Here is a 57671-nt window from a genome sequence, read left to right on the forward strand (position 1 = left end):
GGGTCCTGGCCCGCCGGCGCGGCCCCACCGGGGGGGCCTACCCCGAACTGGCGGCGCTCACCGGGGACGCTGGGGCGCACGGCGGGGGCCCCCCCCGGGGGGGGGGGGGGCGGGCCGGGCGCCCCCCCCCCGCCACCGATCCGGCGTCAGCCGGCCTTCACCGGGATGTACTGGGTCAGCCAGCGGAACGCGTCCGGCACCATCGGCTTCCAGGTCGCCGTCAGGTGCGGGCCGGTGGACTCGATCGGGGTCACCGTGGTGGGCGCCTTGGCGGCCTTCTGCAGCGCCTGGGCGTCCTCCAGGCCGTCGCCCTTGCGGCCGGTCACGTAGAGCGCCACATTGGGCGGCGTGGCCGCGTGGGTGAGGATGTAGAGCGGGTTGCTGACCTCGCGCAGGTGCGGGTCCTTGGCGGTGAGCGAGTCCGACTCGCCCATCGGGTCGTTGTAGCCCGACATGCTGATCGCCGCCCGGTACCGCTCCGGGTGGTCCAGCGCCAGCCGGGTCGCGCAGTGCCCGCCGGCCGAGAACCCGGCCACCGCCCAGCGCGCGGAGGACGGGTCGGCCCGGAAGTTGTCCAGCACCATCTGCGGCACGTCCCGGGAGAGCCAGGTCTCCGCGTTCACCTTGCCGGGCACGTCCGCACAGCCGGTGTCCACATGGTTGCCGAGCAGCACCACCCGCGGCGAGACCAGGATGAACGGCGCCACCTGGCCCGACTTCATCAGCGGCGCCAGCTGCTTGGACACGTCCAGCGTCCCGAACCAGGTGCTGGACGAGCCCGGGAAGCCCGCCAGCAGCTCCACCACCGGGAACTGGGTGTCCTTGTACGCCGGGTCGTCGTACTGCGGCGGCGTCCACACCAGCACCTCGCCGTCCACCCCGGACAGGCGGCCCTTCAGGTCGGTGGTCTTCACGTCCTTCGGCACGGCGTTGTCGTTCACCGGCGAGAACTGCTGGACCACCTTCGCGGCCGGCGACCCCCCACCGCCGCCCGCGGCGCCACCCCCGGAGTCCCCAGCGGCGGGCGGCACCGGCACGGCCCGCACATGGTTGCTGTCACCGAGCAGGTCGTCCCAGCCCCCGTAGATCAGGTTGGCGTTGTTGACCAGCACGAACACCAACATCACCGCCGTCACCTGGGCGAACAGCACCATGCCCAGCCGCCCCGCGAACCGCACCGCTTGCGGTCCGCGGATCCGGCTCCAGCAGAGCATCAGCAGCGCTATGGAGAGCGGTACCAGGAGGTAGCAGAGGTAGAGAAAAGGATCGCCTGTCAGTTCCACGAGGATGAGGACGATCGAGCAGCCCGGAGAGTTGCACGTTTGCGCGATTGATCGATCTTCGTTCACCTGGACACACGGAACTCCCCTGCCCGCACGCCGGTCACGAGCGCTTTCCCCGCGTCGCTCGGGAGCGGCAGCACTCCGCCAGTGAAGCTACACGGTTACCGGCACGCCTCGCGTCCACAACTCTTCTGCATGCTCGGCGAACCGGTCGAACATGCCGCCGCTCTCGTGCTTCCGTAGGTGCAACAAGGGCGAGTCGTGGCCGACCAAGCGGGCCAGGTGCGGTGTCACGAGAAGCTGGTCGTCGAATCGGAACACTGACAGGCTGACGTGGTTCACCGAGTCCTCGGGAGAGCTGAAGCGGGCTTCGAGACCGGCGAGACCCTTCAGTGCGTGGAGGTTCTCCAGCGTGATCCGGATGCGCGTGGACACGCTCAGGGCCGTGTCCTCGATAGTCTCCCGCTGGCGCGTCACTTCCCCCGCTTCATTGCCGACGGCCAGATCATCTCTTCGTCCACTCCCAGTGCCCGGCAGGCATCTTCACGGTTCCGCGCGTGCGGTACACGATCAGCATCCGCCAGCCAGCGTTCCACCGTCTTGCCTGTGACACCACATCTCACAGCAAGCTGCCGTGGTGACAGGCCAGCGTCGGCCGTAGCAGACTTTAGAGCCATGTTCAAGGCATCCCCCAGGGACATCCCGGAGAGGGCTATGTCGCCCCGACCGAGCTGCTTCCCCACGACGGTTCGACGGCCGGCTTGGACAGCCCTTCCACGGCAGCCTTCTGGCTCGCTCGTTGGTCGGTCGGAGACTTCCGCTCCTTGCTCTGAGTCCGCCACCGACGGCGTCGCCGTCGCATTGGACACCATCGCAGGCCTTGGCGACTGGGCGAGCCGACCCGCAGAACGGGGTCAGCAAGCGGGCTGCCGGCACTCAGCGTCTGACGGGGGCGGTCAGCCGAGCCGATCCGGCGCGGTGACCGCCCGGGCGATGCGGTGCCCGACCAGACGCTCGGCCGTGGCGAGGGGGTACCAGGCCGCGCCCGTCACCTCGGACTCCTGGAGGCGGCCCACGTCCACATTCGAATGGGCGGTCCTGAACGCGAATCCGAGATCAAGGTGGTAGTGGACCGGCTCGTCCTTCTCCGGCCGGGCCGGGACCTGGCCGTACTCGATGTATACGGGCGCCTGCGACGTATGGAGCACATCGGCGGGGTCCACCCCGGTCTCCTCCGTCAGCTCGCGCACTGCGGCGGCACACAGATCGTCGTCGGTGGGCTCAAGGTGACCACCGGGCTGCAGCATGATCCCGTACGCCAGATGCTCGATGAGCAGGACCTCGGCGTCGTCCCGGACAAGGAGCGCACCAACGGTCACGTGCATGGGGAAGCTCCGCCGCGACGCGAAGTCCCGCCCTTCGGCCAGGAGCCGCAAAGGCTCGGACAGTTGATCGGCCTGGTCCGGGTAGCGCTCGAGGTAGGCGGCGAGGGCAGCTGCGACAGCCGAATCACTGATCGACATGGTGAACCTCCGTACCAGCCCGAGAGTGAAGCTCCCTCCGCCCGATCGGTCGGACGTGAGCAGCGAGCGCCAACACAGTCGATCTACCCCAGTTCGGCGTTGCGGCTGCCGTCGTTGCGGACCAGATCCAGAGCCGGGCCGTTCGGGAGCAGGACGGCACCGTGCTCGCGCAGGTTGTGCTGCCGGGGTGCGATCGGCGGCGGGCGTTGGCCGCCTTCACCGAGGCGGCGGTGGTCAGGCAGTGGTGGGGTGGTGGCGAGCTGTCGGCCGAGCTGACTCCGGGAGGCGCCTACCGGGTCCGGTTCGAGGCTGTCGGCCACACTCTGGTGGGCACCGTGGTCGACTACCGCCCCGACGACGCCGCGTTGGTGTTCGGCTGGGCGTGGGAGCACCAACCGGTGCAGGCCGGGGGCTACGCGTACGAGGTCGCGGTCCGGGTGCGGGAGGCGGGCGACGGCTCGCGGTGCTGGAGCTGACCCACGGTCCCCGGGTCGGGGTAGTGGCGAACCCCGAGGAGGTGTGCGGCCACCTGGCGGGTTGGGAGTACTTCCTGCCCCGGCTGGCGACTGCGCTCTGACGGAAAGTCAGGCCTTCCCGATCAGCCGTCGCCGCCGACGGCGGGCGCGCGGGATCACGACGGCCGTGGCGCCGGTCAGCAGGGTGACGGCGAAGGCGCCCAGCGCGATGGTGGCGGCCTGGGCGGGGGCCGGAGAGCGGGGTGGGGGTGTGGGCATGGTGAGGAGGGTGGTCGGGGTGGGGGCCACAGCACCGGCGGTGGTGGGGAGTTGGGTGACGGCGGCGACCAGGTCGAGGGTAGGTACGGCCGAGGGGTAGGCGGTGGCGAGCAGGCGGCGCGTCAGTTGAGCCGCCGTCAGGTCCGGGGTGCGGGCGAGCACCAGGGCCGCCGTACCCGCCGTGAAGGCCGCCGCGAAGCTGGGGCCCGAGGCGGTGGCGTAGCCCGGGCCGCCGGGGCCGTGGCTCATCACCGCGTCACCGGGGGCGGCGAGGTCCACGCGGCCCGCGTACGCGGTGTTGGCGGGTGTGGTGCCGCCCGGGGCGAGGTCGCGGACGGCGAGTGCTTCGGGGTAGGCGGCCGGGTAGGCGGCGGCCAGCGGTTGCTGCTGCCCGGAGTCGGCGGCTGCCGGGGCGACCACCAGCGCGCCCTTGCCGACCGCGTACCGCACCGCGTCCCGCAGCGCGTCCGTGCCGGCCGGGACGGTGGCGGCGACGCAGATCACCCGGGCGCCGCCGTCCGCCGCTGCCCGCAGGCCGGCGGCCAACAGGGTGGCGTTGGTGGCGCCGGTGTCGTCGGTGACGCCCACCGCGAGCACCTTCGCGGCCGGGGCGATGCCCGTGAAGCCGGTGCCGTCCCGGTGGCCGGCGGCGATCAGGTCGGCGACGAAGGTGCCGTGGCCCACGCAGTCGCGGGCCGGGTCGCCGCCACCGCCCGCCAACCGGGCTGCCCGGGTCAGCCGATTGCCGAGCGCGCCGGACGCGTCGTCGACGCCGGAGCCGAGCACCGCGACGGTCACGCCCGCGCCCTGGCTGAGCGGCCAGGCCTGGTCGGGGCGCAGGAAGGTCTGCGGCCACGGCACGGCCGTCACCGGTGCGGTCGCGGCCGGCACGCAGCCCTTGTCGCTGCCACCGCGCTGCTGGGCGATGCCGGGCAGCGAGCTGGGCGCAGGTGACGGGTCGTCGGCCCACGCGGTGCCGGCTGCCGGCCCGGCGGCGAGCAGCAGCAGTGCGGCGAGCGCAGAGCCGGCGAGGCGGACCCGGTTGGAGGCGGGCGGGAAGGGCGAGAAGGGCAGGGAGAGTGGGGAGGGTGAGGAGAGCAAGGTGGACGAGGAGGGCAAGGTGGGAGAGCTGGGCAGGCCAGGCAAGGTGGACGAGGTGGGCGGGGAGAGCACGGTGGCCGAGCCGGCCGAGCTGGGCAAGGTGAACGAGCTGCCCCAGGTGACCGACGAGCCGTCAGTCACCCCCCGCGCCGCAAGCCCCCGCCCCACGCCCCGCCTCACGCCACTCCGCCCAGGTCCTGCGGCAGCAGCATGCTCAGCTCCGCCAGGTCGTTGACGTCCAGGCGGCTGAGGCGGCCGGCCTGGCGGGTGATCATCGTTTCCAGGGTCTGCCGGGCGAACCGGCCGTTGCCGAACGAACGGTCGCGCGGGGTGGCCGCGAACAGGGCGCCGAGGGCTGCGACGGTCGGTTCCGGGCAGGTGTAGCCGGAGGTGTCGGCCAGGGCGAGCACGATCCGCACCAACTCCTCGTCGGTGTAGTGCTCGAACTCCACCGTGCGGCTGAACCGGGAGGCCAGGCCCGGGTTGGAGTCCAGGAAACCGCGCATCTCCTCCTGGTAGCCGGCCACGATCACCACCACCTCGTCGCGGTGGTCCTCCATCAGCTTCATCAGGGTGTCCACCGCCTCCTGCCCGAAGTCGGAGGAGCCCGAGCCGCCCCCGCGCGGGGTCAGCGTGTACGCCTCGTCGATGAACAGCACCCCGCCGCGGGCCCGTTCGAAGGCCTCCTTGGTGAGCTGGGCGGTGTGGCCGACGTACCGGCCGACCAGGTCGGCGCGGGCCGTCTCGACCAGCCGTCCTCCCGGCAGCACGCCGAGTTCGGCGAGCAGTTCGCCGTAGAGCCGGGCGACCGTGGTCTTGCCCGTGCCGGGCGGGCCGGCGAAGACCAGGTGGTGGCTGATCCGGGCGGTCGGCAGGCCGGCCTCCTCGCGGCGGCGGGTCTGCCGGATCAGGCTGACCAGGTCCTCCACCTGCTGCTTGGCGGCGCGCAGGCCGATCATCGCGTTCAGTTGCTCGAGCAGGCCGGAGGCCTCGGGCTCGGCAACGGGCCGGCCCGCGGCCGCCGCCTGCTCGCCCACGTCCAGCGGCACCAGCAGTGCCATGTCCTCGTTGCTGAACGACTCCAACTCGGCCAGCCGGGAGGCCTGCCGGTCCACCATCTCCTCGAACACCTTGCGCGCCGCCCGGCCGTTGCCGAAGTCGGCGCCCTTGGGCATCCGCTCGAAGTGGAAGCCCAGCGCCTCCTGCGTGCCCTCCGCCAGCCGGTAGCCGTGGCCTGCCGCCGTGTGCTCGACGATGGTGGTCAGCTCCTCCACCGAGTAGTTGCGGAACTCCACGGTGCGGCTGAACCGGGAGGCCAGGCCGGGGTTGGAGGCCAGGAACTCGGTGATCTCGGCGGAGTAGCCGGCCACGATCACCACCAGATCCTCCCGGTGGTCCTCCATCAGCTTGACCAGGGTGTCGATCGCCTCCCGGCCGAAGTCCGGGCCGTTGCCGCCGGCGCCGGCCGAGAGCGTGTAGGCCTCGTCGATGAAGAGCACGCCGCCGAGCGCGGCCTTGACCACCTCGGTGGTCTTCAGCGCCGTGCCGCCGACGATCGAGGCGACCAGGTCGGCCCGGGCCACCTCGGTCAGGTGGCCGCTGCGCAGCACGCCCAGCTCGGCCAGGATCGCGCCGTAGAGCCGGGCGACGGTGGTCTTGCCGGTGCCGGGCGGGCCGGCGAAGACCAGGTGGCGGCTCATCGGCAGGGCCGGCATGCCGGCCTGCTCGCGGCGCTTGGCCAGCTTGTTGAGGTTGACCAGGGTGGCGACCTGCTCCTTGACGCCCTCCAGGCCGACCAGCGACTCCAGCACCGCCTGCGGCCCCTTCACCTCGGCGACGGGCTGCGCGGCGGGCGCGCCGTCCACCGGCGGGGCGTCGGGCGTGGCGGTGGCGGTGCCGTGCGCGTCGGGGTTGCGGTTGTCCCGGCTCTCCAGCCCCTCCACCGCGAGCCGTTCGCCGGCCTCGGTCTGCCGCAGGCCGGAGCCGTGGTTCTCGGCCACCAGGCAGTCGGTGAGCCGGACCGGCTCGACGCTCTCCAGTCGGATGCCGTCCACCTCGTTGCCGGTCAGCCGGCAGTCCGTCAGCACCGCGCGGGAGCCGGACTGCAGGTGCAGGCCGTGCCGGCGGTTGTCGCGCATCCGGCAGCGGGTGGCGGTCAGCTCGCCGCCGCCCGCCACGCTCGCGCCGTCCAGCTCGGCCTCGGCCAGCTCGCAGTCGCGCAGCGTGGCGAAGCCCCGGTCGCCGACCGAGAGCGCCACGCCCTTGGTGGCCCGCAGGGTGCTGCCGCCGGCGTAGAAGTTGCCGCCGTCGGCGATCAGCAGGCCGGTCCCGCCGGTGTCGCTGACGGTGGAGTCCTCCAGCCGCCCCCGTCCCTCGCCGGTGACCTCCACCCCGGCGCCCGCGGCGGCCGTGACGGTGATCCGGCGCAGCAGCGGGTTGGCGCCCGCGGTGACCAGCACTCCGGGGCCGGCCGGGTCGCGCACCTCCAGCCGGTCGAACTCGGCGGTGCTCTCCCCCACCAGCTCCACCCCGGCCGCCGCGCCGCCGCGCACCGAGGCGCGCACCAGCACCGGCCCGGCCGACTCGCCGACCCAGATGCCGGCCTGCCCGGCCTCCGCCACCTCGCAGTCCTCGAAGGTGCCCCGGGAGCGGTCGCCGATGTGCAGGCCGTGGCCGGTGCTGCGCACCGTGCGGCAGCGGCGCAGCAGCGGGTCGGTGCCGCCGGAGAGGGTGATCGCGTGGCCGCGCACGCCGGTCACCGTGCAGTCCTCCAGCACCACCCGGTCGGCGGAGGAGAGGAAGACGCCGAGCGCGCAGTCCCGGACCGCGGTGCGCACCAGCCGGGTGGTGCAGCGCTCCTCCAGCGCCACCGCGGGCTTGTCGGTGGCGGAGATCTCGCAGTCCTCGATCAGGCCCTGGGCCTGGCCGTTGGCGCACACCCCGTTGCCCCGGGCGTCGCGCATCACGCAGCGCCGCACCACCGGGTTGGCCCGCTCGCCGATCACCACGGCGGAGGTGCCCAGGTGCTCGATCACGCAGTCCTCGATCACGCTGGTGCCGGTGGAGGTCTCCACCAGCCCGGCGCCGGCCGCGTTGACCACCCGGCAGCCGCGCATCGCCAGCGAGCCCTGCTGGCGGGTCAGCACCGCCGTCCAGGAGTTGCCGAGCACCTCGCAGTCCTGCAGCGCGGCCTGCCCGCGCGGCACGTCCACGGCCGGCAGGTCGTCGTCCTGGCCCTGCAGCACCAGGCCGGTGAGCTGCACCGCCTCGGCGACCACCTGCACCACCGTGCCGCTGCGGGGGCTGATCCGGACCGAGCCGCGGACGTCCTCGGCGGTGATGGTCACCATCTTGGTGATCACCAGGTTCTCCTCGTAGCGGCCGGGCCGCACCGAGATCACCGCGCCGCTGCGGGCGGCCGCCAGGGCCTCCCCGATCGTGCGGTAGGAACCCTGCTCGCGCTGCTCCGCGCAGACCGTCAGCACCGGGCGCGCCATGCCTGTCCTTCTCCGTTCCTGGGGGTGTTCCGTACTGCGGTCGGTACTGCGGCGGGTCAGGAGACGCAGCTGACGCGGACGGCGTCGGCCGCGTGGTGGGCGTAGGTCCGGGTGGAGCCCGACCAGTCCAGGCCGCGGGTGTGCAGCATCACCGAGAAGCCGCCGCCGCTCAGCGGGTAGCTGCCGACCGAGACCCAACTGCCCTGGTTGGCGACCTGGTTGACGGTGAAAGAGCCGATCGTGCCGCTGCCCGGCGAGCTGCCGGTCTGCACCGTGTAGTAGGTCGGGTTGCCGCCGACCTGCATCACGTTGGAGCCGGCCGGGATGTAGACGGCCAGCGCGCAGCTGCCGCTGCCGGCCCGCAGGCCGGTGAAGGTCCAGATCACCGAGTTGCCGTCGTCCTTGCTCGCGTCGCCGGACATCGGCACCGAGCTGTAGGTGCCGTTGCACTGGTCGGAACTCCAGCCGCCGGAGTTGCTGCGCCAGCCGGAGTTGCCGTCGGAGAACCAGCCGTTCTGGTGGAAGGCGGTGCCCGCACCGGAGCAGTAGGGGCCGGCCACCACGGTGCGGGTGGTGGGCTGCGGGGGCGCGGCGGGGGTGGGCTGGGCGGGTGCGGGGGCGGCGGAGCTCGGGGCGGGCTGCGGCTGGGAGCCGCCGGCGGAGCCCGTGCCGCCGCCGGTGCCGATCACGGCGCCACCGTTGCCGGCGCCGGGGACGGAGCCCGCGCCGGAGCCGGTGGAGCCTGAACCGGTGGAGCCGCCGGTGTTGCTGGAACCGCCGCCGGTGGAGCCCGAACCGGTGGAGCCGCCCGTGCTGCTCGAACCGCCGCCGGTGGAGCCGCCGGTGCCCTTGCTGCCGCCGGAGCTCCCCGAGCCCGCGCTGCCCGTCGGCTTTCCGGTCGGCGGTGCCGAGGGCGCCGACGGGCCCTGCGAGGGGCTGGGCGAGTCCGGGGTGCTGGACGACGGGGACGGCGAGCCGGAGTCCGCGCCCGCCGGCGCTCCGCCGCCGGCCGCCGGGCCGCCGGTGTCGCCGTGCGAGTCGAAGCCGGGCACGTAGCCGTTGCCGCCGCTGCTGCCGCCCTGCTGGCTGAAGCCGACCGGGCCGCTGCCCTGCGAGGGGCCGTGGTGCGGGCCGGAGCCGCCGAGCTGGGTGATCGCCAGCGGCAGGCCGACCAGCACCAGGCCGGCCGTGACGGCCGCGGCGATCATCGGCCGGGAGATCCGGGAGGTGCGGCCCTCCGGCTCGGCCTCGGGGGTGGCGGAGCTGACCTCGGCCAGCTCCTCGGCCTCCGACGCCTCGTCAGTCTCCGTACCGGCACCGGAGGAGGCCCCGGGCGCGTGGGGCGCAACCGCTCCCGGGGCCTCCGACTGTGGGGTACCCGGGCGCAGCGGCTCGCCCGGCGCTGCCACCTCGGCCACCCGGGGCACCGCGCCGGCCACGGGCGCCGCGGCGGGCTCCTGCGACGTCTTGGCGGGCTCCTGCGCAGGCACGGTCTCCGGCTCCTCGGTGTCGAAGCTCCAGGCCACCTCCGGAAGTCGGTAGCCCTGTCCGGTGCCCTGCTTCTCCTCGCCCACCCTGGTCCCCTGCCGTTGACGACTCTCCTCACCCGAGTGACGGGCGGGGCTGCTGCCGGGGTTCAGCCGTTCGTACCGACACTCCAGACCGGCCGCTCCGTGGGCGCCAGCACGAACGCCACCGCCGCCTCCAGCACCTCCGCCCCGGGCCCGACGGGCGCCGCCCCGTCCTTGGTCCGCACGTGCGCCAGCAGCTCCGGGTCGGGCGCGAGGCCGTGCTCCTCCAGGTAGTAGGCGACGGTGTCGGTCCAGATCCACTCCCCGTCGGTGCGGAACGCCATCGGCACCACCCCGCGCCGCTCGGGCGCCACCACATCGTCACCGAGCAGCGGGGTGAGCAGGACCGGCGTGCCGGCCTGGAGGTAGGCGAGGACGGCGGTGCGGTCGGCGCCGGCGGGGAGCCGGGGGCGGTCGTCGGCGAAGGCGGGACCGGTCACCGGGTCGACGCGGTCGAAGACGGCGGCGAGGCGGAAGGACGGAGCGGTGGCGGTCATGGCACTGGTTCCGTTCGGTAGGGGGCGTCGGCGGGTTCTACGGGTAGGGCACCGCCTGGCGTTCAGCGACGGGCAGGTCCAACTGCTCCTCGTACCAGTTCCGGAGCGCGTCCACCTCGCGCTCCTCGAGCGCCTTCATGTTCCGGAAGGCCGCCCGCAGGTCGGCGACGAACTCCTCGGGTGGGCGCTCGAAGGCGCCCGCCGTGACCACGTTGTTGACGGCGCGCTGCCTGGCCGGGATGAGCTCCGGCAGGCCGATGCCCCGGTAGTCGCTGCGCCAGTAGAGCGGGCCGGCCTCCGAGTCCGTTCCCTCCAGCTGGGCCAGCTCCTGCTGGTTCCAGCCGTACTTGATGGACCCTTCACCGCGTCGGTGCTGGCTGTCGTTCCCGTGTTCGTCGAGCGGGAAGGCGACGTAGGTGCGGATCCCCGGATAGGCCCTGCGGAACGCCGCGATCACCGCGCGGCAGCTCCGGCAGGTCGCCTGGCTGGACATGATCGCCAGTACCCCCTTCGTGGTCGCCGGGTCGGCGTCGATCCCGGCCAGGTGTCGGTAGACCTCGGTCAGCACCTTCACCTCGGCGTCATTGACCTGGTAGTAGCCGAACTTGGTGTGGTCGGCCCAGGCGACGGCGCTGGTGCTGGCTTCGTTGCGCTGCAGCTCACCCCAGTTCTCCTTGCCGCTGGCCCGTACCGTGGACCGCCACTTGCCCGGCCTGCCGGTGAGCCGCAGGTCCGCGGCCGAATTGGTCGTGCCGGCCGCCAGCGCGGCCTTGGAGAGCCGATTGCCCAGCGGTCCCAGGAGCGCTACCGCATCCCGCTTCTCCTCCGTGGTCGGCCGGAACCCCCCGAACAGCGGCGCGCCGGGCTGGAAGAGGCTGTGGTCCACCGGGCCGCTCACCGTCATCTCCAGCGCGTCGGTGGTGGCGGCACGGACCCGGGTGTCCTCGGTGAAGCCGGCCGGCAGTTCGTCGGAGGCGGCGGACCAGGTGTGCAGGAGGGCGGGGTCGGCCCAGTGCAGGGTGCCGTCGTGGGCGTGCACCAGGGCCAGCGCGTGGCCCTCTGGCTCGCCGTCGCGGGTGAGCAGCACGGTGGCGAAGGCCCCCCGCCCGGCCGCCCGGACCTGCTCGCGCAGGGCGTGCAGGGCCTGTGCGCCGTAGCCGTGGTCCTGGACCAGGCCGTGCGTCCGCTGGAGGGTCCAGGCCGGGTCCGGCTCGGGCTGTCCGTGCTCCGGGAGCGCGGCGGCCCGAGGGTGGCCGTAGTGCGTGTCGCGCAGTGCGCCGACCGCCTCCAGGCAGTGGTGCAGGTCGCTGCCGTCGGCGCTGGCCGCGTGCGGGTTGACCAGCTCCAGCAGCTTCGGGGTGGGCTTCGGGAAGGGGTGGCCGAGGGCGTCCAGGTGGACCTGCACCAGGTGGTCCCGGTCGGTGTCGCGCGGCTGGTAGCCGCGGTCCCGCATCATCGCCGGCGAGGTCTCGTACTCGGCGGTGTGGGCGCGCTTGGGCGCCGGCGGCGCCGGCTCCTCCTCCCGGCCGCGCTTGTGACCGCTGCTGCCGCCGGACAGCACGTCGAAGACCGAGTCGGAGGCGTCCTTCGGCTTCCGCACCGGCAGCGGGTGGTCGTGCAGCGGAGCCCCGTCCTGGGTCAGGTGCTCCAGCTCGGTCAGGTACCGCTGCGGCAGGCCGAGCGGGACCGGACCGTCGGTGTCGGCCATCAGGCCGGAACTCTCGGACTTGGCCGGGGTGTTGCGGAACAGCGAAGTGCGGTCGAAGCTCTCGTCCTTCAGCCCCGCGTAGTGCAGGAGTTCGTGCAGCAGGTCGCCGTCGCCGTGCTCCAGGTCCAGGTGGAGCTGGTCGGCGGCGGGCGGGCCGGACCGGTGGCCGCCGTTCGGGCCGGTCAGGGTGATCGCCTCGGTGTGGTGCGGGTGTTCGGTGAAGGCCGCCTCGAAGTGCAGTTGGTCGCCGGACTCCGGCAACTGGTAGCCGGAGTTGAGGTGTTGGTCGAGCAGCCGGCCGATCCGCTCCCGGAAGGCGGACAGGTGTTCCGGGGTGACGCCGGGGCCCAGCTTGACCGGCAGGTCGAAGGAGATCGAGCGGATCCAGCGCCCGTCCTCCGCCTGGATCCGCCGCACGGTGTTGCGGACGTACACCATGGTCCCGTCGAGCCGTCCCTGACTAACCGTCACCGGCGAGCTGGGCTGGAAGCGTTCGGTCTGCCGCACCGCGGCCGGCGCGCTGTCCCGGCGGTGGTACCAGGCCGAGCGATCGATCGGCTTCTCGGTGGGTTCCACCAACTCGCCCGGTGGGCGCAGCCCGGCGGGCGGGGGCCCTTCGGCGTGCACCGGGGCTGCTGCGGAGAGGAACGCGTTCAGCCGGTCCACCGCCCGCTGCTGGGCCTCCCGCACGCGCTGGTCGGTCGCCGCGACCTGGTCGGTGCGGAAGTACTGCTCGGAGCCTTGGAGGCTGCTGCCGGCCGGCTGCCCGATGTCGAGGAAGTGCGCGAGGAAGTAGGTGTGGCGCTCGGTCGTGTAGTAGCACGGAACGCCGAGCGGGTAGCCCACGGCGTCGAGCTGCAGGACCCCGCCGTGAAAGAACCCCTGCAGGGCGTTGACCGTGTCCTGGTAGCCGTCGCCCAGGTGGACGGCGGTTCCCGGCGGCACCCCCATCAGCGCCATCCAGGCGTCCACCTCCACCGGGCCGGGGGTCATCGACGGGTCCAGCACCATCCGCCGTACCCCGGTGGCGTCCTGGACGTCGATCGCGACGGCCACGTGGTACCCCCACTGGATCCGGCCAGGCGTGGCGAAGGTCGCTCCCGGTGCGTTGTAGGAGGTCACCGTCAGTGCGCCGTTGCCTGCCAGGTCCAGCTGGCGGACGAACACCTTGCGGCAGGAGATGCCGAGTTCGGTGAGGTGCACGGCCATCAGGTGCGCCCGGTTGAAGCAGCCGTCGTCCGGGAAGTCGAACGGGATCGGCTCCCGGGTGCCGGCCGCACTCTCGTAGTCCAGGCCGGCCAGGGTGGTGAAGAGGTCGTCGGCGTGCTGCGGGCTGACGGTCCGGTGCTCCAGGATCTGCCCGCCGAGCAGGTAGCTGCCGAGCGCGTCCACCTGCGGGTAGCGGTCCCGGACGGCGTCGAGCAACGGCCGGTGGTACCGGGCCTCGTAGTTGTTGGAGAGCCGCCAGAGCTCCCGGATGTCGCCGCGCAGCGGGCGCAGCAGGCTGAGCAGGTCGTGCGGCCTGCTGCCCCGGCGCCGGGAGAGGACCTCGTGGATCGCCTCCAGCGTGGGACGGGTGCTCAGGACTGTCGAGCGGCCCAGGAGTTCCAGCATGTAGCCGTGGTCGATGTGTCGGCCGAACCTGTTCCGCGCCGCGCCGTCGAGCAGCACCTGGGCGATGTCGACGCCCGGCGCCAGGCGCGCGAACGACGCCTTCAGCCGCTCGATGCTCTCCGCGTGCCCGTTCAGGTGGCTGAGCGCCACCGCCACCCGGTCCCCGTTCGCTGCCGGCCCGGTCAACTCCCGGTACAGGTGCTGGGCCACGGCGTCGACCGTGGCATCGGACGGCCTGCCGAAGGACACCGCCCCGCGCACCGGCCGATCGGTGGTCGGATGCGCCTCGTCCGCCTTCGGCAGCGGGGCCGGGTGGTCCAGCTGTGCCTCGATCGGCGTGCTGACCGGCTCGCTCCGGTCCGGTTCGAGGGCCAGGTGCTGCCAGCTGCCGTCGTCGACGATCCGGAGGCGGCCGCCGGCGTCGTAGCCGACGGTCCGGCTGACCACCACGTGCGGCGGCTCGCCGGCCCGCTTCCCGGGGACGACCCAGACCGTCCCGTCCGGAGCGTAGGCCTCCACCTCGAGGTCGGGCCGGCGGGCCCGGATCTCCTTCAGCACCTCGGCGGCGTAGCTGGTGCCCTCGTGGTTCCGGCCGGAGCCGCAGGCGACGAAGCGCAGCGGCTTCCCGGCCGGCCAGGCGCCGCTGTCGTGCAGGGCGAGCAGCGACTCGGCCATCCGGTGCGCCGCCAGCCCGCCGCCGTCCCAATGCGGCGCTCCGTCCGGCCGGTCGGTGTGGTAGGCGATCGTGAAGTACCGGTCGTCCCGGAGGGATCGGGCGGCGTCCTGCCGGGCCCGCTCCTGCCGGTCCATCGGCACCGCCGGGTCGTGCAGCCAGGCGACGCCGTGGTCCGCGTGGCTCTGCGCCATGGCGCCCTGGAAGTGGTCGCCGAAGCGCACCGCACCCGTCACCGGCGCCGTGATCGGGTGGTCCCCGGTGGCGTTCTCGATCGGGTAGGGGTCGCCGAGGTGCGAACCCCGCTGCGCGGTGTGGAGTTGCGTCGAACGCGCGGGGAGCGTGAGCTGCTGCCAGTGGCCGCCCGGAGCGACCCGGGGCACACCCTCGGCGTCGTAGCCCACGGTCTGGGTGACCACCAGGTGCGGCTGCTCGCCGGGCGCCCGGGCGGGCACGTGCCACACGGTGCCGGCGGGAGCGTACGCCTCCAGCGGCAGATCGGGCCGCAGCCGGCGGATCTCCCGCAACACCCGCGCGGCGTAGGAGTCGCCGTCCCGGCCGTGCCCGGAGCCGCTGGCGGTGAACCGCAGCGGCTGACCGGTCCAGAGGCCCTTGTCGTGCAGGGCGATCAGCGAGTTCGCCACCTCGTGCGGTGTCAGGGGCACCCCGTCGCGCGTCGGCGCACCGTCCGCACGGTCGGTGCGGTAGGCGACGGTGAGGTAGCGGTGGTCGCGGAACTGCGCGGGATGCAGGGCTTCCCGGTGCGCCGGGAGGTCCGACAGCCAGGCGACGCCGTGTTGGCGCACATGACGGGCCGTCATCGTCGACAGGTCGGGACGGTAACGGCGCGGCGGTGCGGCGGTGGGCGCCTCCTCCCAGTCCGAGTCCGAGTCGTCGGGCTTGTGGTTGCTGCCGGACTTCGCCCTGGCCAGGCGCAGTTGCAGGTAGCCGTCGCCGTTCCTGCTGAAGCTGCCGCCCTGGGCCTGCGCCAGGTCCTCGATCTGCCTCCGGGCCGCGGCGTTCTGCTCCAGGAACTTGGGCATGATCCAGCCCGGGAACAGTCCGTCATGGCCACCGGACGCGACGACCCGGCGGTTGAGCCTGCCCAGGATGTGCCGGTTCGCGGCGTCGAACGCCCACTGGCACGCCTGGCAGGCCTTCTTGACGCCGCCGATCGGGAACTCGGTCTGCTCCGCCGGATGCCGGGTCTCCTTGTTCCACAGCTCGACGGCCCCTTCCAGGATCGACAACTCACCGTGCTGCGAGCCGTTGCCGCCCTCGTTCAGGTACAGCCAGTCCAGGCGCCCGGAGCCGGACGCGTGCCCGGACAGCTCGCGGCCGATCCGGTCCAGCGCGTCGGCGCTCTCCGGGTGCCGCTCCTGGTAGCTGTTCTCGCGCACGGCCCGCAGCTTGGCCGAGTCGTTCCGCTCCCGAGCAGCTGCGGGCAGCGCGGTTCCCTGGTCGCCGGCCCGCCGCAGCTGCCCCTCGCTCGCCTGGGACGCCCGGGTCGTGACGCGCATCTTTCCGGTGTTCCCCGCGACCCAGAGATGGCCGTCCGGGCCGTAGGCGACGGCCAGGTGGGGCTTGGTGTCCTGGTGCATGAGACTCCGGGCGATCCGGTCCAGCATCCGCAACTCGTGCGACCGCGACCCCGCGGGTTCCGGGTCGGAGTACGGATCGGGGACCCAGCTGTGCACCGACTTGCCGGCCCGGATGCCGTCGGCGCCCGACGCTCCCCGGTCGTTGCCGTCCTCGTCCAGCCAGTGCACCGTGCCGTCCGGATGGCGCAGCGCCCAGTAGCGGGCGGCGCCCGGCTCACCCCGGTCGACCTCCAGCCCGAGCATGGTGCCGGGCTCCTGGTCCCGCAGCTCGTCCCGCACGCTCTGGACGGCTTCGGGGCCCGTGCCGCGCAGGTCGACCGGTTGGTGCCGCACCGGCTCGTCCTGCGTCGGCTCGTCCTGCGTCGGCTCCTCCTGCTTCGAGCCCTCCTGCTTCGGCTCATCCTGCTTGGCTCCCGGCCCGTCGTGCCCGCCGAACGGCACCGCACCCGGGACGCCCGGGTCCGTGATCGGGTGCTCCTCGACGGCCTCCGGGAGCGGATGCCGGTAGTTCAGCTGCGAGCCCAGCGGTTCGGCATGCACCTCGGAACCGTCCTCGGACAGCGTGATGTGCTGCCAGTTGCCGCCCGGGGCGATCCGGGGGGCACCCGTGGCGTCGTAGCCGATGGTGTCACTGACCACCAGGTGCGGCTGCTCGCCGTGGATCCCGCCGGGGACGAACCAGACGGTGCCGTCCGGTGCGTAGGCCTCCGGCCGGAGGTCGGGGCGGCGGGCGCGGATCTCCTTCAGCACCTCGGCGGCGTAGCTGCTGCCCTGGTGATCGCGGCCGGAGCCGCAGGCGACGAAGTGCAGTGCCTGGCCCTCGTGCCAGAGCCCGGCGTCCCGGAGATCGAGCAACGAGATCGCCAACTCCCGTGCGGAGAGCGGCCTTCCGTGCCAGCTCGGGGCGCCGTGCGGGTCCTCGGTGTGGTACGCGACGGTGAACAGCGCAACGTCCCCCGGGAACTGCCCGAGGGTTTGCGCGATCCGCCGCCGGTGTGCGGGCCCGGCCACCGGGTCGGTCAGGTCGACCACTCCGTCGCGGTGGCTGCGGCTCAGGGCGGAGACCACCGTGTCGATCCGGCCGCGGTCGAAGACCGGGCGGTCGACGCTCTTGACCGCGGACCGGTTCGGCGAGGTCTCCTCGGGCCCGTCCTGGCCGTCCTGGCCGTCCCGCTTCGGATCCCTGAGCTGGTAGCTGCGCCGGTGGGTGTCGGGCACGCTCTCGGCCGTGGTGTGGGAGACCGGCACGTCCACCTCGACCGGGACCAGGCCGCTGACGGTCTTCCGTTCGTCGCCGTCCCGGAAGGTCAGCTCCACCTTGGCATAGCCGCTGTAACGGGCCATCGGTTCACCGAACTTGGCGTTGGATGACACCCGGCCGCTGGTACCCGCTCCGATGCCCTCCCGGCCGGTGAGCGAGACGTTGGCGGTACCGGTGGCGGTCACGCCGGCCAGTGCTGACACCTTGGCCTTGGCGCCGAGCTCCAGCTTGCCGCCCCACTGGCTCCAGTCCAGCCGCAGGTGCCGGCTGCCGTCGCCCGCCTGGTTCGCCGGGCTCAGCTGGGCTTCGTCGTCCTTCCCCAGGTACTCCAGCGAGACCACCTGCACCGAAGCGCTGACCCCGACGTCGTCGTGCAGCAGCCGCTTGCCGGCCGACGGGGTGTCATGGCTCCAGCCGTTGCCGGTCTCGGCGAACTCGGCGGAGAGCTGGGCGTGGCTGTGGGTGGAGGAGGCCAGCTCGCGAAGCCGCTTCCAGGTCCTGGCCCCGAAGAAGCCGGGACCGGTGGCGCGCAGCAGGTCCTGCACACCGTGGGTGTCCCCGAGCCAGCGCAGCACGTCGCCCTGCCGCAGGCCGGTCTCGAAGATCTGGTCCGGCGGCCGGTGCACGGTCGCCTCCTTGACCGGGCTGAACGGCGGCGGTCGGCGCTCGTCCCGCTCCGCGATCCGCTCGGTGAGCGAGTGCTTGCCGCCGGCGTCCAGCTTCGGGTTGTGCGCGGCTTCGGAGAGCACGTCGAAGCCCACCTTGGCCTCGAACTGGCCGCGCCGGTAGCCCGCGTAGTGGGTGAAGCCGGCGAGCAGGGTGCCCGGCCTGGGCACCGCCCGGTCGCGGTCCACCAGCGCGACCAGCGGGCGCCGTTCGACGGTGAAGACCAGCCGGGCCGTGCCCTGCCCGGCAACCGCCGGGAGTTTGGACTTGACCGCGCTCGCGGTGCCGGCCGCGTCGCTGATCTGGTCCACGTGGTCGCTGCCCCAGCCGTGGCTGACGCCGCCACCGGCCACCACCGCGGGCCCGTGGCCCAGCGGGTTGGTGGTGCCCTGCACCGAGACGTTGACGGTGTTGCCCCGCCCGCCGCCGGTGTTGGTGGCGCCATCGGTTCCGGTCAGCGAAACCTGCTTGGTGGTACCGGTGTTGAACTCCACCTGCTTGGACTCGCCGACCTGGTCCAGGGTGTCCAGGTCGGCCCGGATCCGGATCGTGCTGCGGCCGTGCTGCAGCACGATCTCGTGGCCGGACATCAGCGACTTGAGCTGCGGGCGCAGCTTGTCGAAGTCCAGCGCCTCGGCGATCTTCCGGGACATCCCCTGCCAGTCGCTGCCGAGTTGGCGCTCGCCCGACTGCCTGATCTGCCGGATCACGTCCGTCACCTCGTGCTGCCCGGGCTTGGGCGGCACGATCGGGCGCAGTTCGGTGACGACGTCGGAGGAGCCGAGCCGGCGGGAGGTGACGGTCCGGTCGGGGACGGCCCGGGTCGGCCGCACCGGCGGCAGGCTGTCGCGCGCCGGCAGCGCGACCCGGGCCTCCACCCGGACCCGGTCCGGGCCGAGCGGCCGGTGGTCGCCAGAACCCCGGTACGAGATGCGGAAGTCGGCGGTGCCGTCGAAGAGCGCGGCCGGTTCGGTGTTCTTGCCGCGGCTGTTGGTGCCGCCGGTCCGGTCGATGGTCAGGCCGCTCACCGAGTCCCGGGTGCGGGTGTAGTCGCCGGAGGCCGTGACGTGCGGCGCGTTGACCTTGCCGCCGAACTTGAACTTCCACCGGGTGCGCTTGTCCCAGGAGAAGCCGGTCGAGCTGCGCTGCTGGCCGCCCAGCTCGAACTCGAACTTGTCGATGGTCTCCCGGTGTTGCAGCCCGGCCAGCTTGGCTTCCACCACCACCTCGCCGCGCCAGCCGCCGTGCTGGAGCGGGATCCGGATCGACTTGCCCTGCGAGAGCCGGATCAACTGGGCCTTCAGTGCGTCGGGTGACAGCTCCCGGGCCAGCAGGGCGCGCAACTGCGGTGGCAGCTTGCCGAGTCGCCGCTCCAGGGTGGCCTCGACGGTGTGCAGCACCTTGCTGTCGGCACTCTTGAAGCCGAGCAGCACGTCGGAGCTGGCCAGCCGGCCGTTCCCGGTGCGGGTCGGCGGTTCGAGGCGCTGCTTGGGCCGGTTGGAGGGGCGGGGCGGCGGGGCGGCCGCCTGGTGGGAGGAGGAGCCCTCGTTGCCGTCACCGCGGACCGGTGCGGGGGCCGGGTCGGGGGTCTTCGCGGTGAACACGCCGTCGGTGTCCGCGCCGGTGGGCAGCCGGTCCTCGGTCAGCCGGTGCTCGACGCCCAGTTCGGCCGTCAGGTCGACCTCGAGCGTGTGCTCGACGCCGCCGTGGGTGATCTTCAGGTTCAGCGTCAGGTCGGTCTCGTAGAGGTCCTGCGGGCTGCTGTACTTGCCGTTGGCGTAGCTCTTGGTGGACTCGCCGATGCGCCGGCCGTCCCGGGAGCGGTGCTCGACGCTGACCGTCGGGCCGAGGTCCAGGCTCACGGCCGGGTCCTCGTGCAGCGGTATGCTGCCCGCGCCCTGCACCTGGCCCGTCCTGGTGTCGGAGGAGAGCCTGCGGCTCGACTCGAAGGTGGTGCTCTCCCGGACCGGGTTGAGCTCGGACTCCTGTGAGCGCAGTTGGCGCATCTCGGTGACCTTGGCCGTGGCCGAGACGTGCAGGTCCTTCAGCGGACCCTTGGTGACGTGCGGGGTGTGCAGCGGCACGCTGCGGGTCATGCCGGTCAGGTGGGCCGCGACGGCGGCGTGCGAGAAGGTGCCGAGCACGTCGTCCCGCACCTGCGCCCACGCCTTGGCGCCCATCAGCTCGCGGCCCCGCCGGTCCAGCCGCTGGTGCAGTTCCGAGACGTCGACCAGGTCGCGGACCGTGGTGGTGTCCGGCAGGCCGTGCTCCTTCTGGGGGCCGGCCCAGATCTCGGCGGGCGGCTTCTGGTACAGCTCCCGGGTGGGGCGCGAGGGCGCCGCCGCCGGCTGGTCGGCGGCGGCGTAGGAGGTCGGGTCGCCGTCCTTCCGGACCAGTTCGGCGTGGTCCACCAGGGCCTTGAAGCCGAGCGGGACGTGCATCGGCTCCGACTCGGTGGTCCTGCCCAGCGGGTTGGTCCGGGTGATCTTCAGCTGCAGGTCGGCTTCGCCCTCGAACACCACCGCGTCCGACTTGATCTTGCTGGTCAGCGACACCTCCGAGCCGGTGCCGACCACCTTGACCCGGTCCCGGCCGAACAGCGGATTGCCGCCGCCTCCGCCGGTGCCCTTGCTGCCGGCGCCGTTGCCGATGCCGAACGGCAGTTGCAGGCCGTCGCTGTCGGACTTCTGCTCGACGTGCGAACTGGCGGTGCCGGTGCCGAGGTTGAACTCGGTACTGCCGGCGTCGCCGCGCAGCTCCAGGGTCCGCACGCTGGCCCGGGTGAACTCCAGCCTGACGGTGGAGCCGTCCAGGCCGTGCACCTCGAAGGCGAAGGACTGACCGGACATCAGGCTCTTCAGGTTCTGGTGCAGCGTCAGCATGCTGGTTTCGGCGAGCACCTTCTCCTTGAGGTCCCCCCAGAGCCGGCCGGCGACCGCGGTCTCCCCCGGCGGGAGGCCGTCGAGCAGCTTGGCTACCCCGCGCGGGCCGCCCGCCGGGTTCTCGCCGATCGTCCAGACGTCCGTCACCAGGTGGGTGCCGCCCAGCCGTTGGCGTGCCAGCACCTCGCGCGGGAAGCCGATGTGCTTGGTCGTGGCCTGCGCCCCGCCGGTCTCCCGGAGCGGCACCGCGACCGTGCCCGAGTAGCGCAGCGGCTGCTGCCTCGGCGGCCGGCCCTGCGGAACGCCGTGGTGGGACAGGCTGGTGAACTCGGTGTACAGGTCGAAGCCCGTCTCGAAGAGCGCGGCGGGCTCGGTCACCTTGCCGAGGGCGATGGTGCGGCTGGCCTCCGCGTCGCTCGAGCCCTTCTGCCAACTGTGCTGGTAGCCGAGCGATTCGGTGAGGTCACCGGAGCTGCCGAACTTGAACTTGGCGGTGGCGACGGCGCCGGCCTGCCAGAGGTGGTCGGAGGTGCTGCTGACGACGGTCTGCTGCTCGCTGCCGATCTCGAACTCGAAGGTCTTCCGGGGCTCCTTGAACACCCGGTCGAGCACCCTGGCGTCGATCCGCACGGTGCCCGACCAGGTTCCGGCCGTGAACGGCACCTCCCAGTGCTCGCCCCGGCTCAGCGCGGCCAGCCGCGGCCGGATGCTGCCGGTGCCGAACAGGCTCTTCACCAGCGATTCGGCGGCGCTGCGGTCGCCGCCGAAGGTGGTGGTGAAGTGGTCGGCCAGCCGCTGCCGCGCCTCCTGGTCGGAGATGTGCAGTTCGGTGATCACGTCGTAGGCGGCCAGCCCGCGGTCCTGCTGGCGGGCGGGGGCGGTGGGGCCGGTCGCCTTGGGGGGCTCCGGCACCTCCACGGGGGTGATGAGGTCCTGGTGGTGCCGGCTGGACGAGGGCTCCACGTGCTGCTGGAGCGGATGGTCGTCGGTCGGGACCGGCCGGAGGGTGGACGAGGGGCCGAACCGCACCGCGTCGGGCGACTCGCCGTGCAGGTCCTCCGGCTTCACCTCCTGGTACTCGCCGGGGAGTTCGGTGCCCAGGTCGACGGGCTTGCGCTCGCCGGGCCGGTACTCGTGCCAGTGGCCGCCGCCGACCACCACGGGCAGGCCGAACACGTTGTAGCCGACCTGCTCCGCCACCACCAGCTTGCCCGTGCGCGGGTCGAACCAGACCGGCCCGTCGGCGGCCAGCGCGGTGGCGTGCACGCCGCTCTTCGCCAGTTCGTCCAGCACCTCGTGCACGTAGTCGCCGTGCAGGGAGCCGGCCAGGTCGCAGGCGACGAACTTGACCGGCTTCTCGCCGTCCCAGTGCCCGTCGGCCAGCGCCTGCCGCAGCTGTTCCGCGACCCGGTGCGGCGGCACCGGGCCGTTCTCACCGACGTGCATGGCGACGGTGAAGTGCCGGTCGTCCTTCGGGAACTGGGCAACCGCGTGCTCGAAGCGCTCCCGGGCCTGCGGGGTGAGGCCCGGGTCGGGGACGAAGACCCGGTCGTGCGGCTGCGGGCCGGCCGCCGGGTGCGGGGCCTCGTGCCGCTGGTACGGCGGCGGGTTCTCGTGCGGGACCGGCGCGGGCTGCGGGTTCTCGTGCCGCTGGTAGGCCGGCGGGGGCGCCGGGTCGTGGCGCTGGTAGGGCGGCAGCTGCTCCTCGTGCCCGCCGCCGACCGTGGTGTGCTGTGGCGGCGGGGCCACCTGCTGCTGGTGCTCGTGGTCCCCCTGGCCGGTCCCGCCCGTCTGCTGGTGCGATCCCGACTGGGTGGTGACCCGCTGCGGCGTCCCGATCCCGTCGCCCTCGTGCTGCTCGTGCCGCTCGGGCTGCGGGTTCCCGCCGCCGCCAACCGTGCGGACCGACGGCGGCGGCACGGCCGGCGACTTCTCCGACCTCCACTGCTCCATCGGCTCCGACTCCTTCGGCGCCCCGTTCCCGCCGACCGTCCGCCCCGACGGCTTCGGCGCGCCGATCCCCTCCGTCTCCCCCGCCTCGGGCCGCGGCGCCCCGGGCCGCACCACCGGGAACGGCGCGCTGTGGCCGGCCAGGTTGGAAAGCAGCGACAGGATGGTCATCGGGTGGGTGGGCCCGAAGTACTTGTCGGTGGCCGAAGGGTCGTGCAGCCACTGCTGGGCGAAGTGCGTCCACTTCTCCTTCAGCGGCTCGCTCAGGTGGTGGCCCACGTGCCCGAGCGCGCCCATGCCGACGCCGGAGACGAAGGTCTGCCAGGTCATCGAGAAGGTGTGGTCCTCGCCGAAGGTGAGGTTGTAGAAGCCCTCGGTGAGGCTGTTGTGCACCCCGCTCTTCAGGTACTCCCCGACCGCCACGCCCAGCTTGAAGGCGACGGTGCCGCCGCCGATCTTGTTCGCCAGGCCGGGGACGTGCTTCACCAGGGTGTCGACGGCCTCGCCGCGCAGCAGGCCGTCCTTGCCGAGCGCGTCGGTGAGGCCCTTGACCATCTCGTCCGCGTCCCGGCCCATCCCGCTGGCCAGCGCCTTGGCGAAGTCCTGGCCGAGGTCGCGCGCCGCGTCGTCGCCGAGCAGGCTGCCGAGGTGCTTCTCGAAGTCGGTGCCGAGCTCCTTGGTGAACTTGTCGACCGCCACCTGGTCCAGTGCGCTCTTGTCGAGCACGCCGTAGACGTTGCGGAATCGGCTGGCGAAGTCCGAGGAGTGCTTGCCGAGGGTCCTGCCGAGGTCCTGGCCGAAGGCCTTGGCGGCGTCCTTGCCGAGCCACTGGCCGGCGCTCTGGCCGGCGAAGTCGCCCACCACCTGCTCGGCGCCCTGCCCGAGTTCCCTGCCCAGGTCGCCGGTGGCCTCGTGCCCGGCCTCGTTCCCGACGTCCTTGCCGGCCTCGTGCCCGGTCTCCTTGCCCACGGTCCGGGTGGCGTCGTGGCCCAGGTCCTTGCCCGCCCCGCCCACGGCCCCGTTCAGACCGTCCTTGAGCCCGTCCTTCCCTCCCGCCCCGAGCCCGTCCTTGAAGCCGTTCTTGAACAGGTCCCCGTTGGCGTCCTTGAACAGGTCCTTGCCGCCGGCCCCGAGCGCGTCCTTGCCGAGGTCCTTGCCCAGGTCCTTGCCCAGGCCGTTCTCCAGCCCGGCCAGTTCTCGGCCCAGCAGGTCGCCGGCGTCCTTGCCCAGCGACTTGCCCGTGATGCCGGAGAAGAGCTTCCCGAACCCGTGGCCCAGCAGGTCCATCGGGCCGCCGATCAGCCCGCTGAGCGCCCCGAACTCCACCGCCTGCAGCGTGGACTTGGTGTCCCACTCGCTCCAGGTCTTGTGCCCCTCGGCGATCTGCAGCATCTGGATGATCGCGTCCAGCGCCACACCGCCGACCACGCCCATGAAGACGTGCATGGCGATCTTGTCCAGCAGCCAGGCGAAGATCTTCCGGATCACGCCCTCGGCGATGAGCTTCGCCGCCACGATCTCGCCGAGCGAGGCCCCGCCGGTGAACGGCGACCAGGCGATCGCCCAGGCGATCTCGAAGGCCAGCTGCACCAGTTGGGCGATGGTCATCCACTTCGCGTACTCGACCTGGTTGGCCGTGTCGTGCGCGGCCCCGCCCAACTGCTTGGCCTGGTCGCCCGCCTGGCCGATGTAGTCGTCGCCGCCCGAGCTGCCGATCAGCCGGCGCATCAGGTCGGCGAAGGCCTCGGCGGCCTGCCCCTCGAACTGGTCGTTGATGACCTTGATCATCTCGGCGATGTACTGCCGCAGTTGCGGCAGGTCGTTGGAGACCGCCAGGTAGTCCTCGCCGGCCTGCCGCAGGTCGTCCTCGTTGGCCTGCGGCCAGGACATGCCGGTGAGGCCGGAGAAGAGCTTCGCCAGCCCGTCCGGGATCATGATCGCCATCGGCGGCTGCTACTCCTGACGGATCGTCAACGCATGGATCGTCACTGCATGGTTCGCCGGTCGGCGGGCGGAACGCCGCTCCGGCTCAGAACCCGCCGGTCTGGTCGGTCAGGTCGGAGTCGGTGCTGTCGAACAGGTCCTTGGCGGTCTTGCCGTTCTCGCCGACCTTGGCCACGGCCTTGCGCACCTGGTCGACCAGGTCGCTCAGGTCCCTGGTCGGCTGGTCCACCGTCTGGTGGTACTGCTTGCCGATGTCGTCGTCGCCCGCCGACTTCTTGTTGAAGTCGTTGATGTCGCTGATCTTGGTGTGCACCTCGTCGATCAGCGCGGACATGTCGCCGAACTTGCTGAAGGCGGTCTTGAGGTCCGAGAGCGCCGTGAACCGCTCAGCCATCGAACTGCTCCTGCCGCCCGCCGCCGAGCCTGCGGTCCTCCGCCTTCAGGTGGGCGGGCCGCATCGCCTGCAGCGGCGCCAGCAGCTCCTCCAGCTCCGTGCCGCCGGTCATCGAGGTGCGCAGCGACTCGCCGACGCCGTCGAACCGGCGCATCGCGGCCAGCACCTGGTCGCCCAGGTCGGCGCGGGCCTCGTTGAGCAGGTCGGCGAGCAGGGTGCCGAGCTGGGCGGGGGCCATCGACCGGTAGCCGGTGGTGTGGAAGGTCAGCGAGACCACCTGGCCCTGGGCGCCGACCACCGCGGTGACCATCCGGTCCTTGGTGGTCACCGTGGCGGTCGCGTTCTGCAGTTCCCTGGTGGTCTCGGCCAGTTTGGCCTGCTGCTCGCGCAGGGTGATCATCGCCTGCTCGATCTGCTCCGCGAACGGGGACACCGCCATCCGCTCCGCTCCTCCTCCGACGGCCCGGCTCTGCGGTCGGCGGCCGACCGGGCACCCGGCCGCCGACACCCTGTCCTACGGCCCGCGCCCGGGGCCGCGTTCACCGCGCGCTCAGCGCCCGATCACTCCGTCCACCACCTCGGTCTCGGTGCCCCAGACCTCCTCGTCCTCGGCCAGCCAGGTGGTCCGCTGCCGCTCCTGCCCCTGCCCGGGCGCACCGCCGCCGCCCGCGCCGGGCATCATCGGCGGCATCCCGGCGCCGCCGGTGGTGGAGACCGAGCGGCCCATCAGCTGCGCCTCCTCGGCGGCGTTCATCGCGGCCGACTCGCCGGCCGCGGTGCGCTCGGCGGCGGCCTGCTCCATCACCGCCTCCTGGGCGGCGGCCTCCCGGGGCGTCAGCGAGGCGCCCTGGGCCAGCGCCCGGGGGCCGAGGCCGACGGCCCCCGGGCCGGCCGGGAGCCCGCCCTCGGTGGGCACGGAGGTGGGCGCCGGGAAGCGCTCGAGCGGCAGCCCCGGCTCCAGCGCGGTGGCGCCGCTGCTCAGGGCCGGCACGGTGGTACCGGGCGCGGCGAAGTCCTCCAGCGGGGTGTAGCCGCTGCCGCCGGTGCGCAGCGGGATGAGCGAATCGCCCATCGCGTGCTCCTCGTTGGTGAGCAGCTGCTCCTGGTTGCCGACCGGGTTGCCGTTCTGGTCGAGGAGCGTCCCGTCCTTGCCGACCTTGGCGTTCTTGCCGGCGTAGACCGGGTTGCCGTTGGCGTCCAGCACCGGCTTGCCATCGGGGCCGAGCACCATGCCGTTGGCGTCCACCGTGGAGCCCGGCGGCACCCTGAAGTTCCCGCCGGTGGGGTTGTAGAGCCCGCCGGGGCCGGGGCTCGGCGGGAGGCTGCCGACCTTGGCGCCCGCGGGGGCCTTCTCCGGCTTGCCGTCGGGGCCGAGCACCGGCTTGCCGTCGGGGCCGATGACGGTGCCGTTGGCGTCGATGGTGGAGCCCGCCGGCACCGTCCAGGGCTTGCCGTCCTTGGTGGTCAGCGGCTTGCCGTCGGGGCCGAGCAGCGGGACGGTACCGCCGGGGTTGGCCGGGTTGTTGTTGTCGTACTTGGGATCGGGGTTGGCCGTGGTCGGCGGGGGCGGGATCTTGGTGTTGTTCGGGCCGTTCTTGGAGTTGTTGCCGTTCGGCCCGTTGATGCCGTTCGGGCCGTTGGTCCCGTTGCCGTTGCCGCCGTTGTTCCCGTTGGAGCCGTTCCCGCCCGGGTTGCCGGTCGGCGGGGTGATCGCGGCGGGCGAGGGCGTCTCGGGGGTCAGCGTGATGGTGGTGATCACGTTGTTCAGCGTGGTGTAGGCCTCGGTGATCGCGGTCATCGCGATGGTGGCGCCGCGGTCCAGGAACTGCTGGACCCCCTGGATCCACAGGGCCTTGGCATTGGCCTCCACCGTGTCCCAGAAGGCCTGTTGGTCCGTCCGCAGGCCGTTCACCTGGAGGATGGTGTAGTTGGAGCTGTCCGGGTAGGTCACCGTTCCGGACGCCATCAGGCCGTTCAGCGCGTACTTGAGGCAGTTGAGCGGGTTGGAGATGTTCGGGTACTGGTCGTTCCACTCCTGGTCGACCTCGTTCTGCGGGCTGCCGCCCTGCCAGTCCAGGAACTCCGTGTTCATCCGCGACAGGCCGGCGTAGAGCGCGTCGTGCGCGGCCTGCACGGAGGCGGCCGGGTCGCCGGCGAACTCGATCAGCGTGACCATGTCCTGCATGCTCTTGCCGACGCTCTCCAGGTAGGACTTCAACTCGCCCGCGGCGCTGCCCTGGAGGTCGCTGTCCTCGCTGTCGATGGTGTCCGCCCAGCCCTTGAGCTGCTTGACCAGCGAACTCACCCAGCCCGGCAGCGCGGCGAGCATGTCGTGCGCGGCGTTGAAGCTGGCCAGCGCGGTGGTCGAGGTGTACCCGGGGCTGCCGAGCAGCGCGTTGAGGGTGTCCCGGGCATGGCCGAAGAACTTGTCGACCTTCCCGTCGCCGGTCTTCGGCGAGATGTTGTCCCACATCAGGTTCATGTTGACGACCACGTAGTCGCTGTAATACGAGTTGTAGGTCACCCAGTAGATGTCCCAGACCTTGTCGAGGCCGGTGGCGTCCGTGACGGTGTTCACCCCGTGCGCCCTGACCCACTCCAGCCCGGTGATGTCCGACCGGGTGGGGCTCGCATTCTGGGTGGGCTCCGCGAAGTAGTTGATGGCGTCCTCCCAGAGGGCCATGCGGGTGCTCCAATGCTGGGTGGTGGGACTGGATGGGGACGGGTGGGGAGAGCGGTCCGGCGATCCGGCTTCCCGGACCGCCGGTTCGCGCACCGCTGGTCTGACGCAGCGTCAGGGTGTGGTGGTGGGCGGGGCGGGAGGCGGCGTGCCGCCGCTCAGGATGCTGAACATCTGGGCGGCGCTCAGTGCCTCGTCCTCGGCGTTGTTGAACGTCTGCTTGGCGTTCAGCATGCCGAGGACGATCTTGTCCAGGGCGCCGTTGACCGCCTGGAACTGCTTCTGGATGCTGCCCGCGAAGGTGGTGAAGCTCTTGGTCAGCGTGGCGGCCTCGGTGAACGACTTCCCGCCGGTCATCAGCAGGGTGTAGTTGTCGGTACCGCTCGGCAGCCCGCTTCCGGCGCCCCCGGCGAAGTCATTGACGTGGTCGATGATCATCGTGCCGGTGCCGTCGCCCGGGTAGGTGCCGTTGATCTGCTGGATCAGCTGCTTGATCTGGGTCTTGGCGAAGCCGTCCAGGTAGTCGTCGGTGACCTTGAGGGTGCTCATGGCCGGCCGGTCAGAAGCCCGCGGCGGCGGACTGGTCGGCGTAGCGCATGGTGTGGTTCATCTGGTCCAGGATCTGGGCGCCCTTCTTGATGTCCTCGTGCATCTGGCCCTCGTTCTGGTGGACCACGGCGAAGAACTCGTGGAACGCCTCCTTGTAGCTGCCGGACTGGCTGGCCAGGCCCTGCAGCTGCTGGACCAGCTCGTCCAGGTTGCTCTGCATGGTCTGCGCGGCCTGGAGCAGCTCCTGGAACGCGTTGTCGATGGATTCGTGCTGAAGCTGGATGTCTGCCACGGTGGTTGACTCCTGGGGATGGGGCGGGAGGAAGGGGAGGGGGTCAGCTGAGCGCGGCGTAGACGCCGTCCGAGGCGCCCCAGTTGCCGCCCATCACGTGGGCCTCCTCCTCGGCCTTGTTGAGCACCTGGCTGGCGCCGTGGGTGGCGTCCTGGAGCTTCTGGAAGGCCTGCATCACGGTCTTGTAGCGGTCCACCCAGTCGTTGACCTTGGACTGGAAGGCGCTGCTGGCGCCGGAGACGTAGCCGGCGGCGATCTCCTCGTTGATCCGCTCCACGGTCTGGCCGGAGGTGATCATCGCGGAGATCTGGTGGTCCAGGCCGTTCAGCGCCGTGATGAACGCCTGGTCCTGGGCACTGAGCACGTTGTTCGTCACGAAGAGGATCTCCTCTGTCGATGGTGTCGATGGTGTCGGTCCGGCGGGACCGCTGGCGCGGCCCCGCATCCGGTGGAACGGCCTCCGCACGCAGGGCGGTTCAGGACCTGAGCAGCCGTCAGCAAGGCGTGGCGGCGGCCGGTGCGGGCACCCCGCCGCCGGTCAGCGCGGCCGGGTCCAGGCTCGGCCCGGCCGGCAGCAGGGCCAGCAGCGCGGCGGGCACGGCGGACGGCACCACCCCGGCGTAGCCCAGCTGCTTGGCCGCGCCGGACGGCACGGCGTACTTGACGCCGTTCTCGGCCACCAGGAACTCGGCGTCGCCCGCCGAGCCGCCGGCCAGCGCCGCCCGGACCAGCGCCCCGCCGCCGGGGCGGACGGCGACCAGGTCGGCCGGGGTGCAGGAGGCCCGCACGCCCGGCTGGGCGGCCGGCGGCTGCCCGTCGAGCGCGGTCTGGTCCAGCAGGGTGACGGAGGTGCGCGAGGCGCCCGGGTCGGTGGCCGGGTGGAGGTCGGTGCAGACCGCCTGCCCGGCCGCGGGGGCGACCAGCGCGGGCGGCTCGGCGGGCAGGCCGTCGGCGGGCGCGGCGGGGGCGGTGTGCCCGGCCAGGTCCTCCGGGCCGATCGCGGCCGGGGTGGGCGCGGCGCCCGCGTAGGCGTCCTTCTGGGTGCGCGGGTCGCCGCGCAGCAGCTCGTACTGGAGGGTGCTGAGGGGGGTCAGGCCGGCCGTGGTGAGCAGGTACCGGCCGCCGCCGGGCGCCTCGAAGAGCTGGCCCACCTTGGTCGGGCGGGCCGCCAGCTGCGGCCCGGGGCCGCCGCGTCCGGGCACGTCGGGGGCGGCCAGGTCGGGTCCGGCGGGCAGCGTGTCCAACAGGGCGGCGCTGACCGGGGCGGGGGCGGCGGCCGCGTAGCCGAGCGCCTGGGCGGCGCCGTCGCGGACGTCCAGCCGCAGCCGGCGGCCCTGCCAGAGCAGGTCGCGGCCGCCGTCGGGGGTGGCGACCAGCAGCGCCTGGCCCGGGGTGAGCGCGGTGCCCTCGCCGTGCGGGCCGATCGCCAGCGCCAGCTTGCCGTTGGCGACGGCGCAGGTCAGCCAGGCGGGCGTGCCGGCCAGCGCGGCGGCGGTCGGCAGTCCGTCGGGCGCGCCGAGCAGTCCGACCGGGCCGCCGCGCGCGGTGCCGTCGATCGAGCGCTCGGCCACCTGCCGGACCATCAGCTGGTCGCCCGCCAGCAGCTTGGCGCTGGTCTGGTTGAGCACCGGGTGCAGCTCGCCGTTCAGGTAGAGGTAGCGGGCGCCGGTCTCGTTCACCACCACCAGCGCGCCGGGCTTCTGCCAGCCGGTGCTCGCGCTGGGCTCGAACACCCCGAGCACGGTCACCACCAGCGCGATCAGCACGCCGAGCGCCAGCCCGCCGACGGTGCCCCTGGTGGTCCGGCCGGTCGGGGTGTCGGGCGTGTCCGGCTCGGCCCGCAACATGCCGGAGGCGAGCCTGCTCAGCACGAACAGGTGCGCCTGCACCTGGTCGCGTCGGGACTGCATCGTGCTACTCCAATGGTGTTGTGGTTCCCGGCCGTTCGCCGTGGCTAGCCGTTCATGGCGCGCATCGCGTGGTAGACGCCGCAGACCAGCAGCGCCAGCGGCACCAGGGCCACCGCGCTGAGCGTGTGCAGCAGGTCGGCCAGCCGGCCCCAGTAGGGCAGCAGCCGGCGTCCGGGCACCGTCCAGGCCGCCACCAGCAGCGCCAGCACCGCCACCAGCAGGCCGCCGAGCACCAGCAGCCTGGCCTGCGGCGGGTGCCCGGGCGTCACCCGGGCCACCAGCAGCGCCGCCCCGCCGAGCCCGGGCAGCAGCAGCACCAGCCGCTGCCGGATGCTGCCGATCGCCCGGCTGTGCAGCAGGAGCAGCAGCGAGAGCGCGCCCGCCTGCCCGGGCCCGCCCCAGCCCCTGCCGGTGGCGAGCAGCACCAGGCAGGCCGCGGTGACGGCGCCGACGGCGCTGTACAGACCCATCAGGTAGTCGTCGGCGATCAGGCTGCGCGCCAGCACGCCCTCGGCCGGGAACGGCTCGATGCCCTCCTGCAGCTCCTCGGCGTTGCGCGGCAGCGCGGGCAGCCGCAGCCCGGAGAGCCGGAACGCCGTCGAGGGCACGAAGGCGCCGGCGAGCACCGCGAGCACCGAGAGCACGGCGGCCACCTGGTCCACGGCCAGCCCGCCGATCAGCAGCCCGCCGGCCACCGCGACCAGCAGCGCGACCAGCACCAGGCCGAGGAAGACCGGCGCCCCGGCGCCGACCGCGGCCACCGCCAGCACCCCGGCCCCGGCCGCCGCCGAGCCGGCCGCCAGCACCCGGGCGCCCAGCAGTTCGTGGCCGCCCGGCCCGCCGGGCACCAGCAGCGCGGCCAGGCCCAGGAACGGCACGGCGGCGCTGCCCAGCGCGATGCCCGCGCCGGTGTCCGCCATCGCCCGGGCGGCGCTGGCCGCGCCGAGCAGCAGCAGCACGGCGGTGGCGGCGGCCCCGATCGCCCGCGGGCCGGCCGGGCCGGGCAGCGCCAGCAGCGCCAGGCCGCCGGCCAGCGCCAGCACAGCGGCGGCCACCGCCACGTGGTGGGTCAGTTCGGGCCGCCAGCCGTCGCCGCGCTCCCGCACGCCGCTGGCCACGCCGTCCACCAGGTCGTCGAAGTGCACCGGCGGCAGGGCGGCCCGGCGCGGGCGCAGGTAGAGGGTGTCGCCGTCGCGCAGCTCCAGGCCGTCGGCGGTCTGCTCCTCGTCCAGCGGTTCGCCGCCGAGCCGTTGGAGCACCCAGCCGCCGTGGTCCAGGCCCTGCTCGGCGAGGTCGCCGGGGGCGTGGCCGAGCACGGCGGGCAGCAGGTCGGCGAGCGGCACGTCCGCGGGCACGGCCAGCTCGAAGGCCGCCCCGGGCGTGTGGAACCTGAGCCGGCACAGTCCGGCCACGGCGCTGTTGTTCACGACCCCCTCTACGGGGCGGGCCGGCCGGTGCGTTCACCCGTTCCGGCGTGAACCGGGCCGCGGCGGCGGGCCGTAGAGCCGGTGGACGAGAGCGCGAGTGAGGAGCCGTCAGGTGAGCGTGGTCCTGGTCAACCGCACGGCACGCCGGCCCGGGCCGCAACTGCCGGACGGCGAGATCCAGTTGCAGGAGCCGCCGAGCCTGCCGGAGCCGCAGAGCGGCATGGCGGGCATGCTCCAGATGGCACCGATGGCACTCGGCTCGCTCTCCATGGTCTTCATGTTCCTGAAGCCGGACGGCGGCGGCGGCGCGCTCACCTACGTGGCGATCGGCATGATGGCGCTCTCCGCGGTCGGCATGCTGGTCACCCAGCTGATCCGCGGCTCCAGCGACCGCAAGCAGCAGCTGCGCGCCGAGCGCCGGGACTACCTGCGCTACCTCTCCCAGATGCGCCGCCAGGTGCGCCGCTCGATCGAGGGCCAGCGGGAGGCACTGGCCTGGCGGCACCCGGCGCCGGCCGAGCTGGCCTCGCTGGTCGGCACCACCCGGCTGTGGGAACGCCGCTCCACCCACCCGGACTTCAGCGACGTGCGGATCGGCACCGGGCCGCAGCGGCTCTCCACCCGGCTGGCGCCGCTGGCCACCAAGCCGGTGGCGGACCTGGAGCCGCTCTGCGCGCACGCGCTGCGCCGGTTCATCCACGCCTACGGCACGGTGGACGACCAGCCGGTGGCGATCCACCTGCGCGGCTTCGCCCAACTGCTGCTGCGCACCGACGATCCGGCGGCCGCCCGGGCGCTGGCCCGGGCGGTGCTCGGCTCGCTCGCGGTGGTGCACGGGCCGGACGAGCTGCGGATGGCCGTGGTCGCCGGGCCGGAGCAGCGGCCGCACTGGGAGTGGGCCAAGTGGCTGCCGCACGCCCTGCACCCGAGCGAGAGCGACGGCGCCGGGCCGGTCCGGCTGGTGGCCGCCACCCTCGGCGAGGCCGAGCAGCTGCTCGGCGAGGAGTTCACCGGCCGGCCCGCCTGGGAGCCGGACGCGGTGCCCAGCCGGGACGAGCCGTTCACCGTGTTGGTGCTGGACGGCGCGGGCAACCACGGCGCCGGGCGGGCCGCCCTGGCCGGCTACCGCAACGCGCTGGTGCTGGACCTGTCCGACTCGCTGGAGTGGAAGCCGGCCCGGACCACGCTGCGGCTGCGGATCGCCGGCGGCCGGCTGGCCATGGTCGGCGCCGACCGCAACCGCAAGGACACCGTCACCGAACTCGGCCGGCCCGACGCGCTGAGCACCCGGGCCGCCACCCGGCTGGCCGCCGCGCTGGCCCGCTACCGGATCGGCGACGCGGTGGAGGCCGGCGAGCCGCTGGCCGCCGACTTCGACCTGACCGCGCTGCTCGGCATCCCCGACCTGAACCAGCTCGAGGTGGACCGGCTCTGGAGCCGGCGCGCCGTCCCGGAGCGACTGCGGGTGCCGCTCGGCCTGGGCGCCGACGGGCGGCCGGTGGACCTGGACCTCAAGGAGTCCGCGCAGGGCGGCATGGGGCCGCACGGCATGCTGATCGGCGCCACCGGCTCCGGCAAGTCCGAGCTGCTGCGCACCCTGGTGCTGGCGCTGGCCCTCACCCACTCCTCCGAGGTGCTCAACTTCGTCCTGGTGGACTTCAAGGGCGGTGCCACCTTCCTCGGCCTGGACGAACTGCCGCACACCTCCGCGGTGATCACCAACCTGGCCGACGAGGCCGCGCTGGTGGACCGGATGCGCGACGCGCTGCACGGCGAGATGATGCGCCGCCAGGAGCTGCTGCGGGCGGCCGGCAACTACGCCTCGCTGCTGGAGTACGAGACCGCCCGGGCGGCCGGCACCCCGCTGGCCCCGCTGCCGACGCTCTTCGTGGTGGTCGACGAGTTCAGCGAACTGCTTGCCGCACACCGGGACTTCATGGATCTGTTCGTGATGATCGGGCGGCTCGGCCGCTCGCTCGGCGTCCATCTGCTGCTGGCCTCCCAGCGGTTGGACGAGGGCCGGATGAACGCCCTGGAGTCGCACCTGTCCTACCGGATCGGCCTGCGCACCTTCTCCGCGATGGAGAGCCGCGGCGTGCTCGGCGTGCCGGACGCCTACCAGCTGCCCTCCACGCCCGGCAACGGCTTCCTGCGCAGCGGCACCTCCGAACTGACCCGGTTCAAGGCCGCCTACGTCTCCGGCCCGTACCGGCCCAAGCGCCGTCCGGCCCAGCAGGCCGCGCTGGCCGGCCAGGTGGTCCGCTACGGCACCGACTACGTGACGCCCCGCCATCTCCCGGTGGTGGAGCAGGAACCGGAGGCCGCCGAGACCGGCGCCTCGCTGCTGGAGCTGGCCGCCGAGCGGCTGGCCGACGCCGGGCCGCCGGCCCACCGGGTCTGGCTGCCGCCGCTGGACGTGCCGCCGACCCTGGACGAGCTGCTGCCGCCGCTCGCCCCCGATCCCCAACGCGGCTTCACCGTCGACGGGTTCGCCGGGCCGGGCCGGCTGGTGGTGCCGGTCGGCGTGGTCGACCGGCCGTTCCACCAGCTGCGCGACCTGCTCACCGCCGACCTCTCCGGCGCGGGCGGCCACGTCGGCATCGCGGGTGCGCCGCAGAGCGGCAAGTCGACCATGCTGCGCACCCTGATCGCCGGGCTGGCGCTCACCCACACGCCCGAGGAAGTCCAGTTCTACTGCCTGGACTTCGGCGGCGGCACGCTCTCCACCCTGCGCGGCCTGCCGCACCTGGGCGGCACCACCGGCCGGCACGACCCGGAGCGGGTGCTGCGCACCATCGCCGAGGTCAACGCGGTGATCACCCGCCGGGAGAAGTACTTCGCGGAGCTCGGCATCGACTCGGTCACCACCTTCCGCCGCCGCAAGGCCGCCGGACAGCTGCCGGACGACCCGCACGGCGACGTCTTCCTGGTGATCGACGGCTGGAACACGCTTCGCCAGGAGTTCAACGACCTGGTCCAGCCGCTCACCCTGATCTCCCAGCGCGGCCTCAACTACGGCGTCCACCTGATGATCGCCACCACCCGCTGGGGCGAGATCAGCAACGGCCTGCGCGACCAGTTGCAGACCCGGTTCGAGCTGCGGCTCGGCGATCCGATCGACTCGGTGATCAACATGCGCGCCGCCGGGCGGGTGCCCAAGCTGCCCGGGCGCGGACTCACCGAGGAGCAGCTGCACTTCCTCACCGCGCTCCCCCGGATCGACGGCACCGGCCGCTCGGCCGACCTGGCGGAGGGCGTCGCCGACCTGGTGGACGCCCTCGCCGACCACTGGCCGGGCCGCCGCGCCCCCGAGGTGCGGATGCTGCCGCTGGTCCTGGACGCCGCCGAACTCCCGGCGCCCGAAGGCCGCTTGCGGGTGCCCCTCGGCCTGGAGGACACCGAGATCGCGCCGCTCTGGCACGACTTCGAGGAGAGCCCGCACCTGCTGGTGGTCGGCGACAGCGAGTCCGGCAAGACCAACCTGCTGAAGCAGATGATCCGTTCGGTGGTCACCGGGTACTCGCCCAGCGAGGCCCGGATCATGCTGGTCGACTACCGCCGCGGCCTCTACGACGCGGTGCCCGAGGAGTACCGCCTCGGCTACGCGGTCGCGGTCGACATGCTCCGCCAGGTCGTCGACGGCGCCGCCCGCGCCATGAAGAACCGCATCCCGGCCGCCGACCTGGCCCCGGCCCGCCTCAAACTGCGCGACTGGTGGGACGGCCCGGAGCTCTTCATCGTGGTCGACGACTACGACCTGCTCGCCGCCGGCTCGGGCACCCACCCCTTCGCCCCGCTCCTCGACCACCTCGCCCAGGGCACCGAGATCGGCCTCCACCTGATCGTCGCCCGCAGTGCCAACGGCGCCGGCCGCGGCCTCGGCGACCCCCTGCTCCGCAAGCTCCAGGACATCAACTCGCCCGCGCTGCTGCTCTCCTGCCCGCCCTCGGAGGGCTACCTGTTCGGCAACATCAAGCCCCGCCAGCTGACGGCGGGCCGGGGCCTCTACATCACCCGGCGCCGAACGGTGCAGGTGCAGACGGGGCTGGTGGAGAAGGAGGGGTGAGGCGTCCCGCCGGGGGCAGCGCCGGCGTGCCCCGCTGAACCCGGGCCCCCCGGTCGGCCGTGTCACCTGGTGGACCCCGCTCAGCAACCGGGGTCGCGGTGCCGGCCGACCCCGGTGCCGCACGCTCAGCAGAACGGAGGCCGGGCGATGTCCTCGGCGAGTGTCCCGGCCGCCACCCGCTCCACCCTTCGCGAGCTGGGCCCGCACTTCGTGATCGCCCCGCCCGGCGCCGAGGCTCAGGGGCTGGCCGCCGCCCTCGCCCCACTGGACCGGGTGCCCGGGGCGCTCCTCGTCCTCGCCGCCGCCACGGACGCCGCGCCCGTGCTGCGCGGCCGGCTCGCCGATCTCGCCCAGGCCGCCGACAACCGCGGGGCCGAAGCCCTGGTGATCGCCGCCTCCGGCCTCGCCGCTCCCGGCGCCCGCGGCCGCCGCCCCGCCGAGCAGTTGGCGGAGCTGGCCGGCCTCGCGGTGATCGCCCCCGACTCCGCGGTCACCATCGACCCCGACGGCTCGCTGCGCACCGCCGACGGGTCCTGGTGGCGCTGCCACGCCGCCCGGCCGGCCGAACGCCTGGGCGAGCGCTGGCCGGCACCACCCGCCGCGCGGCCGCCCCGGGCCGCGGTGCCCGCGCAGCCCGTCCTCCCCGTCGATCCGCCCGTCGATCCCCCGATCGGGCCGGCCCGGGTGGTGGCCAGCTCACCGGCGCCGGTGTCGATGCGGGTCGGGGCCGGGAGCGTCCCCGTCGCCCCCGCGGCCGCCGCCTCGCTGCTCTCGGAGGCGCCCACCGTCCCCGCCGCCCAGCTCTCCGAGGCGCCCACCGTGCCGACCCCCGCCCCCGCGGTGCCGGCCATCCCCATGCCCACCGTCACCCCCCTGGTGGGCGGCTACTGGGTCACCACCGCCCCGCCCGGCCCGCCGCCGGCCGTCCTCGACGCCGCGGCCGGCGCCCCGCACAGCCTGCTGCTGGTGCTCGGCCTCCCCGGCGACCCCGCCCTCCCCACCGCCGAGCAACTGGCCGCCCTGGTCGGCGCCCTGCTCGCCGGCGCCGCCGCCGGCGCCCAGCCGCTCCCCGACCGGCTCCTGCTCAGCGCGCCCTGGGCCACCCCGGCACGGCTCACCGGCCTCGCCACCGTGCTCTGCGCCACCCTGGAGCGCGAGGTGCACCTGGCTGTCGGCCTGCCGCTGCGCACCGCCTCCGGCGACTCCGCCCTCGTGCTCGACGCCGCCGCCAACCCCGTCTGGGAGCCCTGCCTCACCGAGCTGGCCGCCTCACCGACCTCACGCACCGTCACCCCGACGGCCTGGCGGGCCCGCCCCGGCGCCTGGACGCCGGTCGGGCCGGCGGTCCACCAGCTGTTCCCCGGCTGGCACGTGGAGGCGGTGCCCGCCGGGATCTGGCTGCGGCCGGCGGACCTGCCCAGCCGCCCGGTGCCCGCGGCGCGGCGGCGCGAACCGGACCCGGCGCGCCCGGTGCTGATCGTGGGCCACCCCGGGCAGCCAGTGCCGGAGGAGCTCTGGGACCACCTGGGCGGGCTGCTCACCGCGCTGCCGCCGCTCGGCGGCGAGGCGCTGGGGCTGCTGGTCGACGGGGTGATGGACCCGGAGACGGAGGCGGTGGCCCGGTTCAGCGCGCGGCTGTACAAGCTGCACTGGCTGACGGCGACGGCCCAGGTGACGGCCGCTCAGGCGGAGGCGGACGCGGAGGCCGCGACGGCGGAGGTGGAGGCCGAGGTGGCGGTGGCGGACGCGGAGGCCGCGACGGCGGAGGTGGAGGCCGAGGTGGCGGTGGCGGAGCCCGCGCCCACCCCGGTCCCCGCCCCGGAGCAGCCGATCCCCGCCCCCGTCGCCGTGCCCACCACTGCCACCGTGGAACCCCCGACCCCCGTGGACCCGCTCCCCCCGGTGGAACCGCCCACCCCCTTCGCCGTGGAACCCCCGGTACCCGTCGAGACCGCCACCCAGGAGGAGCCGCCCCCGCCCGTCGCGGAGGAACCCCCCACCCCCGAACCCCCCACCCCCGAACCCCCCGCCACCCCCCTCTCCGACCAGGAAGCCCTCCAAGCCCTCCTCGGCCCCGCCTACCACCGCTGGGCGAGCCGCGCCCAGCAGCTCGCCACCCGCCTCCCCTCCCTCCGCACCACGGCCACCACCGCCACCACCCCCTCCACCACCGACCTGGTCGCCGTCCTGCTCCACCACCACGACTCCCCGCTCCCCGCCACCCGCGCCGAACTCGCCGAGGCCGCCCGCTCCGGCGACGAGCGGCACCCCCTGCTGCCCTACCTGCGCTGCCTCGCCGCCGGGCTGCGCCGGCTGCCCAGCCACCACGGCGCCGTGCTGGTCCCCGCCCCCGCCGGGCCGGTCGACCTGGACCGCTACACCCCGGGCACGGAGTTCACCGAGGCGGCCGCGGTGACCGCCCTGCCGGCCCTGGACCTCGCGCCCGAGCCGGACACCGAGGTGGAGTTCGCCGTCTGGTCCACCACCGGCCGGCGGACCACCGCCTGCGGCGAGCCGGCCGACGAACCGCTGGTCGTCTTCGCCCCGGGCACCCGGTTCACCGTCCTGGAAGTCCACCCCGCCGACTTCTCCGACCCCGCCGCCCCGCGCCCCGCCCGCGTCCTGCTGCACGAGTCCCCCAGCCGCACCGCGAAGGCCTCCCCGGACCGCCTGCGCGCCTGGCTGGAGCGCCGCGACGCCGTCACCCCGGCCGACCTCCGGGGACCGCTCCCCGAGCCCGAACGGCACCGGCCCGCGCACGCCCTCGGCCAGGCGATCAAGTGAACCCCCGGAAGCCGGCCCACCGTCATCTCTGACGACTCCCGCCGCGCGGGCGCTGCCCCGTTTTCCGGGTGAGTCGTGCACCGCCCAGCGGTTATGGTCCCCCCATGCACACCCCCACCTCCCCCGCCTCCCCCGTTCCCATCCGGGTCGAGCCCTGGGCCGAGACCGACCTCGCCCTCCTGCAGCTGATCAACACCGAGGAGATGCGCCGTCACGTCGGCGGCCCGGAGAGCCCCGAGGCGCTGCTGATCCGCCATCAGCGCTACCTCGACTTCCCGCGCACGGGCGCCGGGCAGATGTTCCGCGTGGTGGCGGGCGAGGACGACACACCGGTGGGCAGCGTCGGCTACCACGCGCGCGACTGGCAGGGCGAGCGGGTCTTCGAGATGGGCTGGAACGTGCTCCCGCCGTTCCGCGGCCTGCGCATCGCCGGCCGGGCCGCGCTCGCCGGCGCCCGGGCCGCGGCCGCCACGAGGCGGCACCGCTGGCTGCACGCCTTCCCGAGCGTGGCCAACGAGGCCTCCAACACGGTCTGCCGCCGGGCCGGCTTCACCCTGCTCGGCGAGACCGACTTCGAGTACCCGCCGGGCCGCTTCATGCGCAGCAACGACTGGCGCCTCGACCTCACCGCCCTCCCCGCCGCCGCCGAGGACCGGACCGCCTGAATTCCCTGGCGCGCCCCCACCCGCCCTTGTACGGTGTAGAAGTCTTCTACACCGTACAAGGCCGCACCATGCCGCAAACCCCGGGGGCAGAACCATGTCTGACGCGCCAGAACCCATCCCGGCAACAGCACCCACCGCACCGGCACCCCAACCCGCCCGACGCCCCGACCGCTGGCTGATCCTCGCGGTGATCTGCCTCGCCCAGCTGGTCGTGGTGCTCGACAACACCATCCTCAACGTCGCCCTGCCCTCCCTCGCCACCGGCCTCGGCGCCACCACCTCGCAGATCCAGTGGGCCGTCGGCGCCTACTCGCTCGCCCAGGCGGGCCTGCTGATCGCGGCCGGCGGCATGGCCGACCGCTACGGGCGCAAGCGGGTGCAGCTGATCGGCCTGTCCCTCTTCGGCCTCGGCTCGCTGGGCGCGACCCTGGCGAGCACCCCGGGCGAGCTGATCGCGGCCCGGGCCGGCATGGGCGTCGGCGGCAGCTTCCTGCTGGCCACCAGCCTGGCCATCGTGGTCCGGATCTTCGAGCCCGACGAGCAGCCCAAGGCGATCATGGCCTGGTCGGCGGTGGCCTCGCTCGGCTTCGGGCTCGGCCCGGTGATCGGCGGCGTGCTGCTGGCGCACTTCTGGTGGGGCGCCTGCTTCCTGGTCAACCTGCCGGTGGCGGTGCTCGGCCTGATCGGGGTCGCCCGGATGGTGCCGGAGTCCCGCGACCCGCAGGGCGCCGCCCCGGACCTGCTCGGCGTGCTGCTCTCCAGCTGCGGCATGGTCGGCGTGGTCTACGCGATCATCCAGGGCCCGGAGGCGGGCTGGGGCGCTCCCCGCACCCTGCTCGCCGGCGGGGCCGGCCTGGTCTTCCTGGTCGCCTTCCTGTTCTGGGAGAGCCGGATCGCCCACCCGCTGCTCGACCTCGGCTTCTTCCGCAACGGCAAGTTCCGCGGCGCGGTCTCCGGCGGCGTGCTGGTCAGCTTCGGCATGGGCGGCTCGCTCTTCCTGCTCACCCAGCACCTGCAGTTCGTGCTCGGCTACGGCCCGCTGGAGGCCGGCCTGCGCACCGCGCCGATGGCGGTCACCGTGGTGCTGCTCAACCTGACCGGCACCGGTATGCGGGTCACCGCCAAGCTGCGCCCGCCGGTCGCCGTCGCGGTCGGCCTGACCCTGCTGGCCGCCGGGCTCGCGGCCATCGCCGAACTGGGGCGCCACGGCGACTACCTGGGCATCCTGCTCGGGCTGGTGCTGATCGGCGCCGGCGCGGCCTGTGCCCAGCCGGCCATGGCGGGCTCCATCATGTCCTCGATCCCGCCGGAGAAGGCGGGCATCGGCTCCGGCCTGATGGGCACCCTCAGCGAGCTGGGCAACTCGCTCGGCGTCGCGGTGCTGGGTGCGGTGCTCACCGCCGGGTTCACCGGCAAGCTGCCGGCCGGACTGCCCGCCTCGGACGCCCGCTCGCTGCCGCAGGCGCTGCACGCGGCCGGGCCGGACGCCGCCCAGCAGGTGAAGTCGGCCTTCGCGGACAGCCTGACCAGCAGCCAGCTGATCGGCGCGGTCGCGGTGCTGGCGGGCGGTCTGCTGGCGGCCTGGCTGCTCAGCCGGGCGGCCGGCACCCCGCCGCCGGCCGCGCCCGCGCCCTCCGACCAGCCGCTGGCGCAGGCGGGCTGACCAGCAGGTCAGGGAGCCTCTTCTCTACCATCGCAGCAACGGCACGCCCGTCCGCGGACCCCGCGGTCGGGCGTGCCCCCACACCCGTGCACCACAGGACAAGAGGCAGCAGGCATGGCCGAGAAGCCCAGCGATCCCGCCGTCAGCGTCTGGCTCGCGCCGCCGAAGAAGAAGCGGCGGGGCTCGGCGCCGACCGGGCTGAGCCGGGACCGGATCGTCGCGACCGCGGTCCGGCTGCTGGACGCGGAGGGCGTCGAGGCCTTCTCGATGCGCAAGCTGGCGGCCGAGCTGTCGGTCACCCCGATGTCGGTCTACTGGTACGTCGACAACAAGGACGCCCTGCTGGAGCTGGCCCTGGACGCGGTCTACGGCGAGATCCGGGTGCAGCCGCTGGAGGACCACGGCGACTGGCGCCGCCACCTCTACGTGCTGGCGCACGAGTTCCGCCGCTGCTACCTGACCCACCCGTGGGCCACCGAGCTGGGCGGCCGGTTCCTCTCCGTCGGGCCCAACGCGATGCTGATGTCCACCAGCGCCGTGCACGCCCTCACCCGCACCGGGCTGGCCGGCGACGAGTTGGCCGGCGCGCTGGCCCTGGTCTTCCAGTTCACCTACGCCTTCGCGCTCTCCGAGGCCCAGTGGAGCCGTCGGGCCCGGCTGCTCGGCAGCGGGGACGACGAGCTCTACCAGCGGATCCGCACCCTGCTGACGGCCGTCGACCCGCACCACCCGGAGATCGACGAACTGCTCGGCCACGACACCGGCGAGAGCATGCGAACCGGCCGCAACCGGCAGTTCGACCAGGGCCTGGAGATGGCCCTGGCCGGCATCGAGGCGGCCATCGACCGGCTGCCGGACCGCCCCGACCGGAACTGAACCGCCGCACGCCCCGTCAGATGTCGCGGAACGTCTCGATCTGCGCGCCGATCTCGTTCAGCCGCGCCGCCAGCTCCTCGTACCCGCGGTTGATCACGTAGACGTTGCGCAGCACCGAGGTCCCCTCGGCCGCCAGCATCGCCAGCAGCACCACCACCGCCGGGCGCAGCGCCGGCGGGCACATCATCTCGGCCGCCCGCCACCGGGTCGGGCCCTCCACCAGCACCCGGTGCGGGTCCATCAGCTGCACGTTGGCGCCGAGCCGGGTCAGCTCGGTCAGGTAGATCGCCCGGTTGTCGTAGACCCAGTCGTGGATCAGCGTGGAGCCCTGGGCACTGGCGGCGATGGCCGCGAAGAACGGCACGTTGTCGATGTTGATGCCGGGGAACGGCATCGGGTGGATCTTGTCGATCGGCGAGCGCAGCTTGGACGGACGCACCGTCAGGTCGACCAGCCGGGTCCGCCCGTTGTCGGCGGTGTACTCCGGGCCCCGGTCGTAGTCCAGGCCCATCTCCTCCAGCACGGCCAGCTCGATCTCCAGGAACTCCACCGGCGCCCGGCGCACCGTCAGCTCCGAGGAGGTGACCACGGCGGCGGCCAGCAGGCTCATCGCCTCCACCGGGTCCTCGCTGGGGGCGTAGTCCACATCGCAGTCGATCTCGGCCAGGCCGTGCACGGTGAGCGTGGTGGTGCCGATCCCGTCGATCCGCACGCCCAGCTTCTCCAGGAAGAAGCAGAGGTCCTGGACCATGTAGTTGGGGCTGGCGTTGCGGATCACCGAGACGCCGTCGTGCCGGGCGGCGGCCAGCAGCGCGTTCTCGGTCACGGTGTCGCCGCGCTCGGTCAGCACGATCGGACGCTCGGGGCTCACGCTCCGGTCGACCTCGGCGTGGTAGAGCCCGGTGGTGGCGGTGACCTCCAGGCCGAACCGGCGCAGCGCCGCCATGTGCGGCTCCACGGTGCGGGTGCCGAGGTCGCAGCCGCCGGCGTAGGGCAGCTTGAAGCGGTCCACCCGGTGCATCAGCGGGCCGAGGAACATCAGCACCGAGCGGGTGCGGCGGGCCGCCTCCTGGTCCATCGCGGCCAGGTCCAGCTCGGCGGGCGGGGTGATCTCCAGGTCGGCGCCGTCGTTGATCCAGCGGGTCTTCACGCCGATGCTGTTCAGCACCTCCAGCAGCCGGTAGACCTCCTCGATCCGGGCCACCCGGCGCAGCGTGGTGCGGCCGGTGGTGAGCAGGGAGGCGCAGAGCAGCGCGACGCAGGCGTTCTTGCTGGTCTTGACGTCGATCGAGCCGGAGAGCCGCCGACCGCCGACCACCCGCAGGTGCATCGGGCCGCCGTAGCCGAGGGAGACGATCTCGCTGTCCAGCGCCTCGCTGATCCGGGCGATCATCTCAAGGCTGATGTTCTGCCCACCGTTCTCGATCCGGTTGATCGCGCTCTGACTGGTCCCCAGGGCAGTGCCGAGTTCGGCCTGGGTCCAGCCTCGGTGCTTGCGGGCGTCACGGATGAGCTTGCCGATGCGTACGAGGTAGTCATCTGCCATGACCAGACGATATCTCATCTATGAGATATGACTGCGGGCGGCACCCCCCTTCAGGGGATACCGCCCGCAAACCTTCACATCATCAGCCGAGCTGTGTGGACTGAGTCCGCGTCAGCCCTTCTGCATGACCTCCGGCTCGTGTCGGCGCAGCAGCCGCTGCACCAGGAAGGCCAGGCCCACCGAGAGCAGCACCAGCATGCCGGCGTCGATCGACCACTGCAGCGCGCTGTGCGTCCACAGGCCGTCATGGTCGGTCGGGTGCGCCGGGTCGAGCACCATCATGTGGCCGAGGTCCAGCGTGGTGCCGACCACGCCGACGCCCCAGCGGGCCGGCATCAGCCAGGCGAGCTGGGCCAGGCCGGCCTTGTTGAAGAGCTCGAAGAGGCAGCCGGTGAAGACCACCTGGATGATCGCGAACATCACCAGCAGCGGCATGGTCTTCTCCGCCGTCTTCACCAGCGCCGAGATCACCAGGCCGAACATCATCGAGGCGAAGGAGAGCAGGATGATGCCGATCGCCATCTCGATGGCCGGCGCGCCGGAGAAGATCAGCCCCGAGGTGGGCAGCTTGCGGGTGGAGAAGCCGACCGCCGCGATGATCGCGCCCTGCAGCACGCTGAAGAACCCGAGCACGATGATCTTCGACATCAGGTAGGCGCTCCGGGACAGCCCGGTGGCCCGTTCCCGTTCGTAGATCGCCCGTTCCTTGATCAGCTCGCGGACCGAGTTGGCCGCCCCGGAGAAGCAGGCGCCGATCGCCAGCACCAGCATGATGGTGCCGGCCGCGTTGTTGGTGCCGCGGGGGTTGGGGTTGGGCCGCAGGCCGTAGGTGGCCGGGACCACGATCGAGACCACGCCGAGCACCGCGGGCAGCACCACCGACAGCGCCATGAAGCCCTTGTCGGAGGCGATCACCGAGAGGTAGCGGCGGATCAGCGTGTACAGCTGGGAGCCCCAGCTCTGCGGCTTGGGCGGCAGCACCGGCTGCTGGTTGACCGGCGCCTGCTGCACGCTCACCGAGGCCACGTCCGCGGAGTACTGCTGGTAGTGCACCGAGCCCTTGTAGCGGCCGGCCCAGTCGTGGTCGGGGTAGTTCTCGAAGGCCTGGAAGACGTCCGCCCAGGTCTCGTAGCCGAAGAAGTGCAGCGCCTCGTCCGGCGGGCCGAAGTAGGCCACCGAGCCGCCCGGAGCCATCACCAGCAGGCGGTCGCAGATCGCCAGTTCGGCCACCGAGTGGGTGACCACCAGGATCGTCCGGCCGTCGTCGGCCAGGCCGCGCAGCATCTGCATGACCTCGCGGTCCATGCCCGGGTCCAGGCCCGAGGTGGGCTCGTCCAGGAAGATCAGCGAGGGCTTGGTCAGCAGCTCCAGGGCGACCGAGACGCGCTTCTGCTGGCCGCCGGAGAGCGCGGTGATCCGGTTCTCGGCCCGCTTGTCCAGGCGCAGCTCGTACAGCACCTCGTCGATCCGGCGCTCGCGCTCGGCCGGCTCGGTGTCGCCGGGGAACCGCAGCCGGGCCGCGTACTTGAGGCCGGTGCGGACGGTCAGCTCCTTGTGCAGGATCTCCGACTGCGGCACCAGGCCGATCCGCTGGCGCAGCTCGGCGAACTGCTTGTAGAGGTTGCGGCCGTCGTACAGCACCTCGCCGCGGTCGGCCGGCCGGTAGCCGGTGAGCGCGCGCAGCAGGGTGGACTTGCCGGAGCCGGAGGGGCCGATCACCGCGATCAGCGACTTCTCCGGCACGCCGAAGCTGACGTCGTTGAGCAGGATCTTCTTGCCGCCCTTGTGCTCCACCTCGACGGTCAGGTGGTGCGCGGAGAAGGAGACCGGGCCGTTGTCGATGAACTCCTGCAGCTGGTCGCCGACCAGCTGGAAGGAGGAGTGGCCGACGGTCAGCCGGTCCTGCGGGCCGAGCAGCTGACGCTGCGCCGGCTGGCCGTTGACGTAGATGCCGTTGTGCGAGCCGAGGTCCACGATCTCGTAGCGGCCGTCGGCGAGCTGGCGCAGCTCGGCGTGGTGCCGGGAGACCTGGAGGTCGGAGACCACGATGTCGTTGTCGAGCGCGCGGCCGATCCGGATGACCCGCATCGCGGAGGTCAGGTTCCGGATCATGGTCGGGTTGCGCTCGCTGGTGTAGCCGACCGGGCCGCCGCCGACGCCGTGGCCGAAGTCCTGGTGGACCGGCTGCGGCTGCTGCGGGTACCCGGCCTGCTGCGGGAAGGCCTGCTGCGCCGCCGGGCCGTGCCGGTGGGTCTCGGCCTCGTGCACCGGCACCGGCGCGGCCTGCTGCTGGTACGGCGGGGTGCCCACCGGCGGCTGGTACGGCGGCGTGCCGGCCTGCTGCTGGTACGGCGGGGTGGCGGCCGGCGGCTGGTACGGCTGGCCGTAGGGCTGGCCCACCGGACCGCCGACCGGCTGCGCCACCGGCGCGGCGGCCGGGGCGGAGAAGGCGAGCCGCGGCCCGTTCTCCGCGTTGCCCAGGTTCAGCACGGTGCCCGGCAGCAGCTGCGCGTGCTGGGTGCGCGCGCCGGCCGCCCAGGTGCCGTTCGTGCTGCCGTGGTCCTCCAGCTGCCAGGCGGCACCGTTGAACGAGATGGTGGCGTGCCGCCACGACACCCTTGCGTCATCGAACGGGAAGTCCGCCTGTGGATCCCGGCCGATGGTGTAGGAACGGCCCGGCTCCAGTGTCCGGTGCTGCCCGTTGATCTCAACTACGAGTTGCGGCACTGTCCGCCTGCCCCGCTCTCTCGGTCCCCCGATGGCATCCCCTGCGGCCCCCGCCGGAATTCGGCGGCGGCGTGGGGAGTGAGGAATATCGCGTCTGACGGGGGGTAATCATTCCAGCTCGGCCCGGAGGCCGAAAAGTCACCCCCGCCGACTGTGACCTGGCGGCAACGTTCCCACCGCCCCGCAGTGACGCGCGGTGCCCCGGAGATGAACGGTGCACGTCCACGGGCCGGACGAGCCCTGGCCACCCGGTCCCGGCCGGGTAGCGTGGTCCACACCATGAACACCACACCCCCGCAGCCCCGGACCGCCGACGACGAGCGCACCCTGCTGGTCAAGGTGTTCGGCAAGGACCGTCCCGGCATCACCACCGGCCTCTTCGCCACGCTGGCGGAGTACGGCGTCGACGTCATCGACTTCGAGCAGCTCGTCACCCGTGGCCGGATAACGCTCTGCGCCCTGGTCACCCCGCCGGCCGGCGGCGACCAGGCCGTCGAGGGCAGCCTGCGCGCCACCGTGCACCGCTGGGCGGAGGACCACAGGCTCCAGGCCGAGATCATCTCCGGCACCGGTGACAACCGGCCCCGCGCCGAGGGCCGCTCCCACGTCACGGTGCTCGGCCACCCGCTCAGCGCGGCGGCCGTGGCGGCGCTGGCCGCCCGGATCACCGAGGCGGGCGGCAACATCGACCGCGTCTTCCGGCTCGCCAAGTACCCGGTCACCGCGGTGGAGCTGGCCGTCTCCGGCGTGGCCACCGAGGAGCTGCGCGCCTCGCTGGCCCGGGAGGCGGCGGTCCAGCGGGTGGACATCGCGGTGGTCGCGGCCGGCCTGGAGCGCCGGGCCAAGCGCCTGGTCGTGATGGACGTGGACTCCACCCTGATCCAGGACGAGGTGATCGAGCTCTTCGCCGCCCACGCGGGCTGCGAGCAGCAGGTCGCCGAGGTGACGGCGGCGGCGATGCGCGGCGAGCTGGACTTCGCCGAGTCGCTGCGCGCCCGGGTGGCCCTGCTGGCCGGCCTCGACGCCTCGGTGGTGGAGAAGGTCCGCACCGAGGTGCGGCTCACCCCGGGGGCGCGCACCCTGATCCGCACGCTCCAGCGGCTCGGCTACCAGGTGGGCATCGTCTCCGGCGGCTTCACCCAGGTCACCGACTACCTGGTCGACCTGCTCGGCCTGGACTTCGCGGCCGCCAACACCCTGGAGGTCGAGGACGGCCGGTTCACCGGCCGGGTCACCGGCGAGATCGTCGACCGCGCCGGCAAGGCCCGCTGGCTCACCCGCTTCGCCGACCAGGCCCGCGTCCCGCTCGCCCAGACCGTCGCCATCGGCGACGGCGCCAACGACCTCGACATGCTCAACACCGCCGGCCTCGGCGTCGCCTTCAACGCCAAGCCGGTCGTCCGCGAGGCCGCCGACACCGCCGTCAACGTGCCCTTCCTGGACACCGTCCTCTACCTCCTCGGCATCACCCGCGAAGAGGTCGAGGCCGCCGACGAGATCCACGGCACCCCGGGAGAGTGATTGCCCCACGCGTGCCGGACCGGGGGTCCGGCGCGCGTTATCGTCGGCGGTGAGGCCCTGAGGAGGTAGCCCGATGACCGCTGAGCTCCCCGAGACCCCCAGTGCGCACAGCCCCGCACCCGACTGGATGCACCGGCCGATAACGGCGGAGGAGTACGACTCCCTGCCGGAAGAGGCCTGTGCGGATATCGAGATCGTGGACGGGATGGTCGTCATGAGCCCCAGCGCTACCAAGCGTCACAACCTGGTGGCACAGGAGCTCACCTACGCGCTCAAGGCCGCCTCTGGCGCGGACTGGCGTGCGGGGATGGACTTCGATGTCAGGCTGCAGGATGTTCCTCTGATCATCCGCCGCCCCGACGTCATCGTCTTCCGCGCCGACGCCCTCGACATCGAGCCCACCCGCCCCGAGCACATCCTGCTCGTCGTCGAGGTCGTCTCTCCCGGCTCCGAGACCACCGACCGCGTCACCAAGCCCGCTCAGTACGCCCGGGCGGGCATCAAGTACTACTGGCGCGTCGAGCAGGCCAACGGCCCGGCGCCCGAGGTCTTCACCTACCTGCTCGACCCGGCGACCTCGACCTACCGCGCCACCGAGGTCTTCACCGGCCAGGTGAAGGCCACCGCGCCGTTCCCGGTCGAGGTGGACCTCACCGCCATCTGACCCCGGGTCAGTCCACCGCCGGGGCGTAGTACGACACCAGCCGCCCGACCCCCGGCTCCACGCCCGCCCAGTCGCCGTCGAAGGCCAGCACCGCGATGCCCGCCGTCGGGAAGCCGCGCTGGCGGAGCTGGGTGAGCTCGTCGCCGAGGGACTCGTCGCCGGCCAGCACCTCGACCAGGTTCTGCACGCCGGGATTGTGGCCGACCAGCAACAGGTCGGCCACGTCCTCGGGGGTCTCCTTGAGGACCTCGATGATCTCGCCCGCCGTGGCGTCGTAGATCCGCTTCTCGAAGACGGTGCGGCGGGAGCGCTTGGGCAGCTCGTGGGCGGCCAGCTTCCAGGTCTCGCGGGTGCGCAGCGAGGTGGAGCAGAGCACGTAGTCGGGGTTGATCCCGGAGTCGGCCAGCCACTGCCCGGCGACCGGTGCCTCCGCCCGGCCCCGCTCGGCGAGCGGGCGCTCGTGGTCGTCCACCTTCGGCCAGTCGGCCTTGGCGTGGCGGAGAACGATGATCCTGCGGGGCGTGGCGTGCTCGGTCATGCGCTCAGCTTGGCAGAAAACGCGCTGCCGGGCTCAGCTCTCGACCATCAACCCATCGACTGGGCGACGGTGGCGACGATCGAGACCAGGACCACGACGCCGAGGAAGATGCCGAGGATCTGCAGCAGCTTGCGGTGGCTGTTCTGGGGATTGGGTTCGAGAACGGGCATGGGGAGAGTGTCGCACCCCTCCCCATCCGCTCCCGACCGGGGTCGGGTCAGGCCGCCCCGGACCCGACCTCGTCCTCCACGAACCGGTTGCGCGCGGCCCGCAGGCCGATCAGCACCTGCGGCACCAGCAGCGCGCCCATGAAGCCCAGCGGCACCGCCCAGCCGCCGGTGCCCTGGTAGAGGGTGCCGACCAGGATCGGCCCGGGGATCGAGATCAGGTAGCCGACGCCCTGCGAGAAGGCGGAGAGCTGGGCCACCCCGCCGGCGGTCCGGGCCCGCAGCCCGATCATGGTGAGGATCAGCGGGAAGGCGCAGTTCGACAGCCCCACCAGCAGCGCCCAGAGCCAGGCCCCGCCGGCCGGCGCCAGCGCCAGGCCGAGGTAGCCGGCCGCGCCGCAGGCCGCCAGCACCACCACGTAGAGCCGCTGGTCGCCGCGCCGGGCGGCCAGGTTCGGCAGCACGAAGGAGATCGGCACGCTGACCGCCATCACCAGCGCCAGCAGCATCCCGGAGGTGGCGGCGCCGACCCCGGCGTCCTGGTAGATCTGCGAGATCCAGCCCATGGTGGCGTAGGCACCGGTGGCCTGGCAGCCGAAGAACCCGGCCATCGCCCAGGCGGTGCGGCTGCGCACGATCGGCATCCGCTCGCCGGACGGCCCGGCGGCGGCGCCGCCGGCGCCCCGCCCGTCCCGGCGCAGCACCAGGGTGACCAGCCAGACCACCAGCGCCAGCGCGGCGAGCCCGGCCCACAGGCCCAGCCCGACCCGCCAGCCGCCGCCCAGCGCGTGGCTGAGCGGCACGGTGACGGCGGCGGCCAGCGCGGTGCCGAGCGAGAGCGCCATCGAGTAGAGGCCGATCATCGGGCCGACCCGCTGCGGGAAGTACCGCTTGATCACCACCGGGATCAGCACGTTGGACACCGCCACGCCGGCCAGCGCGACCGCCGTGAGCAGCAGGAAGACGGCCGTGCCGCCCGCGAACGAGCGGGCCGCCACGCCCGCGGTGATCGCGCCCATGCCCGCCGTGACCACCATGGTCGGCCCGAACCGCCGGGCCAGCGCGGGCGCGGCGAAGCCGAACAGCGCGAAGCAGACCGAGGGCACGGCGGTGAGCGCCCCGGCCACGGTGGCGCTCATGTGCAGGTCGCCGCGGACCCGGGAGAGCAGCGGCCCGAGGCTGGTCACCACCGGACGCAGGTTGACGGCGGCGAGCGCGACCGCCACCGCGAGCAGCGCGGTGAGCGCGCCGGCCCGGGAGCGCTCGGCGGCCGGCTGGAAGGGCGGCAGGGCCGCCCGGGGGGTCTCGGCGGGGTGTTCGGTGGTCTTCTCGGCCCTGGACATGAACGACATCATAGAATGATGGGATGAATTAGCCCAGTCGTATTCGGGGGCAAGATGGTGCACCTGACCGAGCTTCAAGGAGACCCATGACGCTGTCCTCGCCCCGGCGCACGCCGCTGGCCGACCAGGTGATCGCCCAACTCCGGGCCCAGATCACCTCGGGCGAGTGGCCGGTAGGCTCCCGCATCCCCACCGAGGCGGCCCTGGTCGAGCAGTTGGGCGTGGCCCGCAACACGGTGCGCGAGGCGGTCCGGGCGCTGGCCCACAACGGCCTGCTCGACATCCGGCAGGGCTCCGGCACCTACGTGCTGGCCACCAGCGAACTGGCCGGGGTGATGCACCGCCGGTTCTCCGACGCCGAGCAGAGCCAGGTCGCCGAGCTGCGCTCGCTGCTGGAGGCCTCCGCCGCCGCGCTGGCCGCCGAGCGCCGCACCGAGCGCGACCTGGTGCTGCTGGAGACCGCCCTGGCCCGCCGCGAGGAGGCCTGGTTCGGCGGCGACCCGGAGGTCTTCGTGCAGGCCGACGCCGCCTTCCACCAGGCCGTGGTGGCCGCCGCGCACAACGACGTGCTGGCCGCGCTCTACGCCGACCTGGGCGAGGTGACCCGGGCCCAGCTGCGCCAGGACGTCGGCCCGGTGCTCTCCGCCGACCGGTACATCGGTCACGACCGGATCCTCGCCGCGATCGTCGATCGCGACCCGGCCACCGCCTCCCGCGAGTCCTCCGCGGTGATCGGCACCTGCGGGCCGGTCGACTGAGCACGAGACGCGACGGCCCCGCACACCCCGTCGACGGGGTGTGCGGGGCCGGACGGTGCGTCAGGCGCCGATCGCGTGCAGGCCGCCGTCCACGTGGACGATCTCGCCGGTGGTCTTCGGGAACCAGTCCGACAGCAGCGCGACCACGCCGCGGGCGGTCGGCTCCGGGTCGGTCAGGTCCCACTTCAGCGGGGAGCGCTGGTTCCAGGTGTCGGCCAGGTCGCCGAAGCCGGGGATCGACTTGGCGGCCATCGACTTGATCGGGCCGGCCGAGATCAGGTTGCAGCGGATGTCCCGCTCGCCCAGGTAGCGGGCCAGGTAGCGGTTGGTGGACTCCAGCGCGGCCTTGGCCGGGCCCATCCAGTCGTACTGCGGCCAGGCGTACTGCGCGTCGAAGGTCAGGCCGACCACCGAGCCGCCGTCCTGCATCAGCGGCAGCAGCGCCATGGTGAGCGACTTCAGCGAGTAGGCCGAGACCTGCATCGCGGTGGCCACCGACTCCCACGGGGTGTCCAGGAAGTTGCCGCCGAGCGCGTCCTGCGGGGCGAAGCCGATCGAGTGCACCACGCCGTCCAGGGTGGGCAGGTGCTCGCGCACCTGGTCGGCGATTCCGGCCAGCTGCTCGGTGCTGGAGACGTCCAGCTCCAGCGTCTGTACCGGCTTCGGCAGCTTCTTGGCGATCCGCTCGGTCAGGCTGGGGCGGGGGAAGGCGGTGAGGATGATCTCCGCGCCCTGCTCCTGGGCCAGCTTGGCGGTGTGGAAGGCGATGGAGGACTCCATCAGCACACCGGTGACGAGGATCCGCTTGCCTTCAAGGATTCCGCTCATGTTGGTCAGTGACCCATGCCCAATCCGCCGTCCACGGGAATGACGGCTCCGGTGATGTACGCGGCCTCGTCCGAGGCGAGGAACCGCACGGTGGAGGCGACCTCGGCGGGCGCGGCGTAGCGGCCGAGCGGGACCCCCGAGACGATCTCCTTGCGGCGCTCCTCGCTGAGCACCGCGGTCATGTCCGTGTCCACGAAGCCCGGCGAGACCACGTTGACGGTGATGCTGCGCGGGCCGAACTCGCGCGCCAGCGAACGGGCGAACCCGACCAGGCCGGCCTTGGACGCCGCGTAGTTCGCCTGGCCCGGGGTGCCGGTCAGGCCGACCACCGAGGAGATCAGCACGATCCGGCCCTTGCGGGCCCGCAGCATCTTGCTCGAGGCCCGCTTGACCACCCGGAAGGTGCCGGTGAGGTTGGTGTCGACCACCGAGGCGAAGTCCTGCTCGGTCATCCGCAGCATCAGGGTGTCCTTGGTGATGCCGGCGTTGGCCACCACGACCTCGGGCGCGCCGTGCTTCTCCTCGACCTCGGTGAAGGCCGCGTCCACCTGCGCGCTGTCGTTGATGTCGCAGCGGACCGCCAGGACGTCGTACTTGGCCAGCGCCTCGGGTACCTCACCGGAGCGGCTGGTGATGGCGACCTTGTCGCCCGCCTCGGCGAAGGCCTGGGCGATGGCGAGGCCGATGCCCCGGTTGCCACCGGTGACGAGAACCGACCGGCTCACAGATCCACCTCTCCTGGGGGGACCGGCCCGCGAGCGCGGGCAGATCCGGGTTGCTCCCCGTCGAGCGGGGAGAACGTACGCACTGCGACGCTATCTGGCGGTCGAGCGCCGCAGCCAATCGACCCTCGACAGGGCGGCCACCGGTTAACTGTCGTCTTCCGACAATCGCGGGCCGCGACCTCGGACGACGGGCCCGGCGGGAACGCTCGGGCCCGGGCGCCCGTTCCAACCGTCGGCACCGCGCCGGCCACACCGGCCGGGTTTGCCACCGACCGCCGAGAACTCTCCAGTAAGGGCGACATCCCGATGAGCGAGGCACTCCCCCGGACCAGGCGCCGGGGCCGGCTGCTCACCCTGACCGCACTCGCCGCCGGCCTGGGCGCCGCGGCCTGGGTCGGCCGCGGCCTGCCCGGCTCCTTCGGGCGGAACCCGGACGGCCGCGACGACCGGGTGCGCAACTCCCCGCAGTACGGCGGGGGCACCTTCCACAACGCTCCCTCCGAGCTGGCCCGCCGCCCCGCGCCGGGCCGCTCGGTGCCGGACACCCTGCGCCGGGCGCTGTTCGAGCGCACCGGCCGCACCCCGGTCCGCCCGGTCCCGCTGGTCCGCCAGGCCCCGCCGGCCACCGCCGCCGAGGGCGTGGCCGTGACCTGGTTCGGCCACGCCTCCGCGCTGGTCGAGGTGGAGGGCAGCCGGGTGCTGCTGGACCCGATCTGGTCCGAGCGCTGCTCGCCGCTGGACCACCTCGGGCCGCGCCGGCTGCACCCGGTGCCGCTGCCGCTGGGCGAGCTGCCGCAGGTGGACGCGGTGCTGATCTCGCACGACCACTACGACCACCTGGACATGGCCACCGTGAAGCGGCTGGTGCGCAGCCAGTCCGCGCCGTTCGCCGTGCCGCTGGGGATCGGCGGCCACCTGCGCCGCTGGGGCGTGCCGGAGCACCGGATCATCGAGCTGGACTGGGACGAGACCTGCACCCTGGGCGACCTGCACCTGACCCTGACCGCGGCGCACCACTTCTCCGGGCGCTCCTTCAAGCGCAACACCACCCTCTGGGGCTCCTGGGTGGTGGCCGGCCCGAACCGCCGGGTCTTCTACACCGGCGACTCCGGCTACTTCGAGGGCTACGCCCGGATCGGCGAGCAGCACGGCCCGTTCGACGCTGCGCTGGTGCAGATCGGCGCCTACGACGAGGGCTGGGCGGACATCCACCTGACCCCCGAGGACGCCGTGCTGGCCCACCGGGAGCTGGGCGGCGGCCTGCTGCTGCCGGTGCACTGGTGCACCTTCAACCTGGGCCTGCACCCGTGGGCCGAGCCGGTGGAGCGGCTGCTGGCCGAGGCCAAGGCGCACGACGTGCCGGTGGTGGTGCCGCGGCCCGGCCAGCGGGTGGAGCTGGAGGACCTGCCGGAGCTGGACTCCTGGTGGGTCGGCCTGGCCTGACGGGGTGTCGACGCGCGGCCTTGTCTTCTGGCCCGCGGCGCCCGGACAGGACATGATGCGGTGTCGGACCGGTTCAGGGCCGACACCGCACCCTCACCTTCCAGGGAGTCCGATGCCGCCGACACCGAGCGCCCCGCCCGCCCACCCGATCGACCCGCTCTTCCTCGCGCTGCCGCTGCACCGCCTGGCCGACGCGGCGCTGGACCGGGCCCGCCGGCTGGGCGCCGAGCACGCCGACTTCCGACTGGAGCGGATCCGCTCGGCCAGCTGGCGGCTGCGCGACGCCCGGCTGGCCGGCAGCTCCGACACCCTCCGGCTGGGCTTCGCGGTGCGGGTGCTGGTGGACGGCGCCTGGGGCTTCGCGGCCGGCCTGGAGCTGACCGAGCAGGCGGCCGGCGAGGTGGCCGAGCAGGCCGTGGCGGTGGCCCGGCTGTCGGCCCGGATCAGCGCGGCGGCCGGCGGCGGCGACCGGGTGGAGCTGGCCCCCGAGCCGGTGCACCGGGACGCGGTCTGGGTCTCCGCCTACCGGATCAACCCCTTCGAGGTGCCGGACGCCGAGAAGTCCGGCCTGCTCGCCGACTGGAGCGCCACCCTGCTGGCGGCCGAGGGCGTCTCGCACGTCACCGCCTCGCTGCTGACGGTGCAGGAGAACAAGTTCTACGCCGACACCGCCGGCACCGTGACCACCCAGCAGCGGGTGCGTCTGCACCCCGAGCTGGAGGCGCTCTCGGTGGACGAGCGCACCGGCGCCTTCGAGAGCATGCGCACGGTGGCCCCGCCGGCCGGCCGCGGCTGGGAGTACCTGCTCGGCACCGGCTGGGACTGGACCGAGGAGCTCTCCCGGATCCCCGGGTACCTGGCCGAGAAGGTGAAGGCGCCCAGCGTCGAGGCCGGCCGCTACGACCTGGTGATCGACCCCACCAACCTCTGGCTGACCATCCACGAGTCGATCGGCCACGCCACCGAGCTGGACCGGGCACTCGGCTACGAGGCCGCCTACGCCGGCACCTCCTTCGCCACCTTCGACCAGCTCGGCACCCTGAAGTACGGGTCCGAGCTGATGCACGTCACCGGCGACCGCACCGCCGAACACGGCCTGGCCACCATCGGCTACGACGACGAGGGCGTGGCCACCCAGTCCTGGGACCTGGTCAGGGACGGCATCCTGACGGGCTACCAGCTGGACCGCCGGATGGCCGCGCTCAAGGGCCTGGGCCGCTCCAACGGCTGCGCCTTCGCCGACTCCCCGGCCCACGTGCCGGTGCAGCGGATGGCCAACGTCTCGCTCCAGCCGGCCATCGACGGCCCGGACACCCCCGGCCTCTTCGCCGAGGTGGAGAACGGCCTCTACATCGTGGGCGACCGCTCCTGGTCGATCGACATGCAGCGCTACAACTTCCAGTTCACCGGCCAGCGGGCGTACGCGATCCGCAACGGCGAGCTGGCCGGCCAGGTGAAGGACTTCGCCTACCAGGCCACCACCACCGACTTCTGGGGCTCGATGTCGGCGGTCGGCGGCCCCGGCACCTACCTGCTGGGCGGTGCCTTCAACTGCGGCAAGGCCCAGCCCGGCCAGGTCGCCTCGGTCAGCCACGGCTGCCCGTCCGCCCTCTTCCGGCAGGTCAACGTGCTCAACACGCAGCAGGAGGCTGGTCGCTGATGACCACTTCGACGAACGCCCCGCACCAGCTGGTCGAGCGGGCCCTGGAGCTCTCCAAGGCCGACGGCTGCGTGGTGCTGGTGGACGAGGACACCACCGCCAACCTCCGCTGGGCGGCCCCGGAGAACCGACCGGGGGGCGCGCTCACCACCAACGGCGTCACCCGCGGCCGCCGGATCACCGTGGTCGCCACCGTGGACGGCGCCGAGGGCACCGCCTCGGGCGTGCTGGCCCGCGAGGCCGCCACCATGGACGACCTGGCCGAGCTGGTCGCCGCCGCCGAGGCCGCCGCCCGCACGGCCGGCCCGGCGGAGGACGCCCAGCCGCTGCTGCCGGCCGGCCCGGTCTCCGCCGACTTCACCGCCCCGCCGGCCGAGACCTCGATCGACGTCTTCGAAGCCTTCGCCCCGGAGCTGGGCGCCGCCTTCGCCCGGGCCCGCTCGGCCGGCCAGGCGCTCTACGGCTTCGCCCGGCACGAGGTCTCCTCCACCTACCTGGGCAGCTCCACCGGCCTGCGGCTGCGCCACGACCAGCCCACCGGCACGGTCGAGTTCAATGCCAAGGCAGGGGCGGCGCGAAGCGCCTCCGACAAGGGTGGTGGTGGGCGACGGGTGAGCGGCACCTCGGCCTGGGTCGGGCAGTCCACCCGGGACTTCACCGACGTCGACGTCCCGGCGCTGCAGGCCCAGCTGGACGAGCGGATCGGCTGGGGCAGGCGCAAGGTCGAGTTGCCGGCCGGGCGGTACGAGACGCTGCTGCCGCCCTCCGCCCTCGCCGACCTGATGATCTACCTGACCTGGACCGCCTCGGGCCGCGACGCCGCCGAGGGCCGCACCGTCTTCAGCAAGGCCGGCGGCGGCACCCGGCTCGGCGAGCGGCTGAGCCCGCTGCCGCTCACCCTGCGCTCCGACCCGGCCGAACCCGGCCTGGAGTGCGCCCCGTTCGTCCTCGCCCACGCCTCCGGCAACGACCAGTCGGTCTTCGACAACGGCCTGCCGCTCGGCCCCACCGACTGGCTGCGCAACGGCGAACTGGCCGCCCTGGCCACCACCCGGCACTCGGCGCAGCTGACCGGCCTGCCGGTCCGCCCGTTCGCCGACAACCTGGTGCTGGAGGCGCCCGGCCAGGCCACCGCGCCCACCCTCGCCGAGATGGTCGCCACCACCGAGCGGGCCCTGCTGCTGACCTGCGTCTGGTACATCCGCGAGGTCGACCCGGCCACCCTGCTGCTCACCGGCCTCACCCGGGACGGCGTCTACCTGGTGGAGAACGGCCAGGTGGTCGGCGAGGTCAACAACTTCCGCTTCAACGAATCCCCCGTGGACCTGCTCTCCCGGATCACCGAGGTCGGCCGCACCGAGCGCACCCTCCCCCGCGAATGGAGCGACTACTTCAGCCGCACGGCGATGCCCCCGGTCCGCGTCTCCGGCTTCAACATGAGTTCGGTGAGCCAGGCGTCCTGACCCGAGGAGACCCGTGAACGACACCGCTGACGGCAGGCGCGCCGTCAGGACCTCCGGGCCAGCCAGGGGCACACCGTCGAGGTGGACCTCGGGCTGGCCCCGGTGCCGCCGCCGGTGGTGCTCCGGGTGGACGCGGCCGGACTCGCCGCGCTGGGGCACCGGTTCCGGGTGAGCGCCAACGGGGTCTGGCTCACCGACAGCGTGCCGCCGGGGTTCCTGGTGCGGCTGCCGCGGGGGGCCGGCGAGAACGGCTGAAACGACTCGCGGACCCGGTCTGCCCGGGGCGGCGGGCGCGGCGTACCGTGGGGAGGAACCGGGCGGAGTCGGATCCTTCCGGGTGCGGAGCGAAGGCGGAAGTGCGGATGAGCAGGAGCGCGGGCGAGGGCCGGGAGGTCTTCCGGATCACGGGCGCCAGGACCAGCCTCTCCGAGGACGTCCGGGGCCGGCAGCGCCGCTACGTCATCTCGATGCTGGTCC

General features: G+C 73.2%; 37 protein-coding genes and 1 pseudogene (1 of these 38 running past the window's edge). 14 read left to right on the forward strand and 24 right to left on the reverse strand.

Annotated elements, in window-relative coordinates:
* Positions 1-146: 146 nt before the first annotated feature.
* The 4 genes from ACFYNO_RS23950 to ACFYNO_RS23965 all read right to left on the reverse strand — a co-directional run bounded on the left by ACFYNO_RS23950 (position 147) and on the right by ACFYNO_RS23965 (position 2806).
* On the reverse strand, positions 147-1283 hold the full coding sequence (locus ACFYNO_RS23950; protein WP_388015935.1) for an alpha/beta hydrolase: 1137 nt from the start codon (positions 1281-1283) through the stop codon (positions 147-149).
* A gap of 153 nt (positions 1284-1436) precedes the next feature.
* Positions 1437-1718: a hypothetical protein gene (locus ACFYNO_RS23955; RefSeq protein WP_388015938.1), complete on the reverse strand. Its 282-nt coding sequence runs from the start codon at positions 1716-1718 to the stop codon at positions 1437-1439.
* A gap of 38 nt (positions 1719-1756) precedes the next feature.
* Positions 1757-2155, reverse strand: coding sequence for a helix-turn-helix domain-containing protein (locus ACFYNO_RS23960; protein WP_388015941.1), 399 nt, complete (start codon positions 2153-2155; stop codon positions 1757-1759).
* A gap of 84 nt (positions 2156-2239) precedes the next feature.
* The gene (locus ACFYNO_RS23965; protein ID WP_388015944.1) at positions 2240-2806 is read right to left on the reverse strand and encodes an NUDIX hydrolase; all 567 of its coding nucleotides are present in this window, start codon (positions 2804-2806) and stop codon (positions 2240-2242) included.
* A gap of 161 nt (positions 2807-2967) precedes the next feature.
* On the opposite strand from ACFYNO_RS23965, the gene ACFYNO_RS23970 reads away from it, so the two are divergent.
* Complete coding sequence (locus ACFYNO_RS23970; RefSeq protein ID WP_388015947.1) at positions 2968-3282, forward strand: SRPBCC domain-containing protein; 315 nt, start codon at positions 2968-2970, stop codon at positions 3280-3282.
* Positions 3283-3390: 108 nt separating this feature from the next.
* On the opposite strand, the gene ACFYNO_RS23975 is transcribed toward ACFYNO_RS23970, so the two are convergent.
* The 13 genes from ACFYNO_RS23975 to eccD form a co-directional block, all read right to left on the reverse strand.
* Complete coding sequence (locus tag ACFYNO_RS23975) at positions 3391-4782, reverse strand: S8 family serine peptidase (RefSeq protein ID WP_388015950.1); 1392 nt, start codon at positions 4780-4782, stop codon at positions 3391-3393.
* A 35-nt stretch (positions 4783-4817) separates the two neighbouring features.
* Positions 4818-8138, reverse strand: a complete 3321-nt coding sequence (locus tag ACFYNO_RS23980) for a right-handed parallel beta-helix repeat-containing protein (protein WP_388015953.1) — start codon at positions 8136-8138, stop codon at positions 4818-4820.
* Positions 8139-8194: 56 nt separating this feature from the next.
* Positions 8195-9712 carry a hypothetical protein gene (locus tag ACFYNO_RS23985; RefSeq protein WP_388015956.1) on the reverse strand — a complete coding sequence of 506 codons (1518 nt, stop codon included), beginning with the start codon at positions 9710-9712 and terminating at the stop codon, positions 8195-8197.
* 62 nt (positions 9713-9774) lie between these two features.
* Positions 9775-10206 carry a hypothetical protein gene (locus tag ACFYNO_RS23990; RefSeq protein WP_388015959.1) on the reverse strand — a complete coding sequence of 144 codons (432 nt, stop codon included), beginning with the start codon at positions 10204-10206 and terminating at the stop codon, positions 9775-9777.
* A gap of 37 nt (positions 10207-10243) precedes the next feature.
* The gene (locus ACFYNO_RS23995; RefSeq protein WP_388015962.1) at positions 10244-24505 is read right to left on the reverse strand and encodes a protein-glutamine glutaminase family protein; all 14262 of its coding nucleotides are present in this window, start codon (positions 24503-24505) and stop codon (positions 10244-10246) included.
* Positions 24506-24590: 85 nt separating this feature from the next.
* Positions 24591-24899 (reverse strand): hypothetical protein, encoded by a 309-nt coding sequence (locus ACFYNO_RS24000; RefSeq protein ID WP_388015965.1) that lies wholly within the window; start codon positions 24897-24899, stop codon positions 24591-24593.
* Positions 24892-25338: a YbaB/EbfC family nucleoid-associated protein gene (locus ACFYNO_RS24005; RefSeq protein ID WP_388015968.1), complete on the reverse strand. Its 447-nt coding sequence runs from the start codon at positions 25336-25338 to the stop codon at positions 24892-24894. Before ACFYNO_RS24005 ends, ACFYNO_RS24000 begins: the two co-directional genes overlap by 8 nt.
* 111 nt (positions 25339-25449) lie before the next feature.
* Positions 25450-27582 (reverse strand): hypothetical protein, encoded by a 2133-nt coding sequence (locus ACFYNO_RS24010; protein ID WP_388015971.1) that lies wholly within the window; start codon positions 27580-27582, stop codon positions 25450-25452.
* A gap of 111 nt (positions 27583-27693) precedes the next feature.
* Positions 27694-28128, reverse strand: coding sequence for a hypothetical protein (locus ACFYNO_RS24015; protein WP_388015974.1), 435 nt, complete (start codon positions 28126-28128; stop codon positions 27694-27696).
* Positions 28129-28138: 10 nt separating this feature from the next.
* Positions 28139-28420, reverse strand: coding sequence for a WXG100 family type VII secretion target (locus ACFYNO_RS24020; protein ID WP_388015977.1), 282 nt, complete (start codon positions 28418-28420; stop codon positions 28139-28141).
* A 43-nt stretch (positions 28421-28463) separates the two neighbouring features.
* Positions 28464-28796, reverse strand: coding sequence for a hypothetical protein (locus ACFYNO_RS24025; RefSeq protein ID WP_388015980.1), 333 nt, complete (start codon positions 28794-28796; stop codon positions 28464-28466).
* 118 nt (positions 28797-28914) lie between these two features.
* A complete protein-coding gene (gene eccB, locus ACFYNO_RS24030; protein WP_388015983.1) occupies positions 28915-30330 on the reverse strand; it encodes a type VII secretion protein EccB in 1416 nt (471 codons plus the stop codon).
* A 44-nt stretch (positions 30331-30374) separates the two neighbouring features.
* Complete coding sequence (gene eccD / locus ACFYNO_RS24035; protein ID WP_388015986.1) at positions 30375-31757, reverse strand: type VII secretion integral membrane protein EccD; 1383 nt, start codon at positions 31755-31757, stop codon at positions 30375-30377.
* 112 nt (positions 31758-31869) lie between these two features.
* Between eccD and eccCa the strand changes: the two genes are divergently transcribed.
* The 5 genes from eccCa (at position 31870) to ACFYNO_RS24060 (ending at position 41811) form a co-directional block, all read left to right on the forward strand.
* On the forward strand, positions 31870-35823 hold the full coding sequence (eccCa, locus tag ACFYNO_RS24040) for a type VII secretion protein EccCa (protein WP_388015989.1): 3954 nt from the start codon (positions 31870-31872) through the stop codon (positions 35821-35823).
* 147 nt (positions 35824-35970) lie between these two features.
* Positions 35971-38607 (forward strand): hypothetical protein, encoded by a 2637-nt coding sequence (locus ACFYNO_RS24045; RefSeq protein WP_388015992.1) that lies wholly within the window; start codon positions 35971-35973, stop codon positions 38605-38607.
* A gap of 104 nt (positions 38608-38711) precedes the next feature.
* Positions 38712-39272, forward strand: coding sequence for a GNAT family N-acetyltransferase (locus ACFYNO_RS24050; RefSeq protein WP_388015995.1), 561 nt, complete (start codon positions 38712-38714; stop codon positions 39270-39272).
* A 94-nt stretch (positions 39273-39366) separates the two neighbouring features.
* Positions 39367-40935, forward strand: coding sequence for an MFS transporter (locus ACFYNO_RS24055; protein WP_388015998.1), 1569 nt, complete (start codon positions 39367-39369; stop codon positions 40933-40935).
* Positions 40936-41049: 114 nt separating this feature from the next.
* Complete coding sequence (locus tag ACFYNO_RS24060; RefSeq protein WP_388016001.1) at positions 41050-41811, forward strand: TetR/AcrR family transcriptional regulator; 762 nt, start codon at positions 41050-41052, stop codon at positions 41809-41811.
* Between the two features lie 16 nt (positions 41812-41827).
* Here ACFYNO_RS24060 and ACFYNO_RS24065 read toward each other — a convergent pair whose 3' ends face one another.
* Complete coding sequence (locus ACFYNO_RS24065) at positions 41828-43357, reverse strand: helix-turn-helix domain-containing protein (protein WP_388016004.1); 1530 nt, start codon at positions 43355-43357, stop codon at positions 41828-41830.
* A gap of 111 nt (positions 43358-43468) precedes the next feature.
* On the reverse strand, positions 43469-46084 hold the full coding sequence (locus tag ACFYNO_RS24070; RefSeq protein WP_388016007.1) for an FHA domain-containing protein: 2616 nt from the start codon (positions 46082-46084) through the stop codon (positions 43469-43471).
* A 279-nt stretch (positions 46085-46363) separates the two neighbouring features.
* Between ACFYNO_RS24070 and serB the strand changes: the two genes are divergently transcribed.
* Both serB and ACFYNO_RS24080 read left to right on the forward strand, forming a co-directional pair.
* Positions 46364-47605 (forward strand): phosphoserine phosphatase SerB, encoded by a 1242-nt coding sequence (gene serB, locus ACFYNO_RS24075; protein ID WP_388016010.1) that lies wholly within the window; start codon positions 46364-46366, stop codon positions 47603-47605.
* 73 nt (positions 47606-47678) lie between these two features.
* Positions 47679-48269, forward strand: a complete 591-nt coding sequence (locus ACFYNO_RS24080) for a Uma2 family endonuclease (RefSeq protein ID WP_388016013.1) — start codon at positions 47679-47681, stop codon at positions 48267-48269.
* Between the two features lie 7 nt (positions 48270-48276).
* Here ACFYNO_RS24080 and ACFYNO_RS24085 read toward each other — a convergent pair whose 3' ends face one another.
* From ACFYNO_RS24085 to ACFYNO_RS24095, 3 genes are read right to left on the reverse strand one after another with little or no spacing between them, the layout of a single operon-like run.
* The gene (locus tag ACFYNO_RS24085) at positions 48277-48807 is read right to left on the reverse strand and encodes a SixA phosphatase family protein (RefSeq protein ID WP_388016016.1); all 531 of its coding nucleotides are present in this window, start codon (positions 48805-48807) and stop codon (positions 48277-48279) included.
* Between the two features lie 47 nt (positions 48808-48854).
* A complete protein-coding gene (locus ACFYNO_RS24090) occupies positions 48855-48977 on the reverse strand; it encodes an SGM_5486 family transporter-associated protein (RefSeq protein WP_388016019.1) in 123 nt (40 codons plus the stop codon).
* Positions 48978-49024: 47 nt separating this feature from the next.
* Positions 49025-50317: a CynX/NimT family MFS transporter gene (locus tag ACFYNO_RS24095; protein ID WP_388016022.1), complete on the reverse strand. Its 1293-nt coding sequence runs from the start codon at positions 50315-50317 to the stop codon at positions 49025-49027.
* 86 nt (positions 50318-50403) lie between these two features.
* On the opposite strand from ACFYNO_RS24095, the gene ACFYNO_RS24100 reads away from it, so the two are divergent.
* Positions 50404-51075: a FadR/GntR family transcriptional regulator gene (locus ACFYNO_RS24100; RefSeq protein ID WP_388016025.1), complete on the forward strand. Its 672-nt coding sequence runs from the start codon at positions 50404-50406 to the stop codon at positions 51073-51075.
* 60 nt (positions 51076-51135) lie between these two features.
* Here the strand turns inward: ACFYNO_RS24100 and fabI are convergent, their stop codons facing one another.
* Positions 51136-51903 carry an enoyl-ACP reductase FabI gene (gene fabI / locus ACFYNO_RS24105; RefSeq protein ID WP_388016028.1) on the reverse strand — a complete coding sequence of 256 codons (768 nt, stop codon included), beginning with the start codon at positions 51901-51903 and terminating at the stop codon, positions 51136-51138.
* Positions 51904-51908: 5 nt separating this feature from the next.
* Positions 51909-52628, reverse strand: a complete 720-nt coding sequence (gene fabG / locus ACFYNO_RS24110) for a 3-oxoacyl-[acyl-carrier-protein] reductase (RefSeq protein WP_388016031.1) — start codon at positions 52626-52628, stop codon at positions 51909-51911.
* A gap of 306 nt (positions 52629-52934) precedes the next feature.
* Here fabG and ACFYNO_RS24115 point away from each other — a divergent pair, with 306 nt between their 5' ends.
* From ACFYNO_RS24115 to ACFYNO_RS24135, 5 genes and pseudogenes are all read left to right on the forward strand, one after another.
* Positions 52935-54071 (forward strand): MBL fold metallo-hydrolase, encoded by a 1137-nt coding sequence (locus tag ACFYNO_RS24115; RefSeq protein ID WP_388016034.1) that lies wholly within the window; start codon positions 52935-52937, stop codon positions 54069-54071.
* Between the two features lie 112 nt (positions 54072-54183).
* Entirely contained in the window at positions 54184-55731 is a 1548-nt protein-coding gene (locus ACFYNO_RS24120; RefSeq protein WP_388016037.1) for a TldD/PmbA family protein, read from the forward strand.
* Complete coding sequence (locus ACFYNO_RS24125) at positions 55731-57194, forward strand: metallopeptidase TldD-related protein (RefSeq protein ID WP_388016040.1); 1464 nt, start codon at positions 55731-55733, stop codon at positions 57192-57194. Before ACFYNO_RS24120 ends, ACFYNO_RS24125 begins: the two co-directional genes overlap by 1 nt.
* 51 nt (positions 57195-57245) lie before the next feature.
* Positions 57246-57449 (forward strand): annotated as a pseudogene (locus ACFYNO_RS24130) (RNA 2'-phosphotransferase); the annotation flags it as partial.
* 107 nt (positions 57450-57556) lie between these two features.
* Positions 57557-57671, forward strand: partial view of a DUF3099 domain-containing protein gene (locus ACFYNO_RS24135; protein ID WP_388016042.1) — the 5' portion only. 239 nt of this gene lie beyond the right edge of the window; 115 of the gene's 354 nt are visible here — the first part of the coding sequence; the start codon lies at positions 57557-57559; its stop codon lies beyond the right edge, outside the window.

Source organism: Kitasatospora sp. NPDC006697 (genome assembly GCF_042869935.1).
In the GTDB taxonomy this organism is placed as follows: Bacteria; Actinomycetota; Actinomycetes; order Streptomycetales; family Streptomycetaceae; genus Kitasatospora.

What these genes read in the sequence shown, in the direction of transcription:
- ACFYNO_RS24000 (WP_388015965.1), bottom strand. Translation starts at nt 24,899, where the DNA reads ATGGCTGAGCGGTTCACGGCGCTCTCGGACCTCAAGACCGCCTTCAGC.
- ACFYNO_RS24045 (WP_388015992.1), top strand. Translation starts at nt 35,971, where the DNA reads ATGTCCTCGGCGAGTGTCCCGGCCGCCACCCGCTCCACCCTTCGCGAG.
- ACFYNO_RS23990 (WP_388015959.1), bottom strand. Translation starts at nt 10,206, where the DNA reads ATGACCGCCACCGCTCCGTCCTTCCGCCTCGCCGCCGTCTTCGACCGC.
- ACFYNO_RS23960 (WP_388015941.1), bottom strand. Translation starts at nt 2,155, where the DNA reads ATGGTGTCCAATGCGACGGCGACGCCGTCGGTGGCGGACTCAGAGCAA.
- ACFYNO_RS24120 (WP_388016037.1), top strand. Translation starts at nt 54,184, where the DNA reads ATGCCGCCGACACCGAGCGCCCCGCCCGCCCACCCGATCGACCCGCTC.
- ACFYNO_RS24055 (WP_388015998.1), top strand. Translation starts at nt 39,367, where the DNA reads ATGTCTGACGCGCCAGAACCCATCCCGGCAACAGCACCCACCGCACCG.
- fabI (WP_388016028.1), bottom strand. Translation starts at nt 51,903, where the DNA reads ATGAGCGGAATCCTTGAAGGCAAGCGGATCCTCGTCACCGGTGTGCTG.
- ACFYNO_RS23995 (WP_388015962.1), bottom strand. Translation starts at nt 24,505, where the DNA reads ATGGCGATCATGATCCCGGACGGGCTGGCGAAGCTCTTCTCCGGCCTC.
- ACFYNO_RS24015 (WP_388015974.1), bottom strand. Translation starts at nt 28,128, where the DNA reads ATGAGCACCCTCAAGGTCACCGACGACTACCTGGACGGCTTCGCCAAG.
- ACFYNO_RS24115 (WP_388016034.1), top strand. Translation starts at nt 52,935, where the DNA reads ATGAGCGAGGCACTCCCCCGGACCAGGCGCCGGGGCCGGCTGCTCACC.
- eccB (WP_388015983.1), bottom strand. Translation starts at nt 30,330, where the DNA reads ATGCAGTCCCGACGCGACCAGGTGCAGGCGCACCTGTTCGTGCTGAGC.
- ACFYNO_RS24125 (WP_388016040.1), top strand. Translation starts at nt 55,731, where the DNA reads ATGACCACTTCGACGAACGCCCCGCACCAGCTGGTCGAGCGGGCCCTG.
- ACFYNO_RS24065 (WP_388016004.1), bottom strand. Translation starts at nt 43,357, where the DNA reads ATGGCAGATGACTACCTCGTACGCATCGGCAAGCTCATCCGTGACGCC.
- ACFYNO_RS24100 (WP_388016025.1), top strand. Translation starts at nt 50,404, where the DNA reads ATGACGCTGTCCTCGCCCCGGCGCACGCCGCTGGCCGACCAGGTGATC.
- ACFYNO_RS24005 (WP_388015968.1), bottom strand. Translation starts at nt 25,338, where the DNA reads ATGGCGGTGTCCCCGTTCGCGGAGCAGATCGAGCAGGCGATGATCACC.
- ACFYNO_RS24080 (WP_388016013.1), top strand. Translation starts at nt 47,679, where the DNA reads ATGACCGCTGAGCTCCCCGAGACCCCCAGTGCGCACAGCCCCGCACCC.
- ACFYNO_RS24090 (WP_388016019.1), bottom strand. Translation starts at nt 48,977, where the DNA reads ATGCCCGTTCTCGAACCCAATCCCCAGAACAGCCACCGCAAGCTGCTG.
- ACFYNO_RS24095 (WP_388016022.1), bottom strand. Translation starts at nt 50,317, where the DNA reads ATGTCCAGGGCCGAGAAGACCACCGAACACCCCGCCGAGACCCCCCGG.
- ACFYNO_RS24050 (WP_388015995.1), top strand. Translation starts at nt 38,712, where the DNA reads ATGCACACCCCCACCTCCCCCGCCTCCCCCGTTCCCATCCGGGTCGAG.
- ACFYNO_RS24010 (WP_388015971.1), bottom strand. Translation starts at nt 27,582, where the DNA reads ATGGCCCTCTGGGAGGACGCCATCAACTACTTCGCGGAGCCCACCCAG.
- ACFYNO_RS24060 (WP_388016001.1), top strand. Translation starts at nt 41,050, where the DNA reads ATGGCCGAGAAGCCCAGCGATCCCGCCGTCAGCGTCTGGCTCGCGCCG.
- ACFYNO_RS23980 (WP_388015953.1), bottom strand. Translation starts at nt 8,138, where the DNA reads ATGGCGCGCCCGGTGCTGACGGTCTGCGCGGAGCAGCGCGAGCAGGGT.
- ACFYNO_RS23965 (WP_388015944.1), bottom strand. Translation starts at nt 2,806, where the DNA reads ATGTCGATCAGTGATTCGGCTGTCGCAGCTGCCCTCGCCGCCTACCTC.
- ACFYNO_RS24085 (WP_388016016.1), bottom strand. Translation starts at nt 48,807, where the DNA reads ATGACCGAGCACGCCACGCCCCGCAGGATCATCGTTCTCCGCCACGCC.
- serB (WP_388016010.1), top strand. Translation starts at nt 46,364, where the DNA reads ATGAACACCACACCCCCGCAGCCCCGGACCGCCGACGACGAGCGCACC.